The sequence below is a fragment of the Paenibacillus pabuli genome (genome assembly GCF_039831995.1).
GTDB classification, from domain to species: domain Bacteria; phylum Bacillota; class Bacilli; order Paenibacillales; family Paenibacillaceae; genus Paenibacillus; species Paenibacillus pabuli_C.
In genome coordinates this window covers 460,852-518,522 of the sequence record NZ_JBDOIO010000004.1, presented here as the reverse complement: position 1 = coordinate 518,522, position 57,671 = coordinate 460,852, and the positions used below count along the sequence as shown (strand labels likewise).

Genomic DNA, 57,671 nt, shown 5'->3' with positions numbered 1-57,671 from the left:
TGATGCTCCAGATCAATCGAAATGGTAACGATTCTTTCCCGTTCTAATTGGTTGATGAGGTGAATTCCATCCTTATACTTATAGAAAGCACTTCGGCTTAATCCGACCTGCTCTACCGCTTCATGCACTGTTTTGACATCCCCCGAAGCAAGCAGCTCTTTCACCTGCATCGTCTTCACCACGGCTTCTGGCAAAATGTCTTCCCGTACTAAGTAATAGCGTTCATTCACAGAACGTCCTCTCCTCAAAGACTCATGTTTTCATATAGTGGACATTATATCGGATCTATACTAAAAGGGCAATACGTTACATGTCTATTTTTTTCAAAGCCGTTTCTCAAAGTATACAAGTTTCTCCCTGCCTCATGTAAGGAAAAACAAAAAAACGCAGAGCCGCGGGTCATTTCCCACTTCTCTGCGTCTACATGTTCGTTTATATGTGCACAGCCATACATTAAATTTTACATCCCAAACTTAATAGTAGCTGCTGCCTTCTACGAATTCAAATTCGAAATCGCCAATACGCACAATCGTGCCTTCTTCAGCACCACGTTTACGGAGCTCTTCATCCACACCCATATGACGCAGTGTACGCGCCAGTTTAAGGATGGCCTCATGCGAGTTCAGCTGCATCCGTTTCATCATGCGATCAATCTTGGCACTCTCCACAACAAAGATTTCATTCTCCCGCACAATCCGGAAGCCTTCGTCTTCTTTCTTATCCAGACTGTACACTTTGCGTTCAGATATGTCCGCTACTTCTTCCACCACGACTTCGTCCGGAATCTGATCAAGCAGATCGGCCGCACGATACAGGAGTTCTTGAATTCCTTGACGAGTGAGAGACGAGATCGGCATGATTTCGATATCTGGTTGAACTTCACGAACCTTTTGCATAAATTGCTCCAGATTCTCTTCCGATTCCGGCATATCCATTTTGTTGGCTGCCACAATCTGAGGTCTCTCCGCGAGTACCGGATTGTACAGCTTCAGCTCGTCGTTGATTTTGACCCAGTCCTCAAACGGATCGCGTCCTTCCGAACCAGACATATCCACAACGTGAATAATGATGCGGGTACGTTCGACATGGCGCAAAAACTCATGTCCAAGTCCGATGCCTTCATGAGCACCTTCAATCAATCCTGGCAAGTCAGCCATAACGAAGCTGCGTCCTTCACCTACACCCACTACACCCAGGTTAGGCGTAATGGTCGTAAAGTGATAGGCTCCGATCTTCGGCTTCGCCGCTGATACAACCGACAACAGTGTAGATTTCCCGACACTCGGGAAACCAACCAAACCCACATCCGCCATAACTTTAAGCTCAAGCACAATATAGCGTTCTTCACCCTCTTCACCATTTTCGGCAAGTTCAGGAGCTGGATTGTTCGGTGTTGCAAACCGGATATTCCCTCGGCCGCCTCGGCCCCCACGCGCAACGACAACCTGTTGGCCATGACGCGTCAGATCTGCCAATACTTCTCCACTGTCTTCATCCAAAATCACAGTCCCAGGTGGGATACGCACAATCATGTTCTCAGCGTTCGCACCATGCTGACTTTTATTACGTCCCTTCTCACCACGCGGGGCCTTGAAGTGACGCTGGTAACGAAAATCCATCAACGTACGCAAACCTTCATCCACGCGGAAAATGATGTCAGCTCCTCTGCCTCCATCACCCCCGGCAGGTCCGCCGTTTGGTACATACTTCTCACGACGGAACGAAATAATTCCGTCTCCTCCGTCTCCTGCTTTTACATAAATCTTCGCTTTATCTACAAACATGGCTACCCCTTCTTCCTATATTCCACACGGCATTCTAAATTGTATAAACGTGTCTTCAGACGGAAGCTGCTCCGTTCTGACTTTTTTTCCTTTGAGTACGGCATTAAGCTGCCGCAATGTTTCCGGATCGGGTGTTTGATCCCCGTCCAGCCGAACAACCACATCCCCATGGTCTTGTCCGAAGTTCAAGGTCAGTTTGCGAACCTCTCCCCAAGACGACCGGCCGCCACCGTATTGATAGGCTCTGATTGCATCTGCAATTGCGCCCGTAAGCGACTCGCCATCCTCGGGAGAGATCAGAGCACTAAGCTGCAACTCTTCCTCGACTTCCACATGCAATTCCAGAGCGGCGCCACTGGCACGAAAAGACTGAAGATAAAAAACGAGTGAGGGAATGCCTAATTTGGAAATCCGACTTTCCTCGGTTACCCGTTCTTTTATTCTTTCCACACATTGCACGGATTTATCAAGTTTGCCCAGCCGAAGATATCCATATAACACCTGAAGATCGTTCATCCAATCATGCCGATGATGATTTAGTGATGCAATTGCTGTCTTTTCCATAGATTGTATGATGGTTCTGCGTTCCGCTTCCGCCTGTCTCCTCATCACATTCATTGAAACAAAGATTACGGCCACGGACCACAATGCGCATACAGCACTCGAAATGGCTGCCGGATACAGCATAACGAAAACCAAAGGAATCAGAAGTGAACATGCCGCAATCCACGGCACTCTTTTCCAAGATTTCATGGCTTCTCCCCGTTCTACAAAACTCGGTTGGTTTTAAACCCCACCGTAACCAAGTATAACATGTCTTTTCTGCCAGTTCATTATCGAAAACATGTATACTACCCCTAAATACAAAGAGCCTCCGGCAAAATTGCCGAAGGCTCCTTAGGCGGAATGCCGATATTATGCTTTTACTGCAGCTGCTACTGGAGCAACGTCCACAGGGTAAATGCTTACTTTTTTGCGATCGCGTCCCCAACGTTCGAATTTCACAACGCCGTCCACTTTCGCAAACAAAGTGTCATCTTTACCGATACCCACGTTCGTACCTGGGTGAATTTTTGTTCCGCGTTGGCGAACAAGAATGCTACCACCAGTTACTGTTTGACCGTCAGCACGCTTAACGCCAAGGCGTTGCGCTCTACTGTCACGACCGTTCTTCGTGGAACCTACACCTTTTTTCGATGCGAATAACTGAAGATTTAATTTCAACATGATTGGTTGTCCTCCTTCTTTACTTATTTGAGTTGCTCTATCTTAATATACTTCCCGTATGACTCTGCAATATCAGTGAGCATAAGAACCATAGATTCGAGCAGCAATTGCACCTGGGACCAAGTTCCGTCTCTCTCCAACACTGGCAAAGAAGCGCTTAAAAAGCCATTCTTCATTTTGGCATCCATTTCGACACCCGTCAGTGCTTCGATCGAATTCACCGTACCCACTGTAACAGCGGATACCCCGGCACATACGATATCTTCTCCCCGCTTGGCAAAATTGGCATGCCCTTTGATGGAAAAGCGATCGATGCTCTCGTCATCGTTACGAAAGATTTGAACGATAATCACTTATCGCACCCTCTTACGCTTGGATTTTCTCGATAGTTACTTTAGTGTACGGTTGACGGTGACCTTGCTTCACATGGTAGTTCTTTTTCGGTTTGTATTTGTATACAACAACCTTTTGACCTTTGCCATGTTTCTCCACTTTAGCCGTTACAGTAGCTCCGGAAACCAATGGTGTACCTGCTGTCAAACCTTGATCGTTAGATACAGCCAGGACACGGTCGAACGTTACGCTTTCGCCATCGTTCGCAGTCAATTTCTCGATGAACAGAACATCGCCCTCTTGGACTTTGTACTGTTTGCCGCCTGTTTCAATAATTGCGTACATTTGCCTTGCACCTCCTCATGTCTCAGACTCGCCCGGTCTCAGGTGACAGCCTCCTTGCGGAGCTGTTCTTGTACCCGGCCAGTGCGGTTACAGCATGTGCAAGACCAATTGGCTAAACACATACCCGATGATTATATCACTATCTCTAATAAAAATCAATGCAATGGCGAAATATATCTTTTACCTGTCCCATGACATGAGGAACAAGGCTCCACATAAGGAAGTGTACTTTCTTCCCGGACTTTTTTACGCGTAAGTTCAAGCAGACCCAGCTTGGTCCAGCCCATGACAAATGCCTTGGTTCGGTCTTTTTTGAGTTCGGCTTCCAGCGCTGCAGCCACTTCCTGCCGATTGGTCGCTTCCTCCATATCAATAAAGTCCACAATAATCATGCCGCCAATGTCCCGTAAACGCATCAAACGTGCGATCTCAACGGCTGCCTGCATGTTGGTTTCCGTTACGGTTTCTTCCAAGCTATCCCCACCGCCTCCGGTGAATTTGCCTGTATTAACATCCACCACAGTAAGAGCCTCCGTATGATCTATGACGATATAACCACCACCGGGTAGCCATACTTTCCGCGCAAAATCCTTGTTAAGCTGCTCCTGGACACCATACGCAGCAAAGATCGACTCCTCGCCCCGGTAAACCTGCACCTTCGGCTGATGGCCTGGACAGATCTCCTCAAGCAAAGCCTTCACTTCACGGGCTTGTCCTTCACTATCTGTAATCACCTCATCGCTGCCTGGTGTATACACATCCCGGATAATTCGCTGTACCATACTGTGATCCCGATGCAACAGGCTCGGTGAAGGCAAACTGTCAGCTTTCTCGCATATCAAACGCCACTGCTCACGCAACGTTTCCAAGTCAGCCTCAATGGCTTCACGCTGCTCCTCTGCGGATACGGTTCGAATGATAAGCCCTTCCTCTCCCCTTCTGAGCTGATCACCCAAGGCTTTGAGACGGGAGCGATCCCCTTCACGGGCAATCTTCTTGGAAACGGCTATGTAGTCCGCTATCGGCATGTAGACAAGCCATCGGCCCGGCAGTGAGTAGTGTGTCGTCACCCGGGCTCCTTTGCCTCCTACCGGCTCTTTCAGAACCTGAACGATGACATCCTGACCTGGACGAAGCAATTCGGAGATGGAAGGCTTCACCTTGGGTTGTTTCTCCAAATGAGGGTGCAGGACATCATCCACATATAGAAAGGCATTTTTTTTCTGACCTATATCCACAAAAGCAGCCTGCATACCCGGTAATACATTGACGACCCGTCCTTTGAAAAACGAACCTAGCAGCCCACGTTCGCGTGTACGTTCTGCCGTAAATTCCACAGCTTTGCCTTCTTCCAGAAGCGCCATTTGCATGAGGTTGTGTTCATTATGTACGATCATTTGTTTCATGGCTTGACCTCTAGAAGACAATTCAATTCATCCACATCCATTCTGTGTCATTACAATTCTCAATGTATATGTATTACCCCAATTTGGGACGAGTTCACCAACCGTATTACAGTTTGTCTGTGTTTTGCTTGAAATAAGAACCGATAATACGCTGTTCAGGCAAAACGGCCATAATTCGTCCCTGTCTGTTCATCACATATACCATATGATATTTCTCTCTCTTTAATAGACGCAGAATAGTATCCAAAGGTTTCGCCGGAAATGAGATTATCGGCTGCGCCAAACTGCCTGTAGCCGCATGATGGGCAAATGCACCTTCCCGATTCATCAAAAAACGGATAAAGCGGTAAGGCACGTTTCGATAATCGGTAATGTTGGAATAGAACAGAAAAAGACCAATTAGCAATATATTCAGAGGCAGCCCGTAGTCTCCATTGATCCATTTGCTGATGGCAAACAAAATAACACCTGTACTGCACAGGATGCTAATCCGGTAGGTCCACATTAGTGTCGTATAATAGGGAGCAACGAGACTAACCAGCGCCTGCACGATCTTTCCCCCATCCAGTGGAAGCACGGGCAGCAGGTTAAACAGGGCGATCAGCAGATTCCCTTGGATAATATACGCCAAGAATACCGGGTCTCCCAGGTTGGCGTATTGCAGCAGCAAAGTGATACCGATCATCAATATATTTTGCAGGGGGCCCGCCAGCGCAATTACGATTTCCCGGCCAGCCGTAAGCCTCCCCCCGTCTTCAATAACGGCCACGCCGCCAAAAGGAAGCATCTGAATTGACAGGACACGGCAGCCCAGTAGGGCTGCCGCCGCAGCATGTCCACATTCATGAATAAATACGATCGCAAACAGCGTGATCAGTTCGATAAAATGTCCAGTAGCCAAGGAAGCCAGCATAACGATGACAAAAAACGGATGCAGCGATATGCGTACACCCCATAACCTAATCAAGGGCAACCACTTCCGCAGGATCTACATACTCTTCGCCCTCTTTTACAGCGAAATATAGCGTGGCGGGTTGTTCTCCGCCTGTGGACTTAAGGGTTCCAACGACATTTCCGGCCTCTACCCAATCATTCGCTTCGACTTCGCTCTCGTTCAGCCGGCCGTATATCGCAGTCAAGTTGCCGGTATGCTGGATGACTACGGTTATCCCATTCTCTGCATCACCAAGAACTTGCAGGACACGCCCTGCATCCGAACTGACTACCTGTACCAATCCAGTCCCCTCTGCATCCGGGACGATCTCTATGCCCTTCATACTCAGCGCAAACGGTTGAACAATTGTCCCCGAGAGGGGTTTACCCAATAATGATCTAACCCCGGAACCATTAACAACATCTGTCGTGTGGCCCAACACCGGGAGGAAAGACGGCGTTCCTCCAAAGTGCCGTTCATACCAGAGAGCTGCCGAGGCAAAGTCCATATCCCGGTGCAGCGCATCTGCAATTACCGTTTTGGGGGATGATGTCCATGACGCATTGAGTTGAAACAGTCCCCACACCGCACCAAAAACCAATGCACTAACTACTGTTCTTCGCACCAGCGATTTCATCAAGTTAAAACGTGCATGACCACCTGGACCGTAATGTCCGTTCTCTTTTTTCCAAAGCCATTCGGGATCCCTTTCCTGATCTGACATGAGTGATCCAACATGTCTTGTCTGACCCTGTATATCAAAAGAAGTAGTAGGTCTTGGGCTTTCGGAAACCTTCTTGCCTGACCCAGAGTTCGCTTCCTGCATAAGCTCCATCGCAGCACCATCCAGCAACCGCCGAATGCGTTCTTCTCTTCTCTGCTTGATTCGAAGTTTCGTATTCATGGAATATCCTCCCGCCGAGGCTTGTTTAATACATCCTATGAAGAGCTCTTTCATAATATGAACAAGCTTCCGGGTCGAAGCAAAATAACTCCACCCAGTGAGATTAACCTGCAAAAGTGGAGTTCAATTTAGAGAAAATCGATAGTGGATTTCCGTGTGCTGAGGCATTAAAAAAGCCGGGCTGCAAAGGCCACGGCTGTAAGTATTAATCTATGAGGACAATCGTATTAACCCATACCAAAAAACTTTTTAAAGCGTGAAAACGCGCCCTTTTTCTGCTCTAACTGCATTAGCGGAACGGTATCTCCCAGAATGCGACGGGCAATGTTCCGATATGCAATCGCTGCAAGAGAATCCGGATTCATAACCGTAGGCTCTCCAGAGTTAGCCGCTTTGATGACAAGTTCATCATCTGGCACAATGCCAATCAGATCAATGTTGAGGACTTGTAAAATCCCATCAATATCAAGCATGTCGCCCGATTTGACCATGTTGTTCCGAATACGGTTTACAACCAGCTTCGGTGATTGGATATGCGAGCTTTCGAGTAGACCGATGACCCGATCCGCATCACGTACAGCGGCATTCTCAGGTGTAGTCACCACGATGGCCTGATCTGCTCCAGCGACCGCATTTTTGAATCCCTGTTCAATCCCGGCAGGGCAATCGATAATGACATATTCAAAATCTTTCTTCAATTCAAGAATAATGTCCTTAACCTGTTCCGGTGACACAGAGTTTTTGTCTCTTGTTTGTGCTGCAGGCAGCATATACAGTTCTTCGAAGCGTTTGTCTTTCACCAACGCCTGATTCAGACGGCAGCGCCCGTCTGCCACGTCACACAGATCGTAAATGATCCGGTTCTCGAGTCCCATCACAACATCCAGATTGCGAAGGCCGATATCGGTATCTACCAGGCAAACTTTTTTTCCGAGCAGCGCCAGCGCTGTTCCGATGTTTGCTGAGGTGGTTGTTTTACCAACGCCGCCCTTACCCGAAGTGATCACGATCGCTTCTCCCATGAGCTACACTCCTTTAAACACATTAAAATCTCGGCGCAACCGAACGATATTGCTCATCTTGTCGATCTGCATCTGATTGTCCTGTAAATAAGCAAATTCCATCCCGGTATCCCGGCTCTCCCATTCGTCAGGGGGACGGCTGATGATATCAGCGATTCGAAGCTGCGTCGGTGCAAATACCGATGCCGCAATGATTGACTCATCGTCCCCGCCGATTCCAGCGTGAGCCATGCCTCTGAGTGAACCCAAAACATATATATCTCCGGTACACGTCACCGTGCCCCCCGGATTGATATCCCCAAGAAACAGGAGATTACCTTCGTGATGAAGCACTTGACCTGAACGCACCATGCCACACATCGTAACAATCGGCGGTGGCCCTTTAACCTCCGGTTTAAGGGCTGGTGAATCGATGGAGCGAATGAGCAGATTCCCTTTTTGCTTCAGAATGTCCAATATCGCATCTTTTTGGTCCTCTGTCACTTCGCGGCTGCCCAGCTTGATATCCACATGAACAATCGGTCCGGTCAAAATATTTTGATGGCTGTGTTCCAGCTTATAGCGGAGCTCATAGAGCAATTCCTCGAATTCACATTGATCGTCCAACAGGAAAACCAAGCCGTCTCGGATGCCTTTAATCGTTACGTGATTCGATTTTACCGTCATAAGCCTGTCCCTCCCATCTCATTACATTTCGTGCCCGGGCCTCGAAGTTCCTGCTTTCCGCTCCAACAAATGTATCAGGATGCCTCCTGCACCTTGCTCTTTCTCTTGCCGATACGCTCCAGCTGCTTCCGCAGCGGAGTATAAATGATCAGGGCAAACACAAAATGGATGAACAGATTGGGAATCATGTATTCAAGCAATGCCCAGTCAAAGGTCACGTGATTAAGGCGGAAGAGCTTATATAAAAAGAACAACATGGTGTCATTAAGCAGACTTCCCAAAATGACGACCGTAACCATAACTGGAAGCGGTGCACGCGGTGCCTGGAATATAAGCCCCATCATATAAGCAGATAACCCCATTGCGAATCCATAAGGTCCGATCATCTCTCCATAGAATACAACGTCATGGAGCAGTCCAAAAAATATGCCTAGCACCAGAGCCGTGTGGCGATGATGATATACAGCGATAAACAGAATGACGACATAGACCAGATTGGCCGAAATGCGCAATTGCCATCCGGAAGGAATAAGCAGCGGCAAAATCGTTCCTTCCGCGATGAACAAAACGAACAGCAACAGGAACAAGACTTGCTTGCGTGTCACCATTACTCCTTCACCTCGGGAGGAATAACCACCATCAGCTCTTTCCAATCCAAGAAGCTTGCATAGGGTTCAATCGTTGCTGTGCGTGTCAGCCCGTATTCGCCAACTTCAATTTTCTTGACTTCCCCGATTCGCATATACTTCGGAAAATTATTGATAATGCCTGATGAGATAATTTCGTCACCTTTTTTGATATCAGACTCTTCCGAGATCTTGGTCATCTTGAACATGCCTGTCTTCGGATCAAAGCTCTCGATCATACCGAAAACAGTATCTTCCTTGCCCACCGCTGTTGCTGCGATGGCATTGGAATTGGGATCATTCGCATCCATCGAGGTCAGCAGATTCACTGTTGATGTATACGCGCTGACGTGACTGATCACCCCAACCAGACCTTCCTGGGAAGTGACGGCCATGCCTGGCTTGATATCCGCATTTTCCCCAATATCAATATTAATCGTTCTGCTATTGGGATCCGAATTCGCACTGATAACCTGAGCAATACGATACTCATAATTGTACCGATTTCTCTGTTCAGCCGTAAATTGAAGCAAATCCTTATAACGATCATTTGTTTTCTCCATCTCGTTATACTTCAAACGATCCCGGGTATAGTGCCCCATAGCAATTCGCAACTCTTCATTTTCTTGATAAACCGCACGCATGTTCGCCACATCTTTGAAAAAGCCCGCTACAGCAGAAGCGGGCTTGTAAAATACGTATTGTACAAATCCGACTGAATCCTTCAGGAATTTTTCCGGCCAGGATAGAGCGGTTCGCGGACCGAGCGTAAAGCCCATCAACGCGATAAATGTAACAAGGCCCACCAGCAAAACAAAAAGTCTTTTGTTGCCCAGCAGCTTAAACAGTTCGAACACCCTCTAACATCCATATTCTCTTCCGAGCTATGCCCGGCGGGGAGACGTTCAGACTGATAGTCCCTTCGAGAATATTCGCTGATCTCCCCGGGTATGCGGGTAATAGCTCTCCCGACTGAGGTCGGGTCCTCTTCGTTGGTTACTGCCGCTTAACTCAAACGTGATTAAGCGATCAGTGCCGGATTAACGTTTGGAACGAACTGCCGAACTGCTTCTGCTTTTGAACAAATGGATGTTCTCCAGAGCTTTACCTGTTCCGATTGCTACACAATCGAGTGGATTTTCAGCTACGATGACCGGCATACCTGTCTCACCAGCCAGCAGCTTGTCCAGATTGCGGAGCAAGGCGCCGCCGCCAGTCAACACGATACCGCGGTCCATAATATCTGCCGCAAGCTCAGGAGGACATTTTTCCAAAGTTACTTTAACAGCTTCAACAATAGCATTTACCGTATCTGCCAGAGCTTCGCTGATTTCATCCGATGTAATCGTGATGGTCTTAGGCAGGCCTGTTACGAGATCGCGACCGCGAATTTCCATCGTTTCCACTTGTTCCAGTGGCATAGCTGATCCGATTTCCATTTTCAACTGTTCAGATGTACGCTCACCAATCATCAGATTGTACTGACGTTTAATATACTGGATGATTGATTCGTCCATCTCATCACCAGCTACACGAACGGAACGGCTTGTTACGATCCCCCCGAGGGAAATCACTGCCACTTCTGTCGTTCCGCCACCGATGTCCACAACCATGCTGCCTGTTGGTTCCCATACCGGAAGATCTGCACCAATGGCAGCTGCAAATGGCTCTTCAATCGTGTATGCTTCACGCGCACCGGCCTGTTTGGTTGCATCTTCAACCGCACGTTGTTCTACTGCTGTAATTCCGGATGGCACACATACCATAACGTTCGGATGACGCTGGAACATCGAGCGCTGTTTTTGCGCCTGGCGAATAAAATATTTGATCATCGTTGCCGTTGTATCAAAATCGGCAATAACGCCGTCTTTCATCGGACGAATGGCACGAATGTTACCAGGAGTACGTCCGATCATTTTCTTTGCAGATTCCCCAACAGCCTCAATGCTCTTGGTATCTGTCCGCAGAGCAACCACCGAAGGCTCCCGCACCACAATTCCTTTTCCACGTACATAAACCAGCGTATTCGCTGTCCCCAAATCAATACCCAAATCTTTCGTAAAACCACCAAACATGACGTAATCTCCTTTTCTGCCTCATATAGCCGCCCTATCAACGTTCAGAGCGTTTCATTTTCATTTCCTCTGCAATACAGCAGGGTTCATCATTCATTTAAATGTGTTGCATCTGTAAAGTGAACCTATCTTCTACGGACAACGCCGTCAATATTCATAGGAAAACATCAACGCCAACCATTATATTATACTAAGCCCTTCTCCTTCAAACTTACGTATGTTCCATCGCCGATAATGATGTGGTCCAGCACATCTATTCCCACGATTGAACCTGCTTCGATCAGCCTTTTGGTTATTTGGATATCCTCAGGACTGGGCGTTGGATCACCACTCGGATGATTGTGTGCGCATACGATCGAGGCACTGCTGCATTTGATGGCAGCACGAAACACTTCACGTGGATGTACAATTGAAGCATTAAGGCTGCCCATGGAGAGTGTTTCCTGGGCAATAATATGATTTTTGCTATTCAGGAAAAGGCACACAAAGTGTTCCTTCTGTAAGTAACGCAGCTGCTCGAGCAGAATATCTGCTGCATCACGAGGTGTACGGATGGAAGGAGATTGTACCCGTCTACTCTTCGCAATCCGGTGACCAAGTTCAATACCAGCCTTGAGCTGAACCGCCTTGGCCATACCAATTCCTTTCATTGCAGTCATCTCGTTCAGACTCATATCCATTAACGGACGAATGCCACCTGCTTCGGTGAGAATACGCTGTGCCATGTGCACTGCTGATTCCTGCCTTGTACCCGTCCGAAGTAAAATAGCCAGCAGTTCTGCATGGCTTAAAGCGCCCGCCCCATATTCCATCATGCGTTCTCTCGGGCGTTCTTCATGGGGGATGTCGCGCATCATGTACTGAGGCGACTCCATATATTCCCTCTTTTCACATCGTCATTTCCTACCATCAGGCTCGCGGCAGCACATGGACTCCGAATCCATCCAACATATCGCTGAGCAGGGAAAGAGGCAAGCCCACTACATTAAAGTAGCATCCTTCAATGCGGTCTATCAGTGAAGCGCCAATTCCTTGAATCGCATACGATCCTGCTTTGTCCATAGGCTCGCCTGTTTGGACATACGCCCCGATCGTTGCCTCGGACAGCTCCTTCATCGTTACCTCCGTCTGCCGATAATGCACAACGGACTTTCCATTTCCGGCATCAATACATGCCACACCAGTGAACACATGATGTGTACGTCCCTGGAGTCTTGCTAGCATATGTTCAGCATCCTGTTGATCCACAGGTTTGCCCAGAATGTCTCCATCCAGCACAACGACAGTGTCACTGCCTACAATGATAGCGTCCTGTTCCTGACCTTCAAGAGCACGATAGACGGCCATCGCTTTGCGCATGGCGAGTTCCTGAACCGTCTGCTCTGGTGTCCATTCCGGCGGTGTATCTTCATCCGCATGGCTTGGTATTACTTTGAAAGCTAGTTGAAGTGAAGCGAGCAGATCCTTGCGCCGTGGCGAAGTGGAGGCCAGAATAATAGGGCGCGATTGTGATTTATTCAAAATAAACGGCTCCTTATGCTACGGCGACATCTGTCCCAATCACCATAGTAGATGTCATTCGCTTAGTTTCGTCGTCAAAAATCGTCATTCTCCTACAGTCTACGATACAGCCATACAGCCGCAATAATACCAATCAAACTGAGGAGGCTCATTTGAAATTGAAATGAAATGTCATAACTGATAATATCCAGATCAGCCTGCGGTGACCAACGTATGGTCGTGGCTTTGGTTAGAATGGCAACAGCCTTGACTGGCTGCAGTGCCTTGGCGATCCACGCTCCGGCCATCCAGCCGAGCAGAAGAAACAGTATTAACATGCCGAAGTTTTTTTTCATCGGTTATCTTCCCTCGCCATTTTTTGACACCCACATTATTATACGGGGTTTTGTACGTCAATACAAACACAAATCCGGCAAGGGGAACTATTTCCAGTTCCTTGCCGGACAGGGATTTCGGGGCTGTGTTAGGGGAAGAAAATCTTATTGCTTAATCCCCTCAAGCCATTTTTTCTGTTGCAGGACATAATCCATCAGATCCGCTTGTACAGCCCACATGTGTACATCGGAGGGATTTTTGTTGTACTCGGCCACTGCCGTAATTGCGCTGTTCATCGATTTTTCCATGGCTGAAACCATCGGTACCGCTTCTTGTCCGAGACCTGCCGAGAGTTTTCCCACCCCTGTTGTCCAAGCCTGGTGCTGATTCTGTAATGCGGTCATCGTTTCCGCGCCTACAGGCTCAGGATTTGCTTGACCAAGCTGCCCGATGGACAATGTGGATAGCTGCTCCACCAATGCGTTGCTGCTGCTGAAGAAAAGCTGAACATCCTCCTGATTCATACCGATAGCAGCAGCGTCCACTGCAGGATATGCAATCTCTTTGACATACAACTCTACGCCCTCTGCTTTGAGACGGGAGCTCAGCAGTTTAGCTTCCTCACGGTCAGAAGAGATGCCTGCATACACCCGATTCCCATCGTCCGGATCCGTTCCTGCGGCAATTCCAGCCTGTGAGAGTTCAAGCTTAGCCTGTTCAGCACGTTCAGGTGAACTAAAAACGCCATACTGAAGCGCATAGTAGCTGCCTCCGCTAAGCGCTGACTGTGCTTGTTGGTCCGTCCCTGATTGACCCTGCACTCCCGTTACACTCGATACTGGTTGATTGGTTTGAGGAAGTACCTCTGGGCCTGTTCCTTCCCGATTAAAAAACGAAAGAATAACCATACCGAAAAGGGCACCGGTGACCAGCGCTCCCGTGACCGAACCAATCATCTTCCAGCCCCTCGGAGGGCGATTTCGCTTGTAGGAGTAATTATCACGATCCGCCATCCAGTCATGGCCCACATCATTACTGTCATCGGGAAGCTCTCTCTCGTTTTCGTCAGGATACACCGCTTGATCCGAATAAACATACGTCGACTGTACAGGACCCGAGTTCCGTTCATTTCTCTGTTCAGACTCCAGTATGCTTGTCCCGCTCAGCGTGGTCTCTCCCCAATCTACAGGGATATCCTCCGGTGTCCATGAAGGCGTAGGATCCATCCTTGCTGTACTTTGCGATATCTCATCCGATAAGGATGGAAAGGTTCCAACCACCTTCTCATCCTTATGATCCGGCTTGTCCGACTCGTTCTCCCCAAAACGAAACGTCATTCTAGCATTGCTCACCCCGTACCCTCTCCTTTGTCCCATTTATATCAGCTATATGCTTGGAGACAATGAAAGATTCCTAGAAATTCAAAAACCCGCCTGCTTCTTGACGAAGACAAGCGGGTCAGAAAATAGCTTATTTCAATCCTTTGGCGAGTGTATCGCCGACTTTCCAAATGTCCCCTGCACCCATCGTGAGTACAAGATCTCCCGGCTGCAGACGATTCTGCAAATCTGCTACAACTTCTTCTTTGGTAGGGAGATAACGAGCAGCAGCATTACTGTTCTGAACAATCAGTTCAACCAGTTTAGCGGAGTGCACACCTTCAATCTGTTTTTCTCCAGCCGGAGAATAGATATCGGTGATAAGTACCTCATCTGCTTCCGCAAAAGCACGACTAAACGCATCCAGCAGGAAAAAGGTACGCGTATATCTCTGCGGTTGGAACACCGCAATAATACGTTTCCCTGTCGCTTTCGCAGCACTGATGGTCGCTTCAATTTCAGTCGGATGATGAGCATAATCATCGATGACCAGAATATCCCGTGCTTCACCCAGCACCTGGAATCTGCGTTTTGCCCCATGGAACTGGATGATGGCTGCCGTGATTTTCTCGAACGGAATACCTGCTTCCAGACAGGTAATGACCGTAGCCATGGCATTGTAGACATTATGTTTGCCTGGAACAGAGAGCTCCACCGTTCCCAGTACGTTACCCTGGTGGCTCATGGTGAAGGAGATTCTACGATCGCCCAGTACAATATCCGACGCCATATAATCGGCTTTCTGATCAATGCCGTATGTCGTGATTCGGGATTTCAGCTCAGGTAGAATGCTCTGAACGTTCTCATCATCCGCACAGACAATCGCTGTACCTTCCGGACGAATTTGACTCAAGAATTGTACATACGCCTTTTTGAGCTCCTCAAAGTCACTATTGTAATTCTCCAAATGATCGGCTTCAATATTGGTCACAATTCCAAGCCATGGATGATATTGCAAAAACGATCCATCGCTCTCATCCGCTTCGGCCACAACCCAGTCACCTTGGCCCGCCTTCGCATTAGTTCCCAAATTCATGATTTCTCCGCCAATGATATAGGTCGGGTCTGTATCGCATTTGTCCATGACAAGTGCAATCATCGAGGAAGTTGTCGTTTTGCCATGGGCACCAGCAACCGCAACGCCTTTGCGCTCATTGAGCAGGCGCGCCAGCATTTGTGCACGGTGAAGAATCGGAATATTAAGCTGCTCTGCTGCCACCCGCTCCACGTTATCCGCCGGAGCTGCTGTAGAGTAGACCACAAGATCTGCTCCATTTACGTGTTCTGCCGTGTGTCCGATATATATTTTCGCTCCCTTGGCTGCCAGCTTCTCAGTCAATTCCTGTGAAGCAACATCCGATCCGGTAACGGTGTATCCCATCTCCAACATAACTCGTGCGATGGCACTCATGCCGTATCCGCCAATCCCTATAAAATGAACATGTTCTGATGTATTTAACAAAACTTTCACCAACCTTTTTCAGAATCGGTTTGATGCAAAAGGGCTGCCCTCACATCTGCAATGAGATACAGTGTGCCGGACACCACCCCCAGATCTTCCGCTTCCGTCCGTGACTTCAATAGATCAAGTGCCTTCGCCCAATCGGGCTCGACGATGATTTCCAGATCCTGCTTCGCAATGGCGGGACGTACCCGCTCGACGATTTGCAGCAACTCTGCTGCATCCATCTTGCGTCGGAAATCTGGCTCGGTCAGGATCAGCGTATCCACTAGTGGCAGTATATGCTGCAAATACGCTTCGTGATGCTTATTCGCCAGCATGCCCATCATCAAATTTAACTTGTTGTGAGGATATACGTCGACAATGCTCTTGGCCAGTGACTCCGCCCCTTCCGGATTATGCGCACCATCCAGTACAATTCGGGGTTCGTCAACGACCTTCTCGAATCGGCCAGCCCAAAAGGCATGCTCCAATCCAAGAGCAATATCTCTGTCATCCAGCATAAATGCCATGTACTGCCTGAGCAATTCAAGCACCATAAGAGCACCCGCAGCATTATCAATCTGATGAATGCCCTGCATTCGAATACGAGCATCCATCTCGCGGAACGGTCCTGCAAAATGAAAGGATTGACCATTCTCATCACTATGGAGTCTATGGTAAGAGAACTGTTCTCCCGACAAATACACAGTTGATCGGACCTGCTGGGCCTTTTCCTTAATTACCTTAACAGCCTCAGGCTGCGTAACACAGGTGACAACAGGTACGCCTGGTTTGATAATGCCTGCTTTTTCTCCTGCGATCGCTTCGATGGTATCTCCCAGGACATCCGTATGATCCATACCGATATTCGTAATGACCGAAACTACTGGTGTGACGATATTCGTTACGTCCATCCTTCCCCCCAGTCCAGTCTCCCATACTACAACATCCGGATAACACTCTTCTGCATAGTACAGAAGTGCGAGGGCTGTAGACACCTCGAACATGGTAGGTGATCCAAGAGCAGTAGAGGCCATATCGGCGACCAGAGGATGGAGACGATTCGCCAGCTTCAGCAGTGTCTCTTCCGGAATATCCTCACCGTTGTACTGAAAACGATTCGTGAATTTCGTGATATACGGAGACGTAAACGTTCCGACATCATATCCCGCCTGAAGCAGCACTGACGTCAAAAAAGCGCAAGTCGAACCTTTTCCGTTCGTTCCCGCGACATGAATAAATTTGAGACGCTGATGAGGATTACCGAGTAGTGACATCAACTCCACGATTCTTTCCAATCCGGGTCTGATGCCAAAAGGAATAAGGCCATTGATCCAGTTCACAGCCTCGTCATAGGTATGCAGAGGGGCATGTAAGCCCGTGCCATTAAGTTCCGTCATATGTTTCACCTTCGGTCCCGAGTTTGATTGAAAAAAGCGGCCGGATGGCATGTTTCCTCTCCATCCGACCCAGAAATATTAACCTTTCAGTTCCTTGATCCGGGCGATAACTTTATCCCGTTTATCCGAATAATCCGCTTGTTTGGCGCGTTCTTCCTCAATAACCTTGGCTGGTGCCTTGGCTACGAAGCCTTCATTCGCCAGCTTTTTCTCTACACGGAGTACTTCACCTTCAAGGTTCTGTAACTCTTTCTCCAGGCGAGCCACTTCCTGCTCAATATCAATCAGTCCTGCCAGCGGCAAGTACAACTCAGCTCCCGTAATAACAGCACTCATTGCCTTGTCCGGTGAACTCAGGTCCAGTCCGCTGTCGAACTCGGATGTATTGCAGAATCGTTGGATGTAATGGCTGTTGCGTTCTATGATGCTGTATGTCTCAGTGCTGTTCGCTTTTACCATCAGTTCAATCTTTTTGCTCATCGGCACGTTTACTTCTGCACGAATGTTCCGTACGGCACGAATGGTATCCATGAGCAGGTTCATCTCGGCAACGGCTTCCGTATTCTCCAGCGCAGGATCATACACTGGCCAAGAAGCAAGTGTAATCGTCTCGCCTTCATGAGGCAGATGCTGCCAGATTTCTTCCGAGATGTATGGCATAAACGGGTGAATCAGGCGCATGGTGTGATCCAGGACGTAAGCGAGTACCGATTGTGTTTTTTTCTTGGCAACCGGATCTTCACCGTAGAAGGACAGCTTGGCAAATTCAATATACCAGTCACAGAGGTCATCCCAGATAAAGTTGTACAGCAATCGTCCTGTTTCCCCAAATTCGTATGCTTCGATTAGACGCGTAATATCGCGGGAAGTTTCGTTTAGACGGTGCAAAATCCAATAATCGGCTGTTCCAAGCTCTCCGCTGATGTCGCGATCTTCGAAAGTAAATCCTTCCAGATTCATCAGTGCGAAACGTGATGCATTCCAGATTTTGTTGGCAAAGTTACGTGCCTGTTCTACCCGCTCCCAGCGGAAACGAAGATCCTGGCCTGGCGTGCTGCTGGTGGAGATCATATACCGCATCGCGTCTGCACCGTATTTCTCAATAACATCCAGCGGATCCACACCATTACCGAGTGATTTGGACATTTTGCGGCCATCCGCATCACGAACAAGACCATGCATCAGAACATCTTTGAACGGAATTTCGTCCGTGAACTCCAGAGCTGTGAAGATCATCCGTGCAACCCAGAAATAAATGATGTCATATCCGGTTACAAGCACACTTGTCGGATAGTAGCGTTTCAGATCTTCTGCATCTTCCGGCCAGCCGAGCGTGGAGAAAGGCCACAATGCAGAACTGAACCACGTATCCAGAACATCTTCATCCTGTCTCAGCTTGCGACCAGCGTACTCTGGCAGCGTTGTTGGATCTTCAGCAGATACAATAATTTCACCAGTCTCATCGTCGTACCAGGCAGGAATGCGATGTCCCCACCACAACTGACGTGAGATACACCAGTCACGAACATTTTCGATCCAGTTCAAATACGTTTTCTCAAAACGATCCGGAACGAAGTTTACGCCTTCACCGTTCTGCTGTTTTTGAATGGCTCTTTCTGCGAGAGGCTTCATCTCAACAAACCATTGTGTGGACAAATAAGGCTCAACCACGGCTCCCGTCCGTTCGCTGTGTCCAACTTGGTGTGTGTGATCCTCAATGTTGATCAATACACCAAGTTCCTGCAAATCGGCAACAATCTGCTTGCGGCAGTCGCTGCGATCCAGACCCTGATATTTGCCTGCTTCAGCATTCATGGTACCTGTCTCATCCATTACTGTGATCTGAGGCAGGTTGTGGCGAAGACCCACTTCAAAGTCATTCGGATCATGTGCAGGCGTAATTTTTACAGCACCGCTTCCGAATTCCTTATCTACATAATCATCGGCAATAACCGGAATCTCCCGGCCAATGATCGGCAGGATCAGCGTTTTGCCAATCATATCTGCATAGCGTTCATCTTTTGGATGAACAGCAACCGCAGTATCACCGAGCATCGTCTCCGGACGAGTCGTCGCCACTGTAACATAACCGCTTCCGTCTTTAAGTGGATATTTCAGATGATACAGGTGTCCTTGAACTTCTTTGTACTCCACCTCAATGTCAGACAATGCAGTACGGTTCACGGGATCCCAGTTGATAATACGTTTGCCTCTGTAAATCAGGCCTTTCTCATATAGTTGAACAAACACTTTGCGCACAGCTTGGGAAAGCCCTTCGTCGAGCGTAAAGCGTTCACGTGAATAATCCAGTGACAGCCCCATTTTACCCCACTGCTGACGGATCGTTGTCGCGTATTGGTCTTTCCAGTCCCACACTTTATCCAGGAATTTCTCGCGTCCCAGATCATAGCGGGTCAGACCTTCTTCACGCAGCTTTTGCTCCACTTTGGTTTGAGTCGCAATTCCTGCATGGTCGGAACCTGGGAGCCACAGTGCATCATACCCTTGCATCCGTTTGGTCCGGATCAGGATATCCTGCAGGGTAAAATCCAGTGCATGCCCGATATGAAGCATACCTGTTACGTTCGGGGGTGGAATTACAATGGTATACGGCTCAGCATCCTTGCGCTGTCCAGCCTTGAAGTATCCACGCTCTGTCCAGGTGGAATACCATTTCTGCTCCGCAGCTTTCGGATCATACGTAGTCGGCATTTCTGTTGCAGCTGATTTTTTTTCTTCAGACATGTGTCATTCCTCCGTTACTTAATCATCATCGCCAAAAAACAAAAAAACCTTTCATCCATCAAAGGACGAAAGGTTAGCTTTCGCGGTACCACCTTTGTTTCACGCAGACAGAAAGAAACAACATGCCTTTCTGAGGCTATCGTGACACTTCAAGCAGATAACGGCTGCTACCGGCCCATCCTACTTCAGGAACAAATCACGATGACATATTTCATCGTTCCTCATATTCAAACAGGCAACTCCCGGGCGACTTCGATCAGTTGGTTCCTGCGGAATTTCTCAGCGCTGCAATCCCGCTCTCTGAAAGGCCTTGCTGTCTACTACTCCCGTTCGACGTTGTTCTTCAAAAAACCTAAAGACATCATACCCTGACCGTGCCCGATAGTCAACCTGACAACAGCGGAAACGGGCGTCAGCCCTGCATCTTGGTCTAAAAAGCTGCAAAAACCCGCAATCCTTATGAGATTGCGGGTTGGTACGCCCGTTATTTTACAAGTCAGAGGTCAGGGGATGTATAAAATCTGCCCCTCTTCAACGACCTGTTCAGACAAACGATTGTATAACTGGAGCTCCCTGGTACTCAATTGATACCGGTCAGCAATGGTATCCAATGTCTCTTCCCGCTGGACAATGCACAGTTTCACTTTGCGGAATGGCGTCTGATCCACAATCGTGCCCAAAAACAGGTTCTTCCACTGGACATCATCAGCCTGGTAAGCTTCTTCCTGTACGGAGCCAGCGACCGACTCGTCCTCCCGATCCGTTTCTGTATCCCGGACGGATCTGCCCGAGGACAACAGGGACGAGATGCCAACCCCTTCTTCCTGTCTTGGTGAAGACTCCTTTTTGCTGCCAAACGCAACTTTGAGCTCTGGCTTGTCTTCTGTCTCAGCCACAGGTTCAGGAATGAACGAAACAGGCTCCGAAGATTCCTCGGCATCCACTGCTTTCAGTGTAGAAGGTCTTTCTCCCTCGGCAGACTCCAGTTCAGACGCTGCAAATACATCCTGCCAATTCTCTGCCGGAGTCTCAGCCTCCGCCTGATCTTCCTGCGGCGAACCCGACCTGGAAGATTCAAAATTCCAAACATTCGATACAGCCAAGTCTTCCGATGGTTGTTGGTTCAGCTCCGTGTTAGTATGTAAGGTCTCCACGGAAGGCTCGGCCCAGACAGATGGTGATTCTTCGGCCAATGGTAACAATGGCTCTGACTCCGGATAAGAAGCCAGTCGGTCTGCAGTTTCCGCCATAAAAGAAGAGACTGGTGAAGGCGAGCCGGGTACTTCATTATCGGCTGCTTCATCTTCTTGGGTGATTAAAGAAGGGGCATTTTCTTCAGCAGGTGGTCTATTCTGACTGTTTTCCTCATTTTGATTTTCGATCGTATCAGCATAGAGCTGTTCGGATGCAGGGTTTAACGGTGTAACCGGCTGCGTATCATCTTCATAACGAGTACTTTCATCAGCGGCTTGCTGCAGATTCCCTGGGACTTCTTCTGCGTACAGCGAATCGGCCGTTATAGGCAGCCCTTCCTCTTCGCTGCGTTGAAGCAGATATTCCTGTGCAAAGGTGTTCAACCCAGCATCTGCATACTCTTCTTCCGGGGAGCGGTTACCCTGCTGCGGATCAGGGGAGTGTACCACGGTAAACTCTTCTGCTGACCAAGCCTGCGGCTCCTCGACAGGAAAGCCCTCTATGCCACGCAGTGACAACACGCCTGTAATATTCAAGCTTCGGCTGGATAACAAATCCACATCAAAGTTTTCAATCTCAATCGAGATATCCTCAAGCGATCTTACCCGATTCAGGGGAACCGTGATCTCAACCGGAATAAAATGTTTCAATTCCTCCGAGATCTCGTTCTCTCCCCGATACGCACCTGTAAGCAAAAGATGGCCTCGCAACGTTGCATGATCATCCTGACCGATGACTTGAATACGCGGGTATAACTCAATTTCCTCCAGTTCCTCAATGGCAGGGACTCCCTCGGACAAATGAACGCGCTCATAAATATCGAACCGCAAACCATAAGGTTGATTCAACAAAGGTGGCGTCCTCCTTTCGGCATATGTTCACCATGATCCTTCTCATGGGACTGATCCATGGTCCAAATCCTTCGTTACCCCATCTATATGCCATGGATGAGATGAGCATGCCACCTTTGTTCAAACCTTGCCTTTTTATTGGACCTTGCGTTCCCGCTGTGCGAGCTGTTCAAAATCGGAAGGCCACGGATCATGAACTTCAATCAGTGCCCCGGTAAGCGGATGATTAAACCTTAACACTTCTCCATGAAGAGCCTGGCGTCCAATTGCATCAGCCCGGCCTCCATACAGCTGATCGCCAACAAGCGGGTGTCCGGCATAACTCAGATGTACCCTGATCTGATGCGTACGTCCTGTATCCAGTATCAAACGCACAAGTGTCGCCTGTTCCCATACGTCTACAATCTCTACATGCGTTACTGCTTCCTGCCCACTCTCGGAAACACGTCTGCGCTGCTTGTGGTGCCTGTCCTTGCCTATGGGAGCATCAATTTTGCTGAGTTTTGGAGAAACCTGACCTTCAGCAATGGCTACATACTGACGCCCAATGTCTTTGCGACGCATCGCCTCATCCAGCTTGGCCAGGGTAAAGGCATTTTTGGCATATAAAACGGGACCCGTTGTATCTTCATCCAGACGATGAACGTGGCGCACACAGGTGTCGATACCATTGATCTCATAATAAGAAGCGACGGCATGATCCAGTGTAATGGCATGATCGGCACGTGTTCCATCCGGGTGAAGCTTCATACCTGCAGGTTTGTGCACAACCAGACTAAAATCATCCTCATACAGCACATCGATATCAGCCCACCGGGGTTCAACATCAATGGGCTGAGATGCAAAAAGGGCCAGCCGAAGCCGGTCCCCTGCCAATTGAATTCCGTGATTTGCCTTGAGCTGACGAAGCAGTTTTTCCGGAAACGAAAGTTCAGTGAGCAGCCATTGCTCTGCTGCAAGCTGTTTGTCTGAACTGCCTGTTACCACCTTGCCTGGCATCAGCTCAAGCCATTCTCCACGACGTTTCCAACTTTTGATCGTCATAGAGATTGAAGAGCCTTACGGTTCGCTTCAATCGTATCGTCAATGTCCTGCTCTGTGTGCACACCAGAGACGAACATGCCTTCAAATTGCGAAGGTGCCACACTTACACCTTGATCAATCATGGCTGCAAAGTAACGAACAAACTGATCCAGATTGCTTGCTTTGGCTATATCGTAATTGGTGACAGGTACACCGCTGAAGAACGGACATACCATGGAGCCAACACGGTTAATCGTTACTGCAATGCCCGTCTCTGCTGCATTCTTTTCGAAGCCAGCCTGCAAACGTGCCGATAACGTCTCCAAACGATCATAGACTTCCGGTGTCAACAGTTTGAGTGTCGTGTAGCCTGCTGCCATTGCCAGTGGGTTACCACTCAGTGTTCCCGCCTGATAAATCGGACCGGTTGGAGCGATCTGCTCCATCAGATCCCGACGACCGCCATAAGCCCCGACCGGCAGGCCGCCGCCGATAACTTTACCGAGACAAGTCAGATCGGGCGTAACACCGAATCGACCCTGTGCACAGTTCAAGCCTACGCGGAAACCGGTCATTACTTCGTCAAAGATAAGCAGGCTGCCGTACTGGTTGGTCAGACTGCGCAAGCCTTCAAGAAAGCCCTCCGCCGGAGGTACAACGCCCATATTCCCAGCCACAGGCTCGACAATGACAGCAGCCAGTTCCTCACCATAACGTTCAAAGGCAAGGCTAACCGATTCCAAATCATTGTAAGGTACCGTGATCGTATTAGTAGCCACTCCTTCTGGAACTCCAGGGCTGTCTGGCAATCCAAGGGTAGCGACACCAGAACCCGCTTTGATCAGCAAGCTGTCCGCATGTCCGTGGTATGAACCTTCAAACTTCAAAATTTTGCTGCGACCCGTTACACCACGTGCCAGCCTAATGGCACTCATGGTCGCTTCCGTACCCGAGTTCACCATCCGCACAATATCGATGGAAGGCACGCGTTCGCAAACAAGCTTAGCCATCTCTGTTTCCAGCAGCGTTGGAGCACCAAAGCTCGTTCCTTTCAGAGCTGTCTCACGCAGTGCTTCAACGACATCAGGATGGGCATGTCCCATGATAAGCGGTCCCCATGAGCCTACATAATCAATAAATACGTTGCCATCAATATCGTAAATTTTGGATCCTTCTCCGCGTTCTGCATAGATCGGGGTAAGTCCTACCGATTTAAAAGCCCGAACGGGACTGTTTACGCCTCCAGGTATGTACTGCTTGGCTTCTTCGAATGCGCTGCGTGAGCGCTCATCGTTGCGTCTTTTTCCTGATTGTGCAGTCATGAACATCCTCCTTAATATAAAGGCCCCGCTTGTATATGAACAGTAATCTGATCCACACAACGACATTCTAGGGTCATGCAGGGCCTTGGTACATATTTATATTTCTATATCGACTCTCTTAGCAAACGTATAGGGGATACAGCGAACTATTATTTTTCAGCCAACCAGCGGGAAGCGTCTTTTCCGTAATACGTAATAATCATGTCGGCACCCGCGCGTTTCATGCTGAGCAGAATTTCCATGGCGACCTTTTTCTCATCAATCCAACCCTGCATTGCTGCTGCCTTCACCATGGCGTACTCCCCACTTACATTATAGGCCACAAGCGGAAGGTCAAATTGATCTTTGATCGTACGCATCACATCCAGATAGGAGAGTGACGGTTTTACCATCAGCATGTCTGCTCCTTCCAGCACATCCGTTTCGGCTTCGCGCAGTGCCTCGCGGGCATTGGCCGGGTCCATCTGATACGATTTGCGATCTCCGAACTGCGGCGTGGAATCCGCTGCTTCACGGAAAGGACCATAAAAAGCAGATGCATACTTAACGGAGTATGACATGATTGGAATATGGCTGAAGCCATTTTCATCCAGTCCGGCCCGTATGGCCTGGACGAATCCATCCATCATATTGGATGGGGCAATAATATCCGCGCCTGCTTTGGCTTGGGATACAGCTGTTTTCACAAGCAGATCCAGCGATTCATCATTCAGAACATCTCCGCAGATATGCCCGTCTACTTCAACGGTATGCACCATACCGCAGTGGCCGTGATCCGTAAATTCACACAGACAGGTATCGGCCACAACCAGCAGGTCGGGATACCAGGACTTAATCAATTTCGTTGCTTCCTGCACAATACCATCTTCAGCGAAACCAGAAGAACCAATACTATCCTTTGTCTCAGGAATACCGAACAACAACACGGCCGGAATTCCAAGATCAGCAATCTCTTTTACCTCTTCTTGCAGACGGTCAAGGGAAAAACGGAATACGCCTGGCATGGATTTGATTTCGGATTTTACGTTTTCACCGTAAGTTACATAAATCGGCTGGATAAAATCATCCACTGTCAGATGAGTCTCTCTGACCATGTTGCGGATACCTGCGGATTGCCGTAAGCGACGGTGTCGTACAATTGGAAAACTCATATAGATACATCCTCTCTGAAAGTAAAGTAGAGCAAAAAGGGAAGCGCGCCGGTATCCTTACGAATTCAGCACGCTTCATCAATCTGCATTTTTGTATATGGATACGATCTATTACAATAACATATAATTCCTGCAATCAACGAGGCATAGCCCCTTCTGGAGAAGGCTTCCGTTTCCACTCGCACAGTGCAGAGATCATACTTTCGATCGTTGCTTCTGCAGCCATCAGTGTCACCTTCATCCCAGCTGCTTCTGCCGTCTTGGCAGTCACTGGCCCGATGCAAGCAACCTCGACATTCTTTAACAAAGGTAATGGATCTTGGAGTCCCATGCGTTTAAGCATCTCCATAAAATTAGTAACCGTCGAAGAACTGGTGAACGTTACCGCGTGAATTCCGCCTTCTTCCAGCAGCTTCAGTAGTTCGTCATCATCCTCGCCCGCTAGTACGGTGTCATAGATGATCGCTTCCGTGACTTCGAGTCCACGTTCCTTTAACTGATCAGGCAACCAGGATCGCGCCAAGTCCCCGTGGGGAAGCAGCACTTTCTGACCTTCTTTCAGTTCACTTTCAAAAGCTTCCAGCATGCCTTCCTGCTGAAAAGGTCCTTTGACCACTTCGGCAATAATACCGTGCTTGCGCAGGGCCTCAGCAGTTGAAGGTCCTACCGCGGCGACTCTTGCTTGATGGATCGCCCGGATGTCCCTGCCTTGATCCTCCAGATGACGGAAGAAAAACTCCACGCCGTTTACGCTCGTGAAAAATACCCAGTCAAATGTCTTTAACGCATCGAAGGCATTTTTGACGCTTTGTTTGGCTGTTTCACTCGAAGGCATAAGAGTCTCAATAACCGGAAACTCATACGGCTCTCCGCCAAGTTCCTCGATGCGATTCACCAGTTCGCTCGCCTGACTGCGAGCCCGCGTCACCAGAATTCGTTTGCCGAATAACGGCAGTGCCTCGGCCCACTTCAATTGCTCACGCTGGTTCACCACATCACCAACTACAATGACTGCAGGCGGTTGGAAATTGGCAGCAATGACCTTGGCTTCTATATTTTCAAGCGTACCCACAAGGGTATCCTGTTCCGCTCTTGTTCCCCAACGAACCAATGCGACAGGTGTCTGTGCCGGACGGCCATGACGGATGAGCTGTTCACTGATATAGCCGATTTTGGCTACACCCATCATAAATACCAGTGTTCCCGTTGCGTTCGTCACTTTATCCCAATGAATGCTGCGATCCAGCTTGTCCGGGCTTTCATGCCCCGTAATAATGGATATGGATGATGCATAGTCGCGATGGGTCACCGGTATTCCGGCATAAGCAGGCACACTTATGGCTGCGGTAACGCCTGGCACGATTTCAAAAGGAACGTCGTTTTTGCGTAGCAGGTCTGCCTCTTCGCCCACGCGTCCAAATATCGTCGGATCCCCGCCCTTCAGCCGGACAACCACTTTCCCTTCAAGGGCCAGATCCACCAATAGTTGATTGATCTCTTCCTGTTTCATCGTGTGCCGGTCAGGCCGCTTGCCTACGTATATCTTCACTGCGCCAGGCTTCATCTGCTTTAACAATCTCGGACTGGCCAAACGATCATAGACTACAGCATCCGCTTTGCCGATGGACTCCCATCCTTTTACCGTTATCAGCTTCGCATCCCCTGGACCTGCTCCTACCAAAAAGACCTTTCCCACCATGTCCTCATCCCCTAACTTCTGCCAGTATCTGCTCTGCTCCCCGTTCAATCAATCTCCAAGCCACTTCTTCTCCAAGACGTACCGGATCTGTGCCGGTCAGAGCTTCCTTCAGAATCAGTCCGCCATCCGGCGTGCCGACCATACCCGTTAATTGTAACGTGTTTTGCCCATTCGGGGAATCGGTATCTTGCTGACGATTCCAGACAGCATGAGCACCGATAGGAACCTGGCATCCCCCATTCAACACGCTGAGGAAGCGACGTTCTGCCAAAACGGGAGAAGCGGTCTCCGGATCATTATACAGCTTCAACAGATGAAGCAGCTCCGCGTCATCCTCACGGCATTCAATACCCAGTGCACCCTGACCTACCGCAGGAAGACAAGCCTCTTCGGACAGATACTCGGTAATCCGATCCTGCCAGCCCATTCGATATAACCCTGCAGCAGCCAAAATAATAGCATCGAGACCCTCAGTCTCCAGCTTGCGAAGACGTGAATCGATGTTACCACGCAGGGATTCAAGCTGCAGATCCGGGCGGTATGCCTTCAACTGACTGGAACGACGGAGGCTGCTTGTCCCCACTCTCGCTCCTTCCGGCAATTGATCCAAAGTGAGACCTCCATTGGAAATCAGTGCATCACGCGGATCTGCACGGCGTGGAACAGCGCCGTTGATTAATCCTTCCGGCAATTCAGACGGCATATCCTTCATGCTGTGCACGGCCATATCAATGGTATGATCCAACATCGCCTGTTCAATCTCTTTGACAAACAGTCCTTTGCCACCGACTTTGGATAACGTTACATCGAGGATTAAGTCTCCCTTCGTAACGATCTTATGTACTTCAAAGTCAAATGCTAAACCTTCCCGCTCACAAATACTGCGTAAATCCTGAATTACATGGCCTGTCTGTGTCAAAGCAAGTGCGCTTTGTCTGCTTCCCACTTTAATTGTACGCATGTCTACAGCTCCTCCTGATTACGGGATATCCAGTTCCCGATTTCTTCTTCTGTCCACCACTGAAATTGCCCTGCACGGATGTCCTCCAGTACATTCATTTCAGTCAATCGCCGCAGTAAGATGCTTCGCTCACGCGAAGACGATACACGTGCCTTCACTTGAATCCTCATCTGATGCAAAAATTCAATATATGTCTCGTATTCTTCACCAAATTGTTGCTCCAGTGTAGACCGAATCTCTGCAGCTGCTGCCGGTCCTGCTCCAGCCGTTGAGATGGCAATGCTCAATCTTCCACGCCTAACCACACTGGGGGTAATAAAAGCACTGTTCTCGGAAGACATCGCATCATTGACCAGTATGCCCGCATCGCTCGCTTCCTGTACTACCAATGCGTTGACTTCAACGTGATCCGTTGCTGCATATACGAGAAAGGCCCCCCGCAAATCACCTTTGCGGTAGGACCGGGCTATCCACTCAATTCGGGAATCCTGATGCAGTTGTTTCAGCTCCGATGTGATTTCCGGACTAATTACCTTAATATGCGCTTCGGCGTGAAGCAAACCTTTAATCTTGCGTTCGGCGACTCGTCCGCCCCCAATCACGCAGCAGGTTTTGCCTGAAGTATTTACATATAACGGCGTATAGCAATCCATGGTCTTCACTCTCCTGTCCAACGATGAAACGCTGAATACGCATTGGATAAAAAGCTTATAATGACAAAACCATATCCAATCAATGTCCATCTTGCCATAATAATGTTGGAAAACTGCTTTCTATGCTTGGAAACGAAATAACCGATGTAGATCGCGATAGCGAGACCTGTTGCAATGACTTTCAGATCCAAAAGCAGATACCACCTGGTCTCAGCGACAATGGATAGAACGGCCAGCACCACGGAGACACCAAGTAGCGGTGTTCCAATCAGTGTTGCGCCATCCATGTACTTGCCAATGACTTCAAGACTCGGCATCCGCCGCATCGTATCATTCCATTTTTTGTTTTTCAATTTGCGGTGTAGGAACAGATACAACATCGCGAACACAGCAGCTACCGTGAGGGCTGCAAAACCCAAATTTGCCAGCGTGATATGCATGATCAGCAGCCCGTGAACGGTCTGCCAGTTATGCAGCGATATCTCCCCAGCCGTGAACCACAATCGATTCAGTACAGTAACGGAGAAACCAACGATATTTAATAGCAGGATGACAAATTCCGAACGCTGGACACGTATCATCCCAAGAGACATCAATACGATACTAAACGAGAAAATGAACAGGAAATCAAAAGTGGTATAGATCGGAAAATGGCCCTCGGTCCACATACGCAAAATTACATGAACGACCTGAAGCAGCCAGACAACAACAAGAAACCCTGTGCCCGTTCGCTTCGCCCCCGCATTCCGTCGAATGCAGTCCGAGAAATAGAACAGAAGGCTCAGGGCATACATATAGATCAGAGCTTCATAGATTTGTTCAGCAAGGGTCAAGCTGTTCACCCGCCCTTATACACTAGCCGGAGCATAAGCCGGCATAGCGTCTTGCCGGTTGTCTTTAAGATGAACGGCGGCCGGTTTCCCCAAGGCCGAGGCATCGCTTTGGTTTACTTTTTCTGCGGCCGTCTCCACTGCATCCTCCAAGGCAAAAATTTGGGTGAACATGCGCAGAGCTTCATCTCCATGCTTGCCGCCCGCCATTTCCTTGATCCGGTTAATCGGATCAGTCGTCATCTGATTCACGATGCTTTTGGTTAAACGTCGGATAACCTTACGCTGATGTTCGTCCAATTCAGGCAGTTTATTAAAGAGACTCTCCATCGTATCTTCATGAATGGAAGCTCCTTTCTCCTGCAATGCCCGAATCACCGGGCGAACACCCAATGTTTTGAGCCAGTGATAGTAGTCTTCCATCTCCAGTTCAATCATCTTTTCGATTTTGGCCGCTTCCACCTTGCGCATCTCCAGATTGCTTTCCACGATCCCTTCCAGATCATCAATATCATAGAGGAATACGTTGGATAACTCTCCGATGGCCGGATCAATATCCCGAGGAACCGCAATATCAATCAGGAATAATGGGCGTGATTGACGGCGCTTCATGCTCTCTCGAACAACCGAAGCATCCAGAACATATCGGTCCGCGCCCGTCGAGCTGATGACAATATCAACCTCACTCAGTCTCTCCAAAGCTTGCTCCATCGTGCAAGGGGTTCCCCTGAACTTGGCAGCGAGCTCCTGAGCCCTTGCAAGTGTCCTGTTCGCTACAATGACCTCTGAGGCTCCATTGGCGTACAGATGCTTAACCGTCAATTCGCTCATCTTGCCTGCTCCAAGAATGAGAACCTTCTTGTCCGTAAACATGCCAAAAATACGTTTCCCCAGTTCAACCGCTGCGTAACTGACCGAGACCGCACTTTCTCCAATGGAAGTCTCCGAATGTGCTCTCTTGCCCAAAGTTACTGCCTGTTTGAACAACATGTTAAACCAGGTGCCTGTCGATTTCTCCTCTTGAGCAGTGAAAAAGGCCTGCTTCACCTGTCCAAGAATCTGTGTTTCACCGATCACCATTGAATCCAGCCCGCAAATGACACGGAACAAATGGCGAATGGCTTGATCATCTTCATATATATATAAGTGTTGCGTAAATTCTTCCCGCGGAACATTAAACCATTGTTCCATAAACGTACGAATAAAATAACCACACATGTGAAGACGGTCTACCACAACATACAACTCGGTACGGTTACATGTGGCTACGATTACACCTTCCAATACACTCTTGGTCAGCTTGAGCTGCTGCAGCGCTTCAGACAAGTCCTTTTCTGCAAATGTGAATCGTTCCCTAACCTCTACAGGCGCCGTGCGATAATTCAAACCAACTACAACGATGTGCATTGCAAGTTCACCTGCCTAATAAATTTCCAATCAAAGTGTTTTCTACATATCTCCATCCATTTATGCTGGACATGGTTAATTATATCACACATCATGTCCGTGACCGGGCCATTTTTATGAAATGTTTATGAAATCCCCATGTAGTTCATCCTATGCATTGTCATTTATTGTAGTGTCTCACCAATCTTCACCGTTATTCGTTTAAATCCATTTCTTCGAATATTAAAACAAATAGTCATGGAATAATTCCATGACTATTTTAAATTCAGGGATGATTGAAATCCATCCCAATATGTGAACATTGTTCATGTTTATCTAAATCAATTAGACCAGTTCGACGGGCTTCATTTCCGGTGTTACGACTTGCAGTTCGCCTAATCCACGCACCAATTTCTTCGCGTACGTTTTCTCCGGTTTCAAAACGGATACCAGGTAGTCAATGGCCAGCTGCGGGTCTACCGTCTCGCCGCAAGTGTAGCAGTCAATCGCCGCAAACCCTCTCTCAGGATACGTATGAATGGAGAGATGGCTCTCTGACAATAGTACGAGCACTGTTGCTCCTTGTGGTTCAAACTGCTTGGATTGCACGGACATCACTGTCGCACCACATGCCTCTGCAGCTTCAACCAGTTGGGCTTGCAAATACTCCGCACTGTTCAGTAGATCAAAGTCGACACCCCAAACATCAACAGCAACGTGTCTTCCGAAAGTTGAATATTCCATCCTTCGGTTCCCCCTTCCTAGGAATAAAATGTTTGAAAAATTTCATCCGCTAGGACCTACGTCATTCACTTCCCGAGGGAAAGCCTCTCGCAACATATAATGTCCTGAGTGAATCCTGGTTCCTATATTCTTTTCAACGAGAATAAAAATAACATCTATTTTAAAGGAATGCAACCCTTTTTTTACAGTTAAAAAAATAAATGATTGCCAGCCAAAATGAACGCATCCTTCAACAAAAAAATCCCCTTCGGATACTGAACCGGCTAGGGCCTGTGATCAGAATCGATGAGGGGATGGATAAAACATTTAAAGCATTTATATCGGCTTAACTGGTATCTCCAGGTTATTAAGCTTCAAGCTCAAAGAGCCGTTTTTGATGCTGAGCAAGCCTTGCATCAATCTGATGAAGCTCTTCAGGAACTGATGTATGAATCCTGGTATCCAGAAGTGTGTCCACCTCTGCATATAATCGGTTAATTTCACGCTCAACATCCCGAGCCTGGAACAGACGCTGCAATTCGAGCACTGTGTTTTTGTATTCATAAATCAGGCGGGTATTTTCCCCGTTTTGCTCTACAATTTTACGAACAGAGCCTTGGGCATAAACATACGTCATGGTGAATTCTTCATAAATCCGATGAACAACGCCGTCTCCCTTAAAGGTCATAAAGAGTTTCCGGACAACGTTGGTCAAATGATGGTTTACCAGACGGCAAGACAACTCACAGATGTAAAACCCTTTCTGACGGTCAAAAGGAAAATGAACTTCCTCTCCACTCACATCCGCAAGTACAATTTCCTGACAACCGTTATCAAGCACCTTAACCCGGTGATGAATCCGGCCATCGTCTGACATGCGCAAAAACTGATGCATCTGGGGTTCTGACAATTTAAAAGTGGCTTTAACATACTCTGTGGCTAACCGCTGAGCCATACAAATCTCCTCAATTCTTTCCCGATTGTTTTGCCTTCCTGCTCATGGGCAGTCATCTCAAAATTCTTCAGGCCGGCAAAGCCGGTATTTTGGGTCCTGTGGCATGAGTGCACCTATATTCATTATACACCACCGCGAAACCAATATGCTTCAGAACGAAACGATAAATTCTCATGAAATTCCATAAAAATACGGTTTAATTGATGATTCAATCATAAATCACACAGGTTACTCACTTTTCCGCATTGACATGGCACAATCTCTATATCATCCGTGAATTTCGGTGTTTTCATCCTCTTCTGGATTACTTTCTGCATCCAGTACTTCTGGTGCATATTTATCTATGCGGGCATGGCGAGTGATGATGTCCCATAACTCTTCTTTACCCAATCCTTCTTCTGATGAAAAGGGTACAAACAGATCCCCCGGACGTAAATCCAGCGCTTGCTTGATGACTTTGATATGTTTGGCTCTGCGTGTTTTTGGAATCTTGTCCATTTTGGTTGCGACTAAAACCAAAGGCAATCCGTGATGGCGAAGCCATTCATTCATCATCTTGTCATCCTTAGATGGTTCATGTCTCATATCCACCATCTGCATAACAAGTTTCAATTCCTTGCGTCCGAGCAGGTATTTCTCCATCATTTTACCCCAGGCAAAGCGCTGCTCTTTGGAGACTTTGGCGTAGCCATAACCCGGGAAATCGACGAAGTATAAATCCTGGTTAATTTTATAATAGTTCAGTTGCTGAGTTTTACCAGGTGTTGAACTGGTACGTGCCAGATTTTTGCGGTTAATCAAACGATTAATCAGGGATGATTTGCCCACGTTTGAGCGTCCGGCCAAAGCAATCTCCGGCAGGCCATCATCGGGATATTGTTCAGGCCGAACGGCACTGATAATAAATTCGGATTGATTTACTTTCATAATATATCTGTCCTCTCTGGATCTCTTGTGCTTTCATTAGAAGCTGATGAAGGTATTATGCCTTGGATCATTGTTCTATCATACCAAAAAAACCGTTCCAGCGGACGCCGAAGCCTCCGCAGAACGGTTCATTCTTCATACGCTCCCTTGGTTAACCGGATCTACAGGTGAATTCCTGTCTGTTCCACGAGTGCATGCTGCAGCACCTGATCCATATGGGCTACTGGAACAAATTCCACATCTTCCTTGATGCTGTCCGGAATGTCCCGCAGGTCCCGTTCGTTATCCTTGGGCAATAATATTTTTTTGTAACCAGCGCGATGTGCTGCCAGTGATTTTTCCTTCAGACCACCGATAGGCAGTACGCGACCACGCAGTGTGATCTCACCTGTCATCGCAATGTCTTTAGAGACATGTTTATTTGTCAACGCAGAAATTAAAGCTGTAGCCATCGTAATCCCTGCAGACGGTCCATCCTTAGGAATAGCTCCCTCAGGTACATGGATATGGATATCATTCTTCTCATGGAAGTCAGCTGGAATGCCTAACTGAGCCGCTTTGGAGCGGGTATAACTGAATGCAGCCTGTGCAGACTCTTTCATCACATCGCCCAGTTTACCCGTCAGTGTCAGTTTTCCTGTTCCAGGCACAACCGTGACCTCAATAACCAGCGTATCTCCGCCAACTTCGGTCCAAGCAAGCCCGGTTACGGTACCGATCTGATCCTCCAGTTCGGCCATGCCGTAACGGAACTTGCCAGGTCCAAGATAGTCCTTGATTTCATCCGGCGTAATATTGATCTGACCTTCCACGCCCGATACGATATTTTTAGCCGCTTTTCGGCATAGCGAAGCCATCTGCTGTTCCAGATTCCGTACGCCGGACTCGCGGGTATATTCACGAATGACACGCAGCAGGCTGTCGTCGCCAATCTCCAGCTGCTCCTCTTCCAGACCATGATCACGCTTCTGCTTCGGCAGCAGGTAGTTTTTGGCAATTTGCAGTTTCTCGATCTCCGTATACCCAGGAATATTGAGCATTTCCATCCGGTCGAGCAGCGGACGAGGAATGTTGTGCACCGTATTGGCAGTTGTAACGAACATGACGTTGGATAAGTCAAAAGGCAGTTCCACAAAGTGATCGCTGAACGTACTGTTTTGTTCAGGATCAAGTACCTCAAGCAGCGCTGCAGAAGGGTCCCCGCGGAAGTCAGAAGCCATTTTGTCGATCTCGTCCAGCAGGAAGACGGGGTTAAGTGAACCCGCCGTTTTCATTCCCTGAATGATGCGGCCCGGCATGGCACCTACATACGTACGGCGGTGTCCACGAATCTCTGCTTCATCCCGCACGCCACCGAGGGAGATTCTTACAAACTCCCGACCCAGCGATCTTGCAATCGAACGGGCAAGTGAGGTTTTCCCCACCCCTGGTGGACCAACCAGACAGAGAATAGGCCCTTTAAGTTTTTTGACCAGCTTCTGGACGGCCAAATATTCAAGCACACGCTCTTTCGGTTTTTCCAAACCATAATGATCGGCATTCAGCACATCTTCGGCTTTTTGAATATCCAGATCATCATCTGTCATCTCGCTCCAAGGCAGAGCCAGCAGCCAATCCACATAGTTGCGAATGACCCCGCCCTCAGCGGAGCTGGCAGGCATTTTCTCCAGTCGGTCAATCTCTTTCTCGATCTTCTCCTTGACCTTGTCCGGCAGGCCGAGAGTCTCCATCTGGTTACGGAGTTCCTCAACCTCGCCCGCACGGCCTTCCTTTTCACCGAGTTCTTTTTGAATGGCCTTCATTTGCTCGCGCAAATAATATTCCTTTTGGGTTTTCTCCATCTGTTTCTTCACACGCTGGCTGATTTTGCGTTCAAGCTCCAGCACTTCCCGTTCATTATTGAGAATGTCGAGAAGTTTCTCCAGACGTTCACGAACATCGATGGTCTCCAGAATCTCTTGTTTATCTTTGATTTTCAAGGACAGGTGACTCGTGATCACATCTGCCAGTCGGCCCGGTTCTTCAATATCGGACACAGCAGCAAGTGTCTCGGGTGTTACCTTTTTGGACAGATTAATATAATTTTCGAACTGGTTCAGAACTGTGCGCATCAGTGCATCCGTCTCTGGATGATTGTTCTCCTCTTCAGGCAGTTCCTGTGCCAGTACTTCGTAATATTCCTCGTTGTCCGTATATTCAATGATTTCAGCCCGTTCCAAGCCCTCCACGAGAACACGAATCGTTCCGTTTGGAAGCTTCAGCATTTGTCTAACCTTGGCTACGGTTCCGATTCTGAAAATGTCTTCTTGTGTCGGTTCTTCAATGTTAACCTCGGCTTGGGAACATAGGAGAATCAAATGTTCTTCTACCATCGCTTTTTCTAAAGCCTTGACCGATTTCTCCCGGCCCACATCGAGATGCAGTACCATACTCGGGTAGACGAGAAGTCCTCTTAAAGGCAGTAAAGGAAAACGACGACCTTTCGCTTTGCTCGGTCCCATCGCTTTCGCACCTCCAATGGCTCTCAGGTTGTAGTCATTCATTATTCTATCAAATGTTCACATAAAAAACCAATGAAGGGAAGCGCTTAGCAGCTTCCCGAATCAGTAACCTGTCCCGGACGGGTCAGGTCTGCACGTAAGAATGAAGCAGATGCTGGAGGGAAAATCTCTGCAGCGGGTGCTGCTGGCTCATCTGCGTGCTTCAATTGCTCAGCCTGCCCCGAATCAGGCACCCAGGCAAATACTTCACGAAAAACATCCTGTACCGTATCTACCGGAATGACGCGTAATCCATCCAGATTCTCAAATATGGACTGCCAGTTTTCGGCGGGAATAATAACGGTTTTGGCTCCTGCCTGAAAAGCAGCCTCTACTTTGGCTAGCACGCCTCCAATTGGCTTCACCCGGCCATGAATGCTGATCTCCCCAGTCATCGCGGTCTCATGATCAATAGGACGTCCCTCAATAGCAGAGGCAATCGCTGTGGCCATGGCAATACCAGCCGATGGACCATCAATTGGTGTTCCTCCCGGGAAGTTGATATGCAAATCATAGTCATTTGGACGAAAACCCATGGCTTTTAACACGGTTATCACATTTTCAACCGAACCTTTAGCCATGCTTTTTCTCCGGAGTGTACGCGAACCGCCTCCAATCTCTTCCTCATCCACAACTCCCGTAATATTGATCCGGCCCTGATCTTTGAGCGCAGGCACTGCAGACACTTCGATCTCAAGTATCGTGCCCATATTCGGACCATATACGGCCAAGCCATTCACAAAACCGACCTGCGGCTGCTGAGGCACCTTGCGATCCGGACGCGGCTGAATTTGGCTGCTGCCAGCCACCCACTCGACATCCGAGGCTTGCAGGGTTTCCCTTTTTTCAGTGAGTGCCAGTCCGGCAGCCAGCTGAATAATATTTACCGCCTCGCGTCCATTCGTGGCATATCGCTTGACCACTTCAACGGCATCCGGGCAAGGATTGAAGCCGATCTTCTGCACAGCGTCCTCCGCAATTTTCCCGATCTCTTCCGGCAACAATGGTCGGAAATATACTTCCATACAACGTGAACGCAGCGCTGGAGGCAGCTCATGAGGCGAACGTGTCGTCGCTCCGACAAGGCGGAAATCGGCCGGCAGGCCATTTTGAAAAATATCGTGGATATAAGCAGGAGTATGCGTGTCTTCCGAGTTATAGTACGCACTTTCCAAAAAGACCTTGCGATCCTCCAGCACTTTGAGTAATTTATTCATTTGAATGGAATGCAATTCACCGATTTCATCAATAAACAACATGCCGCCATGTGCTTTGGTCACGGCTCCCGGTTTCGGTTGAGGAATACCTGCAACCCCCATGGCACCTGCTCCCTGATATATCGGATCATGGACCGAACCGATTAAGGGATCGGCAATCCCGCGCTCGTCAAAACGGGCAGTTGTCGCATCCAGCTCCGTAAACTTGGCATCTGGCTTGAACGGTGATGATGGATTTTTTTTGGCTTCTTCCAAGACCACCCTGGCAGCCGCTGTCTTCCCAACCCCGGGAGGCCCATAAATGATGACATGCTGCGGATTCGCACTGCACAGGGCAGCCTTGAGAGCACGCAAACCATCCTTTTGCCCCACGATATCATTGATGCTAGCTGGCCGCGTCTTCTCTGCGAGTGGTTTTGTGAGTGAAATTGAACGCAATTTGCGCAGCTTCTCCAGCTCTTTACGAGACTCACGCTCGACGGCACTGCGATTGGTTTTCTGGCCCCGAAGCAGATTCCAGAAATACAAACCAATCACCACACCGAAAAATAACTGTATCAACATGAAGACCATGCCTAAATCACCCATATCTCAACATCCTCCTGTTCTTCTGACTGTTCCCTACGGAATCATACTAATACATGGTAGTATAGCCGTTTCACCAACAGGTAAACGGTCCAGTCAGAATTTATGGATGTTAAGACACCAAGAGCCCGTCATTGCTGACGGGCTCCCTGCTAAGCATATATGAATCAATCAGTGCGAGCGTCCAGGAATTACTCCTGTCGTTTCATAGGTTTCGACGATTTTATCGATTTCCTTTTTCAATTCTTCTACCATGATTTCTTCAGGAACTTTACGGATCATCTTACCGTGGCGGAACAATAGACCTTCTCCACGAGCACCGGCAATCCCGATATCCGCTTCTTTGGCCTCACCTGGACCATTCACCGCACATCCCAGTACAGACACCTTGATCGGTACCTTGAGTTTGGAGATATACTCTTCCACCTCATTGGCAATGGAGAAGAGATCAATGTCCAGACGACCGCAAGTGGGGCAAGAAATCAACGTGGCAGCATTCGAAATGAGCCCAAAGGTTTTGAGCAGATCACGGGCAACCTTGATTTCTTCCACCGGGTCTGCGCTGAGCGAGATCCGCATCGTCGAACCAATACCCATGGATAGCAGAGCACCCATACCTGCGGAGCTCTTGATCGTTCCCGAGAACAGTGTCCCTGCTTCCGTAATCCCAAGGTGCAGCGGATATTTAATGATCTGAGCCGCCTTGGAATACGCTTCAATCGCCATCGGTACGTCCGATGCTTTCAGCGAAACGATAATATCATGGAAATCCAGTTCTTCCAGAATACCTATGTGATACAATGCACTTTCTACCATAGCATCAGCAGTTGGGTATCCGTACTTCTCAAGCAAATGGTTTTCAAGTGAACCCGCGTTAACCCCGATCCGAATCGGAATACCACGTTCTTTACATGCTTTCACGACTTCTTCCACTTTCGAACGTTTACCGATGTTTCCTGGATTGATCCGAACTTTATCGATGCCGTTCTCAATCGCAAGAAGCGCCAGTTTATAGTTAAAGTGAATGTCTGCTACAAGCGGAATGTTGATGCGTTTCTTGATTTCCTTAATGGCTGCGGCAGCTTCCTCATTATTCACTGTTACACGTACTATTTGGCATCCTGCTTCTTCCAGTCGCAGAATTTCCGCAACGGTCGCCTCAACGTCTGCCGTTTTTGTAGTACACATACTCTGGATAATGACCTCGTTGCTGCCACCAATCGTTATATTCCCTACTTTTACGGGACGTGTATCTTGTCTTAAATACATGAGTGATTTCTCTCCCCACAACGTCAAAGCTCCACCCTGACAGAGACATGAATTCGCCTTCTGCCAAAGTGGAGAACTGACAAGTCTATATTTCAGAGCTGAGCAGGAATTTCACCTTAGTTAGGCACTTTCTTCCTGCTTATCGTCCTTCGATTGGCCCAATTCAGGCACGACTCTTTTCTCAACGACTTCTTCGGTAATCACACAGTTCGTAACATCTTCACGTGAAGGCACTTCATACATGATTTCAAGCATAATGCCTTCAATGATGGCACGCAATCCACGCGCACCTGTGTTACGTTTGATTGCTTCTTTCGCAATCGCGAGCAATGCACCTGGTTCAAACACCAGATTCACATTGTCCAGTTCAAGCAATTTTTGATACTGCTTGGTAAGCGCGTTTTTTGGTTCGGAAAGAATCCGTACCAGTGTATCCTCATCCAGTGGCTCCAATGTGGAGATTACTGGGAGACGGCCTACAAATTCCGGAATCAGACCGAATTTCAGCAAGTCTTCCGGCAGGACCATACCCAGGTATTCGCCCGGTTTGAGGTCTTTTTGTTCCGCAACGGTGTTGAAGCCAATGACTTTTTTACCGATCCGGCGTTTGATCATTTGCTCCAGACCATCAAAGGCACCGCCACAAATGAACAGGATATTCGTTGTATCAATTTGGATGAATTCCTGATGTGGATGCTTACGACCACCTTGTGGTGGTACAGAAGCAACCGTTCCTTCCAGGATTTTCAGCAATGCTTGTTGTACCCCTTCACCCGATACGTCACGTGTAATGGACGGGTTCTCGGATTTACGGGCTACTTTATCAATTTCATCGATATAAATGATACCGCGCTCTGCTTTTTCCACATCATAGTCAGCAGCCTGAATCAGCTTGAGCAGAATGTTCTCTACGTCTTCGCCGACATAACCGGCTTCAGTCAATGAAGTCGCATCAGCAATAGCAAAAGGAACATTGAGGATTTTGGCCATCGTTTGCGCAAGCAACGTTTTACCGGAACCTGTAGGTCCAAGTAGCAAAATGTTACTCTTTTGCAATTCAACGTCCTCGATCTTGCTTTGTGTATTGATCCGTTTATAGTGATTGTAAACCGCTACAGACAAAGACTTCTTCGCCTGATCCTGTCCAATAACGTATTGATCCAGAATATCGCGGATTTCTTTTGGTTTCGGTATATCTTTGAGGTCCAATTCTTCGTCATGACCGAGCTCTTCCTCAACGATTTCGGTGCAAAGTTCGATACATTCATCACAAATGTACACCCCTGGTCCAGCGACCAGCTTGCGCACCTGTTCTTGAGATTTACCGCAAAAAGAGCATTTCAGTTGCCCTTTCTCATCGTTAAATTTAAACATGAAACCACCCCTTTAGGAATTGATCGGTCTGCTGAGCACCTGGTCAATAATGCCGTACGCTTTGGCTTCTTCCGCACTCATGAAAAAGTCACGGTCCGTGTCCCGCTCAATTTTCTCAAGGGGCTGACCTGTACGATCGACGTATATTTGATTCAGTTTCTGACGTGTTTTAATAATCCATTCGGCGTGGATTTTAATATCCGCAGCCTGTCCCTGAACGCCGCCAAGCGGTTGGTGAATCATCACTTCGCTATTGGTGAGCGCATATCGTTTACCAGGCGCACCGGCCGTTAACAACAACGAACCCATGCTTGCTGCCATCCCTACGCAAATGGTAGATACATCCGGCTTGATATACTGCATCGTATCGTATATACCCATCCCTGCGGTGACAGAACCACCAGGTGAATTAATGTACAAGCTGATATCCTTCTCAGGATCGTCGGCTGCCAAAAATAAAAGCTGTGCTATGACAAGATTGGCTACATCGTCATCAATCGCACTGGTTAGAAAAATAATGCGATCCTTCAGCAAACGCGAATATATATCGTAAGACCGTTCGCCTCGATTGGTTTGTTCCACAACCATTGGCACCAGACTCATGAGACCAACCTCTTTTCTACATGTAATTAGACATAGGCTACCTGTAAAGCAAACCCAAATTCATTCTAACACGTTCCTGTGACAATGTCATTTTTCACAAGTAGTGTCAAGCATAAGTTAGTTTACTTTTTAGCCTGATCATATTTAACCATGTTTTCTATGTATGTGCAAATCGAAGGAATCCTATGCCGTTTAACCTTTATTTTATTTGCATGAAGTACATAGGAGCTTGAAGCAGTACAACCCTACCACACATTATAACCAACCATATTATTACTGAATCATCTATAAAATGGATGCCATAATTTAAAAATAAGGCACGCAATGATTCACGTGCCTTATCGTTTATTCAGCTGTATGTTACTTCACAGCTTGTCTTATTTTTCGTCAGTTTCTGCAGCAGCTTCTTCAGCAGGAGCTTCAACTGGCTCTACAACTTTGCTGTTCTCAACGAGAACATCGATCGTTTTGCGCAGTTTAACTTCATCGCGAAGGCTGTCGAGGGAACCATTGCTCTCAAGAATGCCACGAATCTCTTCAGCAGGACGCTTGTAGGATTCAGCCATTTTTTCGAGTTCTTGATTCACTTCTTCGTCAGATACTTCGATATTTTCCGCTTTACCTACAGCTTCAAGAACCAGGTTGTTGCGAACGCGTTTGGAAGCATCGTCTTGCATTTGTCCTCTCAGGTCAGCTTGTGTTTGACCGGAGAAGCTCAGGAACATTTCCAGGTTCATGCCTTGGTTGCGCAGACGGTTGTCAAAATCACGCATCATGTTTTGCACTTCGCTGTCAACCATTGCAGAAGGGATGTCCACTTCAGCATTTTCTGCTACTTTTTCTACAACCGCATTTTCTTGAGCTGCTTTGAACTCATCTGCTTTGCGGGAATCGAGTTGTGTTTTCAGATCAGCTTTGTACTCTTCCAGAGTATCAAATTCGCTGACATCTTTTGCAAACTCATCATCCAGTTCTGGCAGTTGTTTGCGTTTGATTTCGTGTACTTTCACTTTGAATACCGCTTGTTTGCCAGCAAGTTCTGCTGCGTGGTAGCTCTCTGGGAAAGTTACTTCTACGTCTTTGAAGTCGCCTGTGGACAGACCCACAACCTGCTCTTCAAATCCTGGAATAAATGTGTTGGAACCCAGTTCCAAGGAATAACGCTCAGCTTGTCCGCCTTCGAATGGCACGCCATCAACGGAACCATCGAAGTCGATAACTGCAACGTCGCCGTTTTGTGCGGAACCTTCGTCGATAACAACGAGTTCAGCGTGACGTTGTTGAAGACGCTCAAGCTCTTCAGTTACTTCTGCATCTGTTACTTCGCCTTTAGCTACAGCAACTTCGATTCCTTTGTAGTCACCCAGGGTAACTTCAGGTTTCACTGTTACTTTTGCTTTGAACTTGAATGCTTGTCCTTTAGCGAATTGTTCGATATCTACATCCGGACGATCAACCGGGAAAATATCTGTTTGGTCGATAGCTTCTGTGTAAGCTTCAGGAAGCAAAATGTCGATTGCTTCTTGATACAGGCTTTCTACACCGAAACGAGCTTCGAAGATTGGACGTGGAACTTTACCTTTACGGAATCCAGGTACGTTCGCTTGTTTTACTACTTTATTAAAAGCTTTGTCGAGTGCTGCAGTTACACGATCTGCACCAACTTCAACTTCAAGAACCCCAAGGTTCTTCTCTATCTTTTCCCAAGTTGCTTTCATTGTATACTTTCCCCTCCAAAATTCACATGTTCACGTAGGCGATCACGTACAAAATAACCATTTTAGTATAAACAAGATTACATTCTTTTTCAAGGGGAATCCCTTGATGCGGTTTGAGGTAAACGTTTCCGGCCCTTATTGGCCCCCCAAACCTGCAGAAACAAACTGCTTCATCGAACGGTATGCCTGCTCCAGACGGAAGCGCATCGCTCCTGTTACAGCATACATTGAACGGGTGTCTTCTTCGTCGTGGGAGCCTCCCAGACTGTCTGCAACGGTCATATGTAGTGCTGCTGCCCATATGTCTGTCATGGATTCATTTTCTTCAAGCATGGATTCGTAGTCACGTGTTCCGTACACTGCCATGACAAACTGAATCCAAAGTTCTTGTGCAAAATAAAAAAGTGTCGGTTCGTGAACTTCCGTCTGATCAGCCACTCTCTCGAGAATACGCACGATCTGAAGCGGGAAATCCTCCGGACGCAGAGGCACCGTATCAATCTCAACTTCAACCTGCTCTTCCCCTCTTGTGAACGTGATGAAACCCTGTGTGCCCCGACGTCGCAGCGTTTGCAGCACTCGGAACTGCAACAGTGGATGAAGAGACTTATCGGTCAACCAGCTACTGAGTGCTTCGTCGATCTCCGGAAGTTCAAGATAGGCGAGCTGCTCTAATGCAAGCATCGTTTGTTCGGATAACGGCTCTTCCATTACGGTGCGAAGCAGCTTATCCGCGTATCCCTGGTCTTGCTCCAGCTTGGACCTGGCGTGCTGACGTGCCATATCTTCCTCACTGATCTCCTCTTCTTCTTGTACATCATCGGCAATTGAGGAATCTTCCGCATAATGAGGAAAGGCAGCCTCAAGCCACTCCAGCAAGGCCCGCCACTCATCATAATGACGTTCTTCCTGTCCCTGACATTGCAGTAAAAAGCGGAGCAGATTCATGGCTTCACCATATCGCTCATTTTCAAGCATGACAGTTAATTGAATCTGGTAATAGTCCAGCGTCTTAGGAAACAGAACAATATTGTTACTGTGCTCGTTTTCCGGGGTCGTGGATTCCTTGATAGGAGCACCTCCTCTATATCCTCAATCTCCAGTCGGAATCAACCATAAATAGATGTATATTAAACGAAAGTCGATCTATTTTCTGAGTTCTCCTGATATTCTAACATAACCTTAAATATAATGAAAAAAACGTCTACCGCCGCCAAACATCATATACGAAAAACATATTTAAATAAAATGTTTGATATTCATCATTGTTTATGATAAAATCATTTTTGCTTGAAAAATTTCATGTCTCAGTAGCTCAGCTGGATAGAGCAACGGCCTTCTAAGCCGTCGGTCGGGGGTTCGAATCCCTTCTGGGACGTATTTAGAAAAACTTCCTTTGGGAAGTTTTTTTGCGTACTGGGGATGAGAACCCCAATGGTTCGTCGGAGCATCATCTTCGGTAGCACCGCTTCGCAGTCTCGATTGCAATGAGAGTATCCCTTCTGGGACGTATTTAGAAAAACTTCCTTTGGGAAGTTTTTTTGCGTACTGGGGATGAGAACCCCAATGGTTCGTCGGAGCATCATCTTCGGTAGCACCGCTTCGCAGTCTCGATTGCAATGAGAGTATCCCTTCTGGGACGTATAATAAAAGCTTCCTTCGGGAAGCTTTTTTTTGCGTACTGGGATATGTTCATCCAGCTTCTTTGCCCGATGTTGACATCGAATGTTATGCTTATTGGTATACGTATGTATCAAAGTATACATATTAGAAAAATAAATAACGGGAGTTTTACCTATGCCATCCTCATTACATCAACATTCGCCTGATCATACAGTTGCGGATAACTCTACAGCGTCCGTGAAGCTCGGACTTCTCCTTACAGGCATCATCCTGATCGCAGCTACGATGCGATCACCGATTACTGCGGCAGGTCCTATCGTTGAATTAATTCGTGCCGATACAGGGATAAGCCATACCATGGCCGGATTGCTCACTTCACTGCCATTGCTTGCTTTTGCAGCAATTTCTCCCTTTGCCCCTCAGCTGGCAAAAAGATTCGGTTTGGAAGCAGCTCTGCTGACCGCTATCATTATTGTAACGTTTGGCATTGCACTGCGTTTTTTGCCGTCAGTCCCTGCACTTTTTGCTGGCACGGCCATCCTCGGGTGCGGAATCGCACTGAGTAATGTGTTACTACCCAGTCTGATTAAACGGGATTTCCCATTACGAGTTGGACTGGTTACTGGCCTATATTCGGTATCGATGAATATATGGGGTGCCATCGCCTCGGGAATTAGTGTTCCGGCAGCAGGATTTACCTCGATGGGTTGGCATGCCTCCCTTGGAATGTGGGCTGTGCTCTCCATCCTGGCTCTTATCTTGTGGCTGCCTCACGTTCGTAATGGACGCCGCGGAGAAGTCTATATCGCATCCCGGAATAACGAGAAACCGGTACGACTTCGCTCCTCTTCACTCGCTTGGTATATCACGCTGTTTATGGGATTACAGTCGTTGATTTTTTACTCGACCATTACCTGGCTGCCCGAGATTTTGTCTACTCAGGGTTTTAACCCTTCTTCCGCAGGATTGATGTTGTCCATGATGCAAATGGTCAGCGTTCCAGTGACGTTCATTATCCCCATTCTGGCTGGACGAATGAAGGATCAACGCGTGCTGACAGCCATCACCTGTACGTGCCTCATATTGGGGTATGCATTCCTCTTAAGCGGCATCTCATCACTGGTTACGGTTGGAGTAGTACTCGCTGGTATTGGTGGCGGGGCTTCATTCGGCCTGGTTACGATGTTCTTTGTGCTTCGTACTGCGGACGCGAGACAAGCGGCAGGGTTATCGGGAATGGCTCAATCGTTCGGATATATGCTGGCAGCCGGAGGCCCTTTGTTGTTCGGACTAATTCATGACTGGACTCATGGCTGGACCATTCCATTGCTTTTGCAGGTTTCACTCGCTATCGTTTTGCTGATTACAGGTATCATGGCAAGTAAAAATCGATTAATTGGTGATTCAAAATAAAATTTTGATTCGATGTGCAGATCTTTTTGTTTTTGCTCTCCTTGTGATGACAGGATAAAACACCAGTCACTGTAAGGGGAGTCTTTTATATCAACAAGTATATGCAGTATTGCCAATCAGAATAAATACTTCAGGTAACCTACAGTTTATCCAAAACAAGAGGCCTTCACCCTACTAAATCAGGATGAAGGCCTCTTAAGAGAAAGAACAACGTTCTATGCAATACTTCACTCAACGTGTACAGATAGTTTATTAAACCTATTATCTTACATGAATCTTATATTTGGACTTACTTGACCTTTACAGTAATGGTTTCAGTACTGGTAATACCAGCTGAGTTACTTAACTCGGCACGATACTTATACGTGCCTGAAGAGCGTCCAGATATCGTACTAACCGCACTTTGCGCATATGGTGTAGCCGCATTGAGTGCTTGGGTATCAATTAACTGATCATTTTCGTAAAGGCGGTACTCCGTAGCGTTGGTTCCCCACCATAAGTTCATGGTGACCTTAAAATTACCATCGCCATCCCAATTGTCCTGAGAAAGTACTGCCTTGCCAGGAGATGCATTGGTAACCCTCACAGTTAGCGTTTGACTCCGTGTTGTTCCCTTGTCATTCGTTAGCTCAGCTACATACGTATATGTGCCGTTTGTTTTTCCTGTAATCTTCGTCTGAGCAAACTGTGCCATAGGCGCATTGTATGTCAACTTCTGTGTGTCAATCAATACTCCGTCTTCATAAAGTTTATAGCTGGTCGCATTTTCGCCCCACCATAAGTTCATGCTCACGGTATAAGAGCCTTCGAGCAGACCATTAGCATGTCCATTATTGTGAGAAAGTACAGGAGTGCTAGGTGCTTTAGTTGCCGGAGTCTCCGGTTCAGGCTCCGTAGATTCCAAGCTCAACAATGTGTTGGCTGTACCCGACAGCCCCTGCTGGTCCTTCACCGTCAGTTCAACGACATATTCTCCGGATTCAATGTCCTCTAAACCAAGACCAAAGCTACCATCCTGTTGTATTTCAAAGTCACCCTCTTTAACGATCGAATCATCCTCTTTTTTCACAACATACGATGCTTCGAGGGATGCTGCAGGGTCAAACTCAACGTTCCACCCTTCTTGGAGCGCAGGAGCGACAACGAAGTACAAATCTTCCACGTTTCCGTTAATAACTGCAGACTCATCGTTTTTAAATTCCAGCTTCTCTGGAGCAGTAACCACTGGTGCTTCTGTTTTCACCAAAAAAGGAGGAGTATCTTCTACATACGTTTTTCCGTCTGTACCTAAAGCTGTGATATCAACGGTGTACAAACCATCCGGTATTTTCGTTGCTTCTTCTGTTTCGTAATCCAAGTAATTTCCGGTCCAAGCCAGGTTATATCGGGTATTGGCATTGAAGTCGTAGTAATCTCCAAATATACTTCCAATGTACCCATCCTGATAAAAACCACCATCCGGGTTCAGACCATCAAAAATCTCTATAAGTGCGAAGTTCATTGGATTGTGGAACTCCATCGCTACATTCAACGTATCCAGCGTGCCGTCTTCCTTCAATGGATAATGGAATGGGTTTGTCTCATTACCGTACTTCGTTTCAATGTATTTCACACCGGATTCTGTGACATTGAAGTGAGCCACGTAAGGTACACTGTACGTTTTCGTTCCATGACTGAATTGCAGATATCCTTGAGCTTCTCCTACAGTGGCCACGCCTTTCGGCACGGTAATCGTTACCTGTACCTCTTCTTCTCCATTCAGTTCGAAGGACGTCTTATCTACGGAAACCGAGACGCCATTAATGGTTCGCGTAGGATTAACGGATACAGAGTATTCCCCGCCCGTCCCTTTTAGTGACTGTACCTTGAGCGTTTTACTGACCGTTTTTTCATCTGCACTCAGGAAGTTGCCAAAATTGACACTGCCCGTAATGTTTTCCTTTTCTACTGCCTCGCCGTTTTCAGTATATTTCGTGACATCCATGACTTTAACGAAAGCTTCAGGATCAATCGTCTCTGTTGCCTGTATGCGCCCCGCCCCTTGATCGAACACATCAAAATTCTCTGTATTCAGCACCTTGGCATTGTTCATAAGAGCGACTTTGATATCAAAAGGCGTCCAATCCGGATGTTTTTCGATCAGCAATGCAATCAGCCCGGCTACATGCGGAGTAGCCATACTTGTCCCCGTTTTGCGCCCATACGCTTGTACGTAATCCGCTTCCGGCTCATCTTTGCCATACGCAGGAATTGTTGACAAGATGCTTGTTCCCGGTGCAACGATGTCAGGTTTAATGTCCAGTGTCACCTTGGCTGGTCCTCGGGAACTCGAGGAGTTCATCTCATCCCCCTCTGTCATGTCTTTGACGAAATCACTGAAGCTGACTTCAACACCTTGACCGGCATCGAGCTGCGCCTTGATGGCTTCTCCATCTTCCTTGCTCATGCTCAGGGTAGGGATAAATTCAAAGTCATCCCCCAGACTAACGCCAATCGGCCCAGGAATGTTATTGTACACAATTACAGCAATCGCCCCAGCCGCTTTGGCATTGGCGATCTTCTCCACGAACGCCAGTTCACCGCGTTGGATGAATGCAACCTTGCCGTTCATGTCCTTGCCATCAAAGTCGGTGGGTTTGCCCAAGCCGGCGTACACCAAGTCATATTGACCATTCAATACCGTCTCTGGATCTTCCGCCAGATTCCATCCCATCACATCCAGACGATAAACCGACTCTGTGACAGTCAGTGGATTGTTCTCCGTTTCCGTAGGAGCTGCAGCTTCCTCTTCTTCGGCAGGTACAGCTTCTTCTGTACTTGGGACTGCTATATCCTGAGTTGTATCCGAATTGGCTTCCGCTTGCTCTGATTGTGGCAGCTCACTTTCACCTGTTGCCTCAGACTCTTCAATGATCGTCTCCTCTTCGAAATCACCTACAGATGAATTATCATCTGGCGTACTCGCAGGTATGTCTTGCTCTTGAGTTTCTGGAGCTACATCTCCTGGTACAAATCCCAGTTCAGGCGATTGTTCAACCTCAGGTACCGGCAATTCATCAGGTAGTGTTCCTTCCCCTTCCTCACCGATCCAAAAATGTGTGTCGGCTGTGATCATCTGACTAGGCCCCGTAGAGTTACCGACCGTGATCGCCATAGCTGATGCTCCTGGAGAACCTAGTGTGTAACGGTTCGGGCCTTCGTTACCACTCGCTACAACTGCAGTCACACCTGATAGCATGGCATTATTGAGGGCAACCGAAGTAATGTAGCTTGGATCATTTGCTGTATTACCGAGCGAGAGATTAATGATGTCCATCCCCTCTTTAACCGAGCGATCAATTCCGCCCAGTACCCAAGCTGTTTGTCCGCTGCCATAGGGCCCCAATACACGGTAAGCATAGATTTCGGCTTCAGGGGCAATACCAACAACCCCGTAATCTCCAGCTTCGCGCGCTGCGATCGTTCCTGCTACGTGAGTACCGTGAGATGTGTAGTAGGAACTGCCTCTTTCGTTAAACTCGGACTGTCCAGACACTTTCCATTCCTCTCTTGTTGCTTCATAAGGATCTTCATCGTTATCAACAAAATCCCATCCACCCTTATAACCGTCTATCAGGTTAGGGTGCTCGTAATCGATTCCTGTATCAATAATACCGACTTTGATACCATTTCCTTTGTATCCCAAATCCCATACTTCCGGAGCACCAATAAACGGAGCTGTATCTTTCATATAAGGGTTAACTTCATCGTTCTCCGGCGTTAACGCGATTTCAAGGTCAGGATACACACTGACCACGCCTGGTATGCGAAGCAATTGTCCCATTTGGCTTCCATTCACTTCAATGGCTACACCATTTAGGGCATATGCGTAATTTCCCAATACTTCGTGATTGATTTTATTCTGAGTGAGGCTATGTACAAATGACTGTTGTTGTTGTTCGACCTTCGTCACAGCATTTGTTTCCATAGAGGAGGTAAATGACTTTCCTGAGAGGGTTGATTCGCCTTGCGCTACAGCTACGGGTTTGTTTGAGAGTTCAACGATTACTCTTGTTTTCTCTCCACCTAGACCTTCCAGCCTCTGATCCAAATAAGGTTCTGCCGCAAGTTTTTCTTCCCGCTGGGCAAGAATCTCTCTCCATTGCTCGGCTTCAGCCTTGGTTGGCAAATTCCTGTCAAGCTGTACATCTGCTGGAGCGGCTCCAGCCGCAGGCATAATAATGGAAAAGATCATGAGGACACTTAATAACATGGATATCAATCGTTTATTCAAGGCTATGCCCCTCCTTCTTAATATGAATACCTCACCAATCGCTGGGGCCTTGCCTGAACAAGTACTGCAATACTTGTATAAGTCACCATCCCATCCGCAAGAAGATTGACCCTTGGTAAATTATTCTACTAAAATATCGAATTTTCCTTCTAAATAATTACAGATATGATATAAAAATTACTTATATGGTTCTTGAGTAAGAGAAAAATAACGGATTTGTATTTATTTGTCGATGACGATATTGAATTAAAAAATAGTTCATAGGAAAAAAGACCATAATCCTCATTGAAGTATGAGAATTATGATCCTTCCAAGACACTAACTTTAAAGAGTGATATTCATTTTAGTTTCATTTAACAAGGTATATAAACACTAGATATCACCACTCTGGTTTTACAGCCTCCACACGCAAACGCTTATAATCGGCATAGATTGCATCATCTATCCACAGCTTGGGTAACACTATTTTACTCGTTTCAAGACAAACTTCCTCGATTTGTTCCTTACTTAAACCAGCAAAATAGTCTCCTCCAAAATGAGCCAACCACCCCTCAACACCCTTTTCTCCATCTTGAAGTTGGGTAGGACGGTCGTAAAGATAGGCCTGACGAACCAGGAATCCTCTTCCCTCCAAAATGGAGCTGTACTCACCGATCGTTGGAAAGTACCACGGATTGCGATCTGCAGCATGGATTCCTGTTTTTTGTTCGAGCACGGCTTCCAGTGCATTTACTATGGTCTGCACGTTCCCCTTTCCACCGAACTCCGCTACCAGACGTCCGCCAGGCTTCAGTGCCTTCCATATGCTTTCTACGACAAGACCAGGGTTCTTCATCCAGTGCAGTGCCGCATTGGAGAAGATTGCATCATAGGGTTTGCTTGCCTCGAATCGGTGTCCGTCCCCTTCCACGAATGTGATTTCAGGAAACTTCTTTCTCGCCCGTTGTATCATGTTCGGAGAGGCATCCATACCAACTACCTCTGCTTGTGACTTAGCGATTTCATGTGTCAAGTCACCCGTTCCACAGCCTAAATCAAGAATACGTTCTCCCTTTTGAGGTTGAAGCCATGAAATTAAACTTTTTCCGTATCCCGATACAAATGCCAGTTTGTGATCATACTCATCTGCTCGCCATTGGTTAATTGATTTCATCTGCACCACCGTCGCTTTCGTATGAATAGAATTATTGTGGCATATTTTTATTTATTATTAAAATATATAGTTTCTATTTCATTCATAGGTAAAACCTATATACACTCCGACGAACCTTTGGGGTTCTCATCCCTTGAACGTAAAAAAGCTTCCCGAAGGAAGCTTCTTTGAACGTCCCAGGAGGGATTCGAACCCCCGACCGACGGCTTAGAAGGCCGTTGCTCTATCCTGCTGAGCTACTGAGACAAGTATGTATAGATAAAATTTTTGGCGCGATTTCTATTATACTCGGTTTTCTATATTTTTCAATACTTTTATAAAAAATTAATAAATTGCATCCCGTTTCATTCCTTTACGTATTATTTTCATACGCTGCTCCCCGATCGAATATGATCTGGATTAGCAGGCACTATTGTTGATGCCAGGGGTACAACCAAAACTGAACACAGACTATTCATTGTCAGCGTGGCTGGGTAATCTTTTGCATACATACCTTTACACCTGAATTCATTCAAAGAAGGAGAGAATTGTTATGAGACAGCTTTTGTCCGCCCTATCCTATTTCAGTATTTTCTTCGCTCCTTTTCTGTTCCCGATCATTATTTGGATTGTTGCGCGAGACGCCTATATTGAGGGACATGCCAAGCGAGCCTTGTTCTCACACGTATTCCCGTTTCTTGCTGCCATACCCCTCTTTTATTTCTTCGTTACCTCCCAGAGCATCGGTAGCGCCATCGGGTTTGTCATTCTGTTCTTTGTGATTTATGGATTAAGCTTTATATATAACATCGTTAAAGGGATTCAGGTCCTTCGTGAGTATGCGTAACTTCTACATTGTCCGCACGTTTGATTACATGCAGAAACCCGCCGTTTCCAAAAAACGGCGGGTTCTTCATTCCGGTTACTTGTTTCCCTTACGCCATGGATTTCTTAGCGTAGGACGCTTGCTGTTAACGGCGAGCACTTCCCCGGCAAACTCGGTATGATGCGCGTAAAGGTTTCCTTTGTTTTTCTTAAACTTGGAAGCCATTGCAATCACCTCCCCGGAACTTGGTTGTAGTATGCTCCGGGTTAGCTCCGTTATCCATGCTGGAAGATGATTACGCCTGACCAATTAAGTAGCGTTGAAGGGTTGGGCCGAGCAGGCCAAACGCAAACAATTCACTTTGAAACCGGGCTTTATCTTCTCCTGTCGTTACACCTTCACTGTTCTCAAATGCCGTTTCCGTTGCATCCTCAAAGGCAGTGTGCATATTGTTGTTGTACCAGTCCAGAACAGCATCCGAATGGTTGCGTACAATCCTTACCACTTCCAATGTGCTTCCAGGCTGAGTTGCCGCTACATATACTAATAAAGAAGGATCTCCTGCATTCGCTGGTTGTACCTCCACTTCAGCACAAGACAATCCATCCACCTCGGTTAATCTGCGGATCTTGGCATCCTGAATTGCATACATTGTAATCGCTCCTTATCGTTTCATGTACTTTGTTCGATCTCTTGTCTTGTCTCCGGCGTTCCCAAACGGTAAATTTCGTGATACACCTGCTGTAAAACAGCTTCATATGCCCGATTCACAGATTCTTCTGGCGTATCCGGCCACGGGAATACCATTCCTGGAAAAGCCTCTTCCTCTTTTTCCTGCATCAGGTTGAGGAGTCCCGTTAAATGGTCCACTTCCTGAGGTGTCGCCTGAATAACCCATTCATAAGCAGCTGCGTGCTGATCCTGCAAAACGGAACGTCCACCCACAGAGACATAATAGGTTGTTTTGTCCACAGTCCAATTCTCTCCTTCACAGGCATGCTGAGGCCGTTGTCCCTAGATATAGTTTCCGAAGAGGACAGACATTTTATGCCTGCTTTCGGCATATATTTGTTACGACTTCTGACGAAAAAGACAACATTTGCTGGCTCCATGCCATGCAATACTCCACAGATCAACGACTCGACTAAGAAAGGATGAACAACCATGTGCGGTATAACCGGCTTCATACAGTGGAATCGGGATTTGACCCAGGAATCGGAGCTGCTGGTCCGAATGACGGACAGTTTGTCGAACCGGGGGCCCGATGCTTCAGGTACATGGATCTCCAATCCTTGTGCATTTGGACATCGCCGGCTCAGCGTAATGGACCCGGAGAACGGCGCTCAGCCCATGCATGCGTTACAGGGAGACACCTCCTATACCGTCGTGTATAACGGAGAACTATACAATGCACCCGAATTGAAAAAAGAACTGCTTCAGCGGGGGCACCATTTCCGTACTCAATGTGATACGGAAGTTTTGCTCGCCTCTTATATCGAATGGGGACCGGCATGTGTAGACCGTTTTAATGGTATTTTTGCTTTTGCCATCTGGGATGGAGGACGCGAACAGGTCTTCATGGCACGTGATCGCCTTGGCGTCAAACCGCTCTTTTACAGCAACGCAAAAGACGCTCTCGTATTCGGCTCCGAACCCAAATCCCTTTTGCTTCACCCGGATGTCGAAGCTGCGGTCGGTCCAGAGGGTCTTGCAGAGGTATTTATTGTAGGTCCGGCCAGGACTCCTGGACACGGTGTCTACTCTTCGTTGAATGAGCTCAAACCAGCACACGCGCTTATCTTCAACCGGAATGGAATCCGAACCTACGCGTATTGGAAGCTGGAAAGCCAGCCTCACGAGCATGATCTGGATGCGACTGCAGCCGAGGTTCGGCGCCTGCTGCAGGATACACTCGAGCGTCAGCTTGCTTCAGACGTTCCGGTCTGTTCCCTTCTGTCAGGGGGCCTCGACTCCAGCGCCCTGTCAGCACTGGCCGTGGACTATTACAACCGAACCGGTCAAGGTCAAGTTAGTACGTATTCCGTCGACTATGTGGATAATGCCAAGCACTTCCAGGCGCACTCGTTCCAGCCCGGCGCAGATGGCCCCTGGATCCAGCGTATGGTGGATGAACTGAAGACAGACCATCACTGGATCGAGATTGAGAATGGAGAATTGGTTCAAGCCTTGAATCAGGCGATGTTAGTACGGGATTTGCCCGGAATGGCTGATGTGGATTCTTCACTCTATTTGTTCTGTAAAGAAATCAAAAAAGGGGCAACCGTCGCAATCTCGGGAGAGGCCGCCGATGAAGTGTTTGGAGGATATCCCTGGTTCCATCGGGACGAGATGCTGAATTCCGGAACCTTCCCTTGGTCGGTAGCACCTGACATGCGTGCAGGGTTGTTATCGGCAGACATTCGGGAGTGGATCAGACCGCTGGACTATCTTGCCGACCGGTATTCGGATGCTGTGGCTGAGGTTCCTTTACTGGATGGGGAAACCGGTAAAGCGGCACAAATGCGTGTCATGTCCTATCTGAACATCACCCGATTCATGCCTACCTTACTGGATCGGAAGGATCGAATGAGTATGGGGGCAGGGCTCGAAGTTCGGGTGCCATACTGTGACCATCGCCTGATCCAATATGTGTTTAACATTCCCTGGGAAATGAAAATAACAGGCGGCCGTGAGAAGGGGATCTTGCGAAAAGCGTTGGAGGGTGTATTGCCTGACGATGTTTTGTATCGTAAAAAGAGTCCTTATCCCAAAACACATAATCCACAGTATTTGGCTGCTGTTAAGCAGCAGGTATTGGATATCCTTGATGATGCCTCTTCGCCGATTCTGCCTTTGATTGACAAGGCTCAAATCCGCAAACTGGCTTCGTCACCTGATGCTTCCTCCAATCTCCCCTGGTTTGGGCAGCTGATGTCTGGTCCACAGCTGTTTGCTTACTTGACACAGATTAACTCCTGGTTACGAACATATAAGGTTGCTATTCGTTAAAAGAATGTAGTTTAAAAGAAGGGTGCCCAGTGAACAGCATGTATGCATTCACCAGGCACCCCTCTATATTATTTCTTATGAACATTATTATCGCGTCTTAGTCATCCTCATGAGCGTTTATAAATCTCCACCTTACGTCAAGACATCATCGATTCATCACAAGAGATTCCGGATTCCGTTCAAGCAAGCCACGGCCATAAATATCCCTGAATGGAGAGTCCGTCATATGGACGTATCCAATATAACAGCCGCACTTTTTCATCCTGCAGGGTCGATCCGCGGACAGCTTTTCCAAACCATCCCGGTACAAATGCCCAATGATCCGGCGATCCTTGTAACATCTTTTTACATGCCCCGATCCCTGCACATAAAATACCTCCGAGCCGGCCGCGCAGCCCTTGCCATAACTCTCGTAGTCCTGTAAGTTCCCCTCAAAAAGCGGATCAATGGATCGCAAATAGGCCACCTCTTCTGGCTCGTAATAATGGGGCTTATCCTTAAAGGCATTGATCCACATGTAGACATCGTCCGGCAACGCCTCTCTCATGGATTGAATGGCAGGAAATGCACTGCGGAGTCCCACCGTTCCCACGCTGAATTCAAGACCCATCTCACGTAAAGAAAGACATTGTTTCACGAAAGAAGATTCTTTGGTCTCACGAGGATGGTATGTTGCCCAGAAGGCAGCTGTCTCGGAATTCAGTTCACGGGCCCAATCCAGCTTCACAGACAGGTTGGTCTGCACAGCAATCTTATGGACATGGCGCATATGCGACAGTTTAACCATAGCTTCCCTGTACCAGCGCCGGACCAGAGCCTCGCCATATGGATTGAAAAAAATGGACAACTCGTGTCCAGCCTCTTCCTGAGCCTTCACCCATTCCACGAACTGACGCAACTGCTGTTCGTCTGTTTCCAGCGTCTCCTTGGAATCCACGGTTTTGCTAAAGGGACAATAGGGACAATCATAATTACAGGACGACAGCTTCCCCCGATAATACAAGGTGGCTCTCATGAGAACACAAACCCTTCCATTTGTTCGCGAATCTCGGCAGATATCAACCAATCACCAATGGCATCGGAATATCCCAGACCTACTTCTGTTAAACGCAGGACCTGGCGTTCATTTTCCTGCTCGATCACAGCCATTCCCTCTGTCAGCAGTTCTGAGAGCCAGACGTAATCCGTCATAACTTCACTTCCGAACCGCTGGAGATAATCGGCCAAAGTCAGACCTTCCCGATGCAGCAGTGCCTTTAATATAAACCTGCGTTTTTGCTCTTCCCTGCTCAGCACAATACCGTAATCAGCTACATCATATCTCTCGGTAGCCACATAATCGGCGATAATGCTCTGCGTAGCCTTATAACTCACCCCGTATTTTGATGCATAGTGTACTTCGCTGGTATACGAACGGGCACCGCACCCAAGGCCAACCATGCCTTCTTCCTGGCAGCTGTAGGGCAGCAGCTCTTTGCTTGCAAGTGAGGATGACACTTTTGCAAACCTGCGCATGGAATACTGAACATACCCCCGGCTTTTTAATGCTTCTCTTGCGGCAGTATACAGCTGCATGCGGATATCCGGCCCCTGACGCTGAATATCCTCCGGCTTCACGATCGTATTCTCGCGGGTATACAGCGGATAAATGAAAATCTCTCCAGGTTCATAAGATAGAACACATTCAAGCGAATACAGCCATGACTCTACCGTTTGACCGGGCAAACCATAGATCAAATCCAAATTCAACAGTGGAAAATCGTACCGTGTAAGCTTTTCCAGTGCGCGCTCCACTTCCTGTGGTTTCTGCGGGCGGTAAATCGCTGCGGCCTCCGCTTCAATAAAGCTCTGGATCCCCATGCTGACACGGTCCACGCCACGTTCTTTCAATAACGCGAGCTTCGCTTCAGTCACGGTGTCAGGCGAGGTTTCTATTGAAATGGAAGCATGTGCAGGATCAAGCCCCATCACATGTTCCGCAATGTCAAACAACCGATTCAACTGAATCTCATTGAGCAATGTTGGCGTCCCCCCACCAATAGCAAACCTGGAGTACGGTCTGCGAGAGGTAATGGGTGCCCATTGCTTCGCCTGGCGTTCCAGTGCATCCACATAACGTTCATGCGTATCGTCACGCCGGTCCGGCAAAGTGAACAAATTACAGAATCCGCAGCGGGCAGCGCAAAACGGAATATGCATATATAAAAAATACGTGTCGGTATTCTCACGTTCCCACATTGGCCCCAAGGGTAGCGGCGGGTCCAATTCCCGATATGCCGTCTTATGTG

At 47.8% G+C, this 57,671-nt stretch carries 50 protein-coding genes, 2 tRNA genes and 2 other annotated features (2 of these 54 only partly in view); of the genes, 4 read left to right on the top strand and 48 right to left on the bottom strand.

What is annotated here, in order from left to right:
* The 40 genes from ABGV42_RS21925 to ABGV42_RS21730 all read right to left on the bottom strand — a co-directional run.
* Positions 1–230: the 5' portion of an ACT domain-containing protein gene (locus tag ABGV42_RS21925; protein WP_024633956.1), read on the bottom strand. Its footprint begins 208 nt before the window's first position; only the first 230 of its 438 coding nucleotides appear in the window; its start codon is at positions 228–230; the stop codon falls past the left edge of the window.
* A gap of 243 nt (positions 231–473) precedes the next feature.
* On the bottom strand, positions 474–1,784 hold the full coding sequence (gene obgE / locus ABGV42_RS21920) for a GTPase ObgE (RefSeq protein WP_347383677.1): 1,311 nt from the start codon (positions 1,782–1,784) through the stop codon (positions 474–476).
* A 15-nt stretch (positions 1,785–1,799) separates the two neighbouring features.
* Positions 1,800–2,537, bottom strand: coding sequence for a Spo0B domain-containing protein (locus tag ABGV42_RS21915; protein WP_347383676.1), 738 nt, complete (start codon positions 2,535–2,537; stop codon positions 1,800–1,802).
* Between the two features lie 162 nt (positions 2,538–2,699).
* On the bottom strand, positions 2,700–3,011 hold the full coding sequence (gene rpmA, locus ABGV42_RS21910; protein ID WP_095293321.1) for a 50S ribosomal protein L27: 312 nt from the start codon (positions 3,009–3,011) through the stop codon (positions 2,700–2,702).
* Between the two features lie 23 nt (positions 3,012–3,034).
* Positions 3,035–3,364: a ribosomal-processing cysteine protease Prp gene (locus ABGV42_RS21905; protein ID WP_347383675.1), complete on the bottom strand. Its 330-nt coding sequence runs from the start codon at positions 3,362–3,364 to the stop codon at positions 3,035–3,037.
* A 13-nt stretch (positions 3,365–3,377) separates the two neighbouring features.
* On the bottom strand, positions 3,378–3,689 hold the full coding sequence (rplU, locus tag ABGV42_RS21900) for a 50S ribosomal protein L21 (RefSeq protein WP_095293319.1): 312 nt from the start codon (positions 3,687–3,689) through the stop codon (positions 3,378–3,380).
* Between the two features lie 14 nt (positions 3,690–3,703).
* Positions 3,704–3,788: a sequence feature (ribosomal protein L21 leader region), on the bottom strand.
* A 56-nt stretch (positions 3,789–3,844) separates the two neighbouring features.
* Complete coding sequence (locus tag ABGV42_RS21895; RefSeq protein WP_347383674.1) at positions 3,845–5,095, bottom strand: Rne/Rng family ribonuclease; 1,251 nt, start codon at positions 5,093–5,095, stop codon at positions 3,845–3,847.
* A gap of 106 nt (positions 5,096–5,201) precedes the next feature.
* A complete protein-coding gene (locus tag ABGV42_RS21890) occupies positions 5,202–6,062 on the bottom strand; it encodes a M50 family metallopeptidase (protein ID WP_347383673.1) in 861 nt (286 codons plus the stop codon).
* Positions 6,055–6,933 (bottom strand): M23 family metallopeptidase, encoded by an 879-nt coding sequence (locus ABGV42_RS21885; protein WP_347383672.1) that lies wholly within the window; start codon positions 6,931–6,933, stop codon positions 6,055–6,057. Before ABGV42_RS21885 ends, ABGV42_RS21890 begins: the two co-directional genes overlap by 8 nt.
* A 227-nt stretch (positions 6,934–7,160) precedes the next feature.
* Positions 7,161–7,955, bottom strand: coding sequence for a septum site-determining protein MinD (gene minD / locus ABGV42_RS21880; RefSeq protein ID WP_024633965.1), 795 nt, complete (start codon positions 7,953–7,955; stop codon positions 7,161–7,163).
* Positions 7,956–7,958: 3 nt separating this feature from the next.
* Entirely contained in the window at positions 7,959–8,621 is a 663-nt protein-coding gene (gene minC / locus ABGV42_RS21875; RefSeq protein ID WP_347383671.1) for a septum site-determining protein MinC, read from the bottom strand.
* 74 nt (positions 8,622–8,695) lie between these two features.
* Entirely contained in the window at positions 8,696–9,229 is a 534-nt protein-coding gene (gene mreD / locus ABGV42_RS21870) for a rod shape-determining protein MreD (RefSeq protein WP_347383670.1), read from the bottom strand.
* Positions 9,229–10,104, bottom strand: coding sequence for a rod shape-determining protein MreC (mreC, locus tag ABGV42_RS21865; RefSeq protein WP_347383669.1), 876 nt, complete (start codon positions 10,102–10,104; stop codon positions 9,229–9,231). The genes mreD and mreC overlap by 1 nt, the downstream gene beginning before the upstream one ends.
* Positions 10,105–10,287: 183 nt before the next feature.
* Positions 10,288–11,322 (bottom strand): rod shape-determining protein, encoded by a 1,035-nt coding sequence (locus ABGV42_RS21860; RefSeq protein ID WP_095293312.1) that lies wholly within the window; start codon positions 11,320–11,322, stop codon positions 10,288–10,290.
* Positions 11,323–11,507: 185 nt separating this feature from the next.
* The gene (gene radC / locus ABGV42_RS21855; protein WP_347383668.1) at positions 11,508–12,197 is read right to left on the bottom strand and encodes a RadC family protein; all 690 of its coding nucleotides are present in this window, start codon (positions 12,195–12,197) and stop codon (positions 11,508–11,510) included.
* A gap of 34 nt (positions 12,198–12,231) precedes the next feature.
* Entirely contained in the window at positions 12,232–12,843 is a 612-nt protein-coding gene (locus ABGV42_RS21850; RefSeq protein ID WP_347383667.1) for a Maf family protein, read from the bottom strand.
* Positions 12,844–12,935: 92 nt separating this feature from the next.
* Positions 12,936–13,178 (bottom strand): DUF4321 domain-containing protein, encoded by a 243-nt coding sequence (locus ABGV42_RS21845; protein WP_095293309.1) that lies wholly within the window; start codon positions 13,176–13,178, stop codon positions 12,936–12,938.
* Positions 13,179–13,322: 144 nt separating this feature from the next.
* Positions 13,323–14,510, bottom strand: a complete 1,188-nt coding sequence (locus tag ABGV42_RS21840) for an SPOR domain-containing protein (RefSeq protein WP_347383666.1) — start codon at positions 14,508–14,510, stop codon at positions 13,323–13,325.
* Positions 14,511–14,628: 118 nt separating this feature from the next.
* Positions 14,629–15,948, bottom strand: a complete 1,320-nt coding sequence (murC, locus tag ABGV42_RS21835) for a UDP-N-acetylmuramate--L-alanine ligase (RefSeq protein WP_347384456.1) — start codon at positions 15,946–15,948, stop codon at positions 14,629–14,631.
* Between the two features lie 56 nt (positions 15,949–16,004).
* Positions 16,005–17,381 carry a bifunctional folylpolyglutamate synthase/dihydrofolate synthase gene (locus tag ABGV42_RS21830; protein ID WP_347383665.1) on the bottom strand — a complete coding sequence of 459 codons (1,377 nt, stop codon included), beginning with the start codon at positions 17,379–17,381 and terminating at the stop codon, positions 16,005–16,007.
* 78 nt (positions 17,382–17,459) lie between these two features.
* Positions 17,460–20,126 carry a valine--tRNA ligase gene (locus tag ABGV42_RS21825; RefSeq protein WP_347383664.1) on the bottom strand — a complete coding sequence of 889 codons (2,667 nt, stop codon included), beginning with the start codon at positions 20,124–20,126 and terminating at the stop codon, positions 17,460–17,462.
* A gap of 58 nt (positions 20,127–20,184) precedes the next feature.
* Positions 20,185–20,469, bottom strand: a binding site (T-box leader).
* Between the two features lie 160 nt (positions 20,470–20,629).
* Positions 20,630–22,171: a LysM peptidoglycan-binding domain-containing protein gene (locus ABGV42_RS21820; protein WP_347383663.1), complete on the bottom strand. Its 1,542-nt coding sequence runs from the start codon at positions 22,169–22,171 to the stop codon at positions 20,630–20,632.
* A gap of 135 nt (positions 22,172–22,306) precedes the next feature.
* Positions 22,307–23,215 (bottom strand): RluA family pseudouridine synthase, encoded by a 909-nt coding sequence (locus tag ABGV42_RS21815; protein WP_347383662.1) that lies wholly within the window; start codon positions 23,213–23,215, stop codon positions 22,307–22,309.
* Positions 23,212–24,516 (bottom strand): glutamate-1-semialdehyde 2,1-aminomutase, encoded by a 1,305-nt coding sequence (gene hemL / locus ABGV42_RS21810; protein ID WP_347383661.1) that lies wholly within the window; start codon positions 24,514–24,516, stop codon positions 23,212–23,214. Before hemL ends, ABGV42_RS21815 begins: the two co-directional genes overlap by 4 nt.
* A gap of 149 nt (positions 24,517–24,665) precedes the next feature.
* Positions 24,666–25,667, bottom strand: coding sequence for a porphobilinogen synthase (hemB, locus tag ABGV42_RS21805; protein ID WP_095293302.1), 1,002 nt, complete (start codon positions 25,665–25,667; stop codon positions 24,666–24,668).
* Between the two features lie 136 nt (positions 25,668–25,803).
* Entirely contained in the window at positions 25,804–27,366 is a 1,563-nt protein-coding gene (gene cobA, locus ABGV42_RS21800) for a uroporphyrinogen-III C-methyltransferase (protein ID WP_347383660.1), read from the bottom strand.
* A gap of 4 nt (positions 27,367–27,370) precedes the next feature.
* Positions 27,371–28,327 (bottom strand): hydroxymethylbilane synthase, encoded by a 957-nt coding sequence (gene hemC, locus ABGV42_RS21795; RefSeq protein ID WP_347383659.1) that lies wholly within the window; start codon positions 28,325–28,327, stop codon positions 27,371–27,373.
* Between the two features lie 2 nt (positions 28,328–28,329).
* Positions 28,330–28,980, bottom strand: coding sequence for a precorrin-2 dehydrogenase/sirohydrochlorin ferrochelatase family protein (locus tag ABGV42_RS21790; protein WP_347383658.1), 651 nt, complete (start codon positions 28,978–28,980; stop codon positions 28,330–28,332).
* Positions 28,981–28,985: 5 nt separating this feature from the next.
* Positions 28,986–29,813, bottom strand: a complete 828-nt coding sequence (gene ccsA / locus ABGV42_RS21785; protein ID WP_431523667.1) for a cytochrome c biogenesis protein CcsA — start codon at positions 29,811–29,813, stop codon at positions 28,986–28,988.
* 15 nt (positions 29,814–29,828) lie between these two features.
* The gene (gene hemA / locus ABGV42_RS21780) at positions 29,829–31,217 is read right to left on the bottom strand and encodes a glutamyl-tRNA reductase (RefSeq protein ID WP_347383657.1); all 1,389 of its coding nucleotides are present in this window, start codon (positions 31,215–31,217) and stop codon (positions 29,829–29,831) included.
* A gap of 324 nt (positions 31,218–31,541) precedes the next feature.
* Positions 31,542–31,940: an adenosylmethionine decarboxylase gene (speD, locus tag ABGV42_RS21775; protein WP_347383656.1), complete on the bottom strand. Its 399-nt coding sequence runs from the start codon at positions 31,938–31,940 to the stop codon at positions 31,542–31,544.
* 346 nt (positions 31,941–32,286) lie between these two features.
* The gene (locus ABGV42_RS21770) at positions 32,287–32,874 is read right to left on the bottom strand and encodes a non-ribosomal peptide synthetase module (protein WP_347383655.1); all 588 of its coding nucleotides are present in this window, start codon (positions 32,872–32,874) and stop codon (positions 32,287–32,289) included.
* A 267-nt stretch (positions 32,875–33,141) separates the two neighbouring features.
* The gene (yihA, locus tag ABGV42_RS21765; RefSeq protein ID WP_347383654.1) at positions 33,142–33,801 is read right to left on the bottom strand and encodes a ribosome biogenesis GTP-binding protein YihA/YsxC; all 660 of its coding nucleotides are present in this window, start codon (positions 33,799–33,801) and stop codon (positions 33,142–33,144) included.
* Positions 33,802–33,962: 161 nt separating this feature from the next.
* Positions 33,963–36,302 carry an endopeptidase La gene (gene lon / locus ABGV42_RS21760; RefSeq protein WP_347383653.1) on the bottom strand — a complete coding sequence of 780 codons (2,340 nt, stop codon included), beginning with the start codon at positions 36,300–36,302 and terminating at the stop codon, positions 33,963–33,965.
* Between the two features lie 86 nt (positions 36,303–36,388).
* Positions 36,389–38,146, bottom strand: a complete 1,758-nt coding sequence (gene lonB, locus ABGV42_RS21755; protein WP_347383652.1) for an ATP-dependent protease LonB — start codon at positions 38,144–38,146, stop codon at positions 36,389–36,391.
* Between the two features lie 168 nt (positions 38,147–38,314).
* The gene (gene ispG, locus ABGV42_RS21750) at positions 38,315–39,412 is read right to left on the bottom strand and encodes a flavodoxin-dependent (E)-4-hydroxy-3-methylbut-2-enyl-diphosphate synthase (protein WP_347383651.1); all 1,098 of its coding nucleotides are present in this window, start codon (positions 39,410–39,412) and stop codon (positions 38,315–38,317) included.
* Positions 39,413–39,532: 120 nt separating this feature from the next.
* On the bottom strand, positions 39,533–40,786 hold the full coding sequence (gene clpX, locus ABGV42_RS21745) for an ATP-dependent protease ATP-binding subunit ClpX (RefSeq protein ID WP_095293292.1): 1,254 nt from the start codon (positions 40,784–40,786) through the stop codon (positions 39,533–39,535).
* A gap of 12 nt (positions 40,787–40,798) precedes the next feature.
* A complete protein-coding gene (gene clpP / locus ABGV42_RS21740; RefSeq protein WP_091001992.1) occupies positions 40,799–41,389 on the bottom strand; it encodes an ATP-dependent Clp endopeptidase proteolytic subunit ClpP in 591 nt (196 codons plus the stop codon).
* 377 nt (positions 41,390–41,766) lie between these two features.
* Positions 41,767–43,107 (bottom strand): trigger factor, encoded by a 1,341-nt coding sequence (tig, locus tag ABGV42_RS21735; RefSeq protein ID WP_347383650.1) that lies wholly within the window; start codon positions 43,105–43,107, stop codon positions 41,767–41,769.
* A gap of 135 nt (positions 43,108–43,242) precedes the next feature.
* Positions 43,243–44,085 carry a hypothetical protein gene (locus ABGV42_RS21730; RefSeq protein WP_347383649.1) on the bottom strand — a complete coding sequence of 281 codons (843 nt, stop codon included), beginning with the start codon at positions 44,083–44,085 and terminating at the stop codon, positions 43,243–43,245.
* Between the two features lie 326 nt (positions 44,086–44,411).
* Here ABGV42_RS21730 and ABGV42_RS21725 point away from each other — a divergent pair.
* Positions 44,412–44,485 (top strand) — tRNA-Arg (locus ABGV42_RS21725).
* A gap of 419 nt (positions 44,486–44,904) precedes the next feature.
* The gene (locus ABGV42_RS21720) at positions 44,905–46,143 is read left to right on the top strand and encodes a CynX/NimT family MFS transporter (protein WP_347383648.1); all 1,239 of its coding nucleotides are present in this window, start codon (positions 44,905–44,907) and stop codon (positions 46,141–46,143) included.
* Positions 46,144–46,432: 289 nt separating this feature from the next.
* On the opposite strand, the gene ABGV42_RS21715 is transcribed toward ABGV42_RS21720, so the two are convergent.
* From ABGV42_RS21715 to ABGV42_RS21705, 3 genes are all read right to left on the bottom strand, one after another.
* Positions 46,433–50,416: a S8 family serine peptidase gene (locus tag ABGV42_RS21715; protein WP_347383647.1), complete on the bottom strand. Its 3,984-nt coding sequence runs from the start codon at positions 50,414–50,416 to the stop codon at positions 46,433–46,435.
* Between the two features lie 379 nt (positions 50,417–50,795).
* Positions 50,796–51,569, bottom strand: coding sequence for a class I SAM-dependent methyltransferase (locus ABGV42_RS21710; protein ID WP_347383646.1), 774 nt, complete (start codon positions 51,567–51,569; stop codon positions 50,796–50,798).
* A gap of 172 nt (positions 51,570–51,741) precedes the next feature.
* Positions 51,742–51,815 (bottom strand) — tRNA-Arg (locus ABGV42_RS21705).
* Between the two features lie 286 nt (positions 51,816–52,101).
* Here ABGV42_RS21705 and ABGV42_RS21700 point away from each other — a divergent pair.
* Complete coding sequence (locus ABGV42_RS21700; RefSeq protein ID WP_347383645.1) at positions 52,102–52,395, top strand: DUF4870 domain-containing protein; 294 nt, start codon at positions 52,102–52,104, stop codon at positions 52,393–52,395.
* A gap of 75 nt (positions 52,396–52,470) precedes the next feature.
* On the opposite strand, the gene ABGV42_RS21695 is transcribed toward ABGV42_RS21700, so the two are convergent.
* The 3 genes from ABGV42_RS21695 to ABGV42_RS21685 form a co-directional block, all read right to left on the bottom strand.
* A complete protein-coding gene (locus tag ABGV42_RS21695; protein WP_255248063.1) occupies positions 52,471–52,599 on the bottom strand; it encodes a hypothetical protein in 129 nt (42 codons plus the stop codon).
* 70 nt (positions 52,600–52,669) lie between these two features.
* Positions 52,670–53,026, bottom strand: a complete 357-nt coding sequence (locus tag ABGV42_RS21690; RefSeq protein ID WP_347383644.1) for a hypothetical protein — start codon at positions 53,024–53,026, stop codon at positions 52,670–52,672.
* 20 nt (positions 53,027–53,046) lie between these two features.
* A complete protein-coding gene (locus tag ABGV42_RS21685) occupies positions 53,047–53,346 on the bottom strand; it encodes a hypothetical protein (RefSeq protein ID WP_347383643.1) in 300 nt (99 codons plus the stop codon).
* 192 nt (positions 53,347–53,538) lie between these two features.
* On the opposite strand from ABGV42_RS21685, the gene asnB reads away from it, so the two are divergent.
* Entirely contained in the window at positions 53,539–55,383 is a 1,845-nt protein-coding gene (gene asnB / locus ABGV42_RS21680; protein ID WP_347383642.1) for an asparagine synthase (glutamine-hydrolyzing), read from the top strand.
* Positions 55,384–55,528: 145 nt separating this feature from the next.
* Here asnB and ABGV42_RS21675 read toward each other — a convergent pair whose 3' ends face one another.
* Both ABGV42_RS21675 and ABGV42_RS21670 read right to left on the bottom strand, forming a co-directional pair.
* On the bottom strand, positions 55,529–56,398 hold the full coding sequence (locus ABGV42_RS21675) for an STM4011 family radical SAM protein (RefSeq protein ID WP_347383641.1): 870 nt from the start codon (positions 56,396–56,398) through the stop codon (positions 55,529–55,531).
* Positions 56,395–57,671, bottom strand: the 3' portion of a protein-coding gene (locus ABGV42_RS21670; protein WP_347383640.1) for an STM4012 family radical SAM protein. Its footprint extends 118 nt past the window's final position; only the last 1,277 of its 1,395 coding nucleotides appear in the window; its start codon lies off the right edge, out of view; the stop codon is at positions 56,395–56,397. The genes ABGV42_RS21675 and ABGV42_RS21670 overlap by 4 nt, the downstream gene beginning before the upstream one ends.

Bases quoted from the DNA above. Each gene is read 5' to 3' on its own strand.
- obgE (WP_347383677.1), bottom strand. From the start codon at position 1,784: ATGTTTGTAGATAAAGCGAAGATTTATGTAAAAGCAGGAGACGGAGGA.
- ABGV42_RS21915 (WP_347383676.1), bottom strand. From the start codon at position 2,537: ATGAAATCTTGGAAAAGAGTGCCGTGGATTGCGGCATGTTCACTTCTG.
- rpmA (WP_095293321.1), bottom strand. From the start codon at position 3,011: ATGTTGAAATTAAATCTTCAGTTATTCGCATCGAAAAAAGGTGTAGGT.
- rplU (WP_095293319.1), bottom strand. From the start codon at position 3,689: ATGTACGCAATTATTGAAACAGGCGGCAAACAGTACAAAGTCCAAGAG.
- ABGV42_RS21895 (WP_347383674.1), bottom strand. From the start codon at position 5,095: ATGAAACAAATGATCGTACATAATGAACACAACCTCATGCAAATGGCG.
- ABGV42_RS21885 (WP_347383672.1), bottom strand. From the start codon at position 6,933: ATGAATACGAAACTTCGAATCAAGCAGAGAAGAGAAGAACGCATTCGG.
- minD (WP_024633965.1), bottom strand. From the start codon at position 7,955: ATGGGAGAAGCGATCGTGATCACTTCGGGTAAGGGCGGCGTTGGTAAA.
- minC (WP_347383671.1), bottom strand. From the start codon at position 8,621: ATGACGGTAAAATCGAATCACGTAACGATTAAAGGCATCCGAGACGGC.
- mreD (WP_347383670.1), bottom strand. From the start codon at position 9,229: ATGGTGACACGCAAGCAAGTCTTGTTCCTGTTGCTGTTCGTTTTGTTC.
- ABGV42_RS21860 (WP_095293312.1), bottom strand. From the start codon at position 11,322: ATGTTTGGTGGTTTTACGAAAGATTTGGGTATTGATTTGGGGACAGCG.
- radC (WP_347383668.1), bottom strand. From the start codon at position 12,197: ATGGAGTCGCCTCAGTACATGATGCGCGACATCCCCCATGAAGAACGC.
- ABGV42_RS21845 (WP_095293309.1), bottom strand. From the start codon at position 13,178: ATGAAAAAAAACTTCGGCATGTTAATACTGTTTCTTCTGCTCGGCTGG.
- murC (WP_347384456.1), bottom strand. From the start codon at position 15,948: ATGAGTGCCATCGCACGAGTTATGTTGGAGATGGGATACACCGTTACC.
- ABGV42_RS21830 (WP_347383665.1), bottom strand. From the start codon at position 17,381: ATGACGGAACTTAATGGCACGGGCTTACATGCCCCTCTGCATACCTAT.
- ABGV42_RS21825 (WP_347383664.1), bottom strand. From the start codon at position 20,126: ATGTCTGAAGAAAAAAAATCAGCTGCAACAGAAATGCCGACTACGTAT.
- ABGV42_RS21815 (WP_347383662.1), bottom strand. From the start codon at position 23,215: ATGACGATCAAAAGTTGGAAACGTCGTGGAGAATGGCTTGAGCTGATG.
- hemL (WP_347383661.1), bottom strand. From the start codon at position 24,516: ATGACTGCACAATCAGGAAAAAGACGCAACGATGAGCGCTCACGCAGC.
- hemB (WP_095293302.1), bottom strand. From the start codon at position 25,667: ATGAGTTTTCCAATTGTACGACACCGTCGCTTACGGCAATCCGCAGGT.
- cobA (WP_347383660.1), bottom strand. From the start codon at position 27,366: ATGGTGGGAAAGGTCTTTTTGGTAGGAGCAGGTCCAGGGGATGCGAAG.
- hemC (WP_347383659.1), bottom strand. From the start codon at position 28,327: ATGCGTACAATTAAAGTGGGAAGCAGACAAAGCGCACTTGCTTTGACA.
- ABGV42_RS21790 (WP_347383658.1), bottom strand. From the start codon at position 28,980: ATGGATTGCTATACGCCGTTATATGTAAATACTTCAGGCAAAACCTGC.
- hemA (WP_347383657.1), bottom strand. From the start codon at position 31,217: ATGCACATCGTTGTAGTTGGTTTGAATTATCGCACGGCGCCTGTAGAG.
- speD (WP_347383656.1), bottom strand. From the start codon at position 31,940: ATGGAATATTCAACTTTCGGAAGACACGTTGCTGTTGATGTTTGGGGT.
- ABGV42_RS21770 (WP_347383655.1), bottom strand. From the start codon at position 32,874: ATGGCTCAGCGGTTAGCCACAGAGTATGTTAAAGCCACTTTTAAATTG.
- yihA (WP_347383654.1), bottom strand. From the start codon at position 33,801: ATGAAAGTAAATCAATCCGAATTTATTATCAGTGCCGTTCGGCCTGAA.
- lon (WP_347383653.1), bottom strand. From the start codon at position 36,302: ATGGGACCGAGCAAAGCGAAAGGTCGTCGTTTTCCTTTACTGCCTTTA.
- lonB (WP_347383652.1), bottom strand. From the start codon at position 38,146: ATGGGTGATTTAGGCATGGTCTTCATGTTGATACAGTTATTTTTCGGT.
- ispG (WP_347383651.1), bottom strand. From the start codon at position 39,412: ATGTATTTAAGACAAGATACACGTCCCGTAAAAGTAGGGAATATAACG.
- clpX (WP_095293292.1), bottom strand. From the start codon at position 40,786: ATGTTTAAATTTAACGATGAGAAAGGGCAACTGAAATGCTCTTTTTGC.
- clpP (WP_091001992.1), bottom strand. From the start codon at position 41,389: ATGAGTCTGGTGCCAATGGTTGTGGAACAAACCAATCGAGGCGAACGG.
- tig (WP_347383650.1), bottom strand. From the start codon at position 43,107: ATGAAAGCAACTTGGGAAAAGATAGAGAAGAACCTTGGGGTTCTTGAA.
- ABGV42_RS21730 (WP_347383649.1), bottom strand. From the start codon at position 44,085: ATGCTTGAAAATGAGCGATATGGTGAAGCCATGAATCTGCTCCGCTTT.
- ABGV42_RS21720 (WP_347383648.1), top strand. From the start codon at position 44,905: ATGCCATCCTCATTACATCAACATTCGCCTGATCATACAGTTGCGGAT.
- ABGV42_RS21710 (WP_347383646.1), bottom strand. From the start codon at position 51,569: ATGAAATCAATTAACCAATGGCGAGCAGATGAGTATGATCACAAACTG.
- ABGV42_RS21700 (WP_347383645.1), top strand. From the start codon at position 52,102: ATGAGACAGCTTTTGTCCGCCCTATCCTATTTCAGTATTTTCTTCGCT.
- ABGV42_RS21695 (WP_255248063.1), bottom strand. From the start codon at position 52,599: ATGGCTTCCAAGTTTAAGAAAAACAAAGGAAACCTTTACGCGCATCAT.
- ABGV42_RS21690 (WP_347383644.1), bottom strand. From the start codon at position 53,026: ATGTATGCAATTCAGGATGCCAAGATCCGCAGATTAACCGAGGTGGAT.
- asnB (WP_347383642.1), top strand. From the start codon at position 53,539: ATGTGCGGTATAACCGGCTTCATACAGTGGAATCGGGATTTGACCCAG.
- ABGV42_RS21675 (WP_347383641.1), bottom strand. From the start codon at position 56,398: ATGAGAGCCACCTTGTATTATCGGGGGAAGCTGTCGTCCTGTAATTAT.